The organism is Bradyrhizobium sp. F1.4.3 (assembly GCF_040548375.1).
Classification (GTDB): Bacteria; Pseudomonadota; Alphaproteobacteria; order Rhizobiales; family Xanthobacteraceae; genus Bradyrhizobium.
In genome coordinates this window covers 1-56,976 of sequence record NZ_JBEPRN010000008.1, presented here as the reverse complement: position 1 = coordinate 56,976, position 56,976 = coordinate 1, and the positions used below count along the sequence as shown (strand labels likewise).

The window sequence follows — 56,976 nt, the reverse complement described above, 5'->3', positions numbered from 1 at the left end:
GCGGCGAGGTCAAGCTCGACGGCAAGGTCGTCACGGGTCTGCGCCCCGCCGAACTCAACAAGCTCGGGGTCAGCCGCACCTTCCAGCTCTTGCAGGTGTTTCCAAAACTCTCGGTGCGCGAGAACCTGATCCTCGCCGGCCAGGAGCATCAGGGCAACATGGCCTCGCGCCTGGTCGGCCGCTCCGATGCCGGACTAACGGAGGTGGCCAATCAGATGATCGGCTTCTTCAAGCTCGACCATCTCGCCGCCGAGCCGGCCGGCGGGCTCTCGTATGGCCAGCAAAAGCTGCTCGATGCCGCCATGGCCTTCATGGGCGGACCGCGCCTGGTGCTGCTCGACGAGCCCGCCGGCGGCGTCAATCCGTCGATGCTGACGGATCTGAAGGAGCGGCTGGTCGCGATCAACCGCGAGAAGAACGCCACCTTCGTCGTGATCGAGCACAACATGGAATTTGTGATGTCGCTGTGCTCGCGCGTGATGGTGATGGCGGAAGGCAAGGTGCTGGCGATGGGGCCGCCCGACGAGGTCCGCAAGAATCCCGCCGTGATCGAAGCCTATCTCGGACATTAGGGAGAGCGGACCATGAGCGACACGATCCTCTCGGTTCACAATCTCGTCGGCGGCTACGGCAAGATGACGATTCTGAATGGGACGACATTCGCCGTGTCGCAGGCCACGATCACCACCATCATCGGCCCCAACGGCGCCGGCAAGTCGACCGTGTTCAAGGCGATCTTCGGCCTGCTGAGGCTGCGCGAGGGTAAGATCACCTTTGCAGATCGCGATGTCACGAATTTGAGCCAGCGCGCACTGCTCAATGCCGGCATCTGCTACGTGCCGCAGGGCCGCAACATCTTTCCCGAGCTCTCGGTCCGCCACAATATCGAGCTTGGCGGCGTCGCCGCCGGGAAGGGCATCGACCTGCCGGCCCGAATCGAAGCCGCGCTCGACCTGTTTCCGGCACTTCGCCGCAAGTCGACGCAGCAGGTCTCCACGCTCTCCGGCGGTGAGCAGAAGCAGCTCGAGATCGCGCGTTCGCTGCTGCTGGAACCCAAACTGGTGCTGATCGACGAGCCCTCGATCGGCCTGTCGCCGCTGATGGTGCAGCAGACGTTCAACATCCTCAAATCCCTGCGCGACCGCGGCGTCACCATCCTGATGATCGAGCAGAACGCGCGTTCGGCGCTGGAGATCTCGGACTTCGGCATCGTGCTCGAGCTCGGCCAGACCCGCATGATCGACAAGGCGGAACGAATTTTGAATGATCCGCGCATCGGGCAATTGTTCCTGGGTGGCGCCATGGAGGAGAGCACGGCATGAACAAGCGCTCGATCGCCACCGTTTCCCTTTCAGGCGCGCTGGACGAAAAGCTTCGCGCCATCGCAGCAGCCGGCTTCGAGGCCGTCGAGATCTTCGAGAACGACCTGCTCTCATTCGGTGCAGGCCCGCGCGACATCGCAAAGCTCTGCCGCGATCTCAATCTCGAGATATGCGCGTTCCAGCCGTTCCGCGATTTCGAGGGCATGCCGGAGCCGCAGCGTGCGCGCAATTTTGCCCGCGCCGAGCGGAAGTTCGACCTCATGCAGGAGCTCGGGACCGAGCTGCTGCTGATCTGCTCCAACGTCTCCCCTAGCTCGCTCGGCGGCATCGACCGCGCGGCGGACGATTTTCGCGACCTCGGCGATTGCGCGGCCAAGCGCGGCTTGCGCGTCGGTTACGAGGCGCTGGCGTGGGGACGGCATGTCAACGACTACCGCGACGCCTGGGAGATCGTGCGGCGCGCCGACCATCCCGCGATCGGCGTCATCCTCGACAGCTTTCACGCGCTCGCCCCTGGCTTTCCGGTCCGCGCGATGGCCTCGATCCCCGGCAACAAAATCTTTCTGGTGCAGCTTGCCGACGCGCCTAAGCTCGAGCTCGACATCCTGTCGTGGAGCCGGCATTTCCGCTCCTTCCCCGGCCAGGGCGATCTGCCGGTCGGCGAATTCATGCAGGCGATCGCGGCGACCGGCTATAGCGGGCCACTGTCGCTGGAGATCTTCAACGACCAGTTCCGTGCCGGCTCGGCTTTGCAGACCGCGGTCGACGGCCTGCGCTCGCTGATCCTGTTGCAGGACCAGCTCGCACCTGATTGGCCGAAGCTCATCGGCGAGCCCCTGGCGCCGAAGGCGAAAAGCCAAGGCACCGGGTTCGTCGAGTTTGCGGTCAACGAGACCAAGGCGGGCGAACTCGCGCAGCTGCTTTCACAGCTCGGCTTCCGCAAGACCGGCAAGCATCGCAGCAAGGCGGTGGAGCGCTGGTCGCAGGGCAAGGTCGAGCTCGTGATCAATTGCGAGACCGACGGCTTTGCACATTCGCATTACGTCACGCATGGCCCCGGCGTCTGCGCGATCGCGCTCGATGTCGACAATGCCGGCCTCGCCATGCAGCGGGCGGAGACACTGAAGGCGCGCACCTTTTACCAGCCGGTTGGACCGGGCGAGCTGGAGATTCCCGCGATCCACGGCGTCGGTGGCAGCTTGCTGTATTTCCTCGACCAGGCCGGCAAGAACTGGGACACGGACTTCGAGCAAGTTGCGAGCGAGACAAGCGTGGACGCGCTGCTCGCGGTCGATCACATCGCGCAGTCGATGCCCTATGACGAGATGCTGTCCTGGCTGTTGTTCTACACCGGCATCCTCGACCTGACGCGGCTGCCGCAGATGGAGATTGCCGACCCCAGAGGCCTCGTGCAAAGCCAGGCCGTCATCAACGGCGACCAGAGCCTGCGCTTCGTGCTCAACGGCTCCTCCGCCAACCGTACGCTGCCGGCCCGCTTCATCTCGGAGTTCTTTGGCTCGGGCGTGCAGCATGTCGCGTTCTCGTGCCGCGACATTTTTGCGACGGTCGCCGCGATGCGCGCACGCGGCGCGGACTTCCTGGATATTCCAGACAATTATTACGACGATATCGAAGCCAAGTACGACCTTGCGCCCGAACTGATGGCGCAGCTCCGCGCCAACCACATCCTCTACGACCGCGAGGGCGACGGCGAGTTCTTCCAGGTCTATACGCACATCTTCGACGAGAGGTTCTTCTTCGAGATCGTCGAGCGGAAGAGCTATCAGGGTTTTGGCGCGGCCAATGCCGGGATCAGGCTGGCGGCGCAGGCGCGTGAGGTAAGGCCTGTGAGCATGCCAAGGGTGTGATGCGCTCTTCCCCTCTCCCCCTTGTGGGAGAGGGTGGCTCGCCGCGAAGCGGGTGAGGGGTTCTCTCCGTGCATTCGATAGAGGCTACTTTGGAGAAACAAACCCCTCATCCGGCGCTTCGCGCCACCTTCTCCCACAAGGGGAGAAGGAAGCGCACCGTGGTCGTGGCTAGCTCAGCTCACTTCATCGCGCACTTGTCGTGAAAACGATCCTGGTCGTTCTCGACGATGGTGGCGACCGTTTTCAGCGCGAGCTGGCCTTCGCCGTCCTTGACGACGTCCTGGAGATAGAAGCTCTGCACCGGGATGTGGTTGTTGCCGTACTTGAAGGCGCCGCGCAGCGACTTGAAGTTGGCCTTTTCCATCTCGGCCTTCATCGCGTCCTTCTTGCTGGTATCGCCCTTCACCGCGACCACGGCGCTGTTGATGAGCTGGGCCGCGTCATAGGCTTGCGCGCCGTAATAGGTCGGGCGGAGCCCGGTGTACTTCTTGCGGTAGTCGGCAACGAAGCGCTTGTTCTGCTCGTTGGGGAGGTCGTTCACCCATTCCTGCGCGCCGGGGACGCCGAGCGCGTTCTCCTTCTGGAGCGGCAGCGACAGCTCATCGACGGTGAAGGCGGTGTAGAGCGGCATCGTGCTCTTCAGGCCGGCCTGTGCATATTGATTGAGGAACTGCACGCCGGCCGCACCGGGATAGAACACGAAGATCGACTCCGCGCCGGAGGCGCGCGCCTTGGAGAGCTCGGCGGAGAAGTCGAGCTGGCTCGGCCAGACCGTATATTCCTCGCCCTTGATCTCGCCCTTGAACGTGCTCTTGACGCCCGCGAGCATGTCCTTGCCGGCCGCGTAGTTGGGCCCGATCAGGAACACGCTCTTGACGCCCTTCTGGTTCATGTAGAGGCCCATCGCGGCCGGCGTCTGGTCGTTCTGCCAGGAGGTCGAGAAGACGTAGGGCGAACACAGCTCACCTGCGACCTGCGACGGGCCGGCATTGGCCGAGATCATGAAGGTCTGCGAGTCGACTGCGGTCTTCAGCGAGGCCAGGAAAACGTTCGACCAGATATAGCCGACGATGAAATCGACCTTGTCGGACTGCACCAGCTTCTCGGTCTTCTGCTTGCCGACGTCGGGCTTCTGCCCATCGTCCTCGTAGATCACCTCGACCGGCTTGCCGTCCATCTTGCGGCCGAGATGATCGAGCGCGAGCTCGAACGAGTTGCGCATGTCGTTGCCGATCACGGCAGTCGGGCCGCTGAAGGTCGAGACGAAGCCGATCTTGATGGTGTCGCCGGCCAATGCCGGGCTTGCCAGCACCAGCGCCGCTGCGCCCGCCAGCCAGAATGCCATCCTCATAACCACTCCCCTCCTGATTTATTGACCCCGGAAACGGGGTGATCGCCGCCCCGGGTCGTCTCTATTGAACGCAAAATCTGTCGAGCCGCCAATGGCTCAGCGCCTGCCCCTGCACCATATTTCGCCCCAATCGGGAATGGCAAGAAATATAATTCTACTCACTTCGGCCAAGACCAGTCCAAGACTGCGGCGCTTTCTCGCGGGATGCCGGTACGCCCGGCCTATTCCGCGATTGATGACGGCTATTGGACCGCGGCGCCCAATCCGCACTTAAATGAAGGAATACAGAGCAGCGAGATTCGAGGGCACATCATGACCACGACACCCCACCGCGTCGTCATCGTCGGCGCCGGCTTCGGCGGGCTGGAGGCGACCCACCGGCTCGCAGGCAGCCCGGTGGCGATCACGCTGATCGACCGCCGCAACCACCATCTGTTTCAGCCGCTGCTCTATCAAGTGGCGACCGCCTCGCTTGCGACCAGCGAGATCGCCTGGCCGGTCCGCCATCTCATGCGCGACCGGCGCGAGGTGACGACGCTGTTTGCCACCGTGAACGGCGTCGATGCAGCAAGGCGCTGCGTGCTGCTCGATGACGGCAGCGAGGTGCCGTACGACACGCTGGTGCTCGCCACCGGCGCGCGGCATGCCTATTTCGGCCATGACGAATGGGAGCAGTTCGCGCCGGGCCTGAAGACGCTGGAGGACGCGACCACCTTGCGCCGACACATCCTGGTGGCGTTCGAGCGCGCCGAGCGCGAGACCGATCCGGCACGGCGCGCCGCACGGATGACGTTCGTCATCGTCGGCGCCGGACCGACCGGCGTCGAGCTTGCCGGCACCATCGCGGAGATGGCGCATGACACCCTGCCGCTGGACTTCCGCAACATCGACACGACCAAGGCCCGCGTCGTGCTGATCGAGGCGGGGCCGCGCGTGCTCGCAGGCTTCGCCGACGATCTCTCGGCCTATGCGCAGGCCTCGCTTGAGAAGATCGGCGTCGAGGTCGTGCTGGGCCAGGCTGTCACCGAGATCGACCGCGACGGCGTGGTCTATGGCGGACAGCGGCTGAACGCGAAAACCATGATCTGGGCCGCCGGCGTGCGCGCCTCGCCCGCCGCCGAGTGGCTCGGCGCGCCGGCCGATCGCGCCGGGCGCGTGCAAGTGGAGGCCGACCTCACGATCCCCGACCATCCCGAGATCTTTGCGATCGGCGACACCGTTTTGATCAACGCCTGGGACGGCAAGCCGGTGCCCGGCATCGCCCCTGCCGCCAAGCAGCAGGGCCACCATGTCGCCGAGACCATCAAGGCGCGCCTGCGCGGTGAGAAGGCGGGGGCGTTCCGCTACAAGCACGCCGGCAGCCTCGCGCAGATCGGCAAGCGACTCGCGGTGATCGACTTCGGCCGCATCAAGCTGCGCGGCACGATCGCATGGTGGATCTGGGGCATCGCCCACATCTACTTCCTGATCGGGCTTCGCCACCGCCTCAGCGTTGCGCTTAGCTGGCTCTGGATCTACGCCCGCGACCAGCGCGCCGCGCGGTTGATTACGCAGGGGAGCAGCAAGGTGGTGGGGTAGGCCTCTTGTCCCGGACGCGGCGCGGCATGAAATGACGCGACGCAGAGCCGGGACCCAGAATTGTGGGCCCCGGCTCTGCAGCGCAGCGCTTCGCGCCGCGCTTCGTCCGGGGCACGGGACTGCTTACTTCACCAACTCACACCCGCCCTCCGCCATCGGCCGGAACGCCTGATCGGCCGGAATCGTCGAAACCAGCTTGTAATAGTCATACGGATATTTCGACTCCTCCGGCTTCTTCACCTCGAACAGATACATCGGATGCACGACGCGGCCGTCCTGGCGGATCGCGGTGTCGCCGAACAGCTTGTCTTTCCCCTTGAACTTCTTCATCTCGGGCACGGCATCCTTGGCATTGTCGCTGCCGGTGGCAGCGACCGCGTTGAGATAGACGAGCGTGGAGGCATAGACGCCCGCCTGGTTGCCGCTCGGCATTTTGCCGTTCATGCCGGGCCGTGCTGCGAAGCGTTTTGCAAAGGCGCGGGTGTCGTCATTCATGTCCCAGTAAAACGCTTCCATGAGCTGGAGGCCCTGCTGGATGCCGAACTCGGCGGCCTGCTTCACCGCGTTGATGGTGTCACCGCCGGCATTGGCGAGCCCAATCACCTGCGCCTTCGAGCCTTGCGCCTGCAACAGGAAGGAGGCGAAATCGGACGTGCCGAGCGGATGCTTCGAGGAGCCGATCACCTTGCCGCCGTGACCTTCGATATACTTCTGTGCCTCCGCCTCGATGCCCTTGCCGAGCGCGTAGTCGACCGTGAGGAGGTACCAGTCCTTACCGCCGCGCGACATCATCGCCGCCGCCGTGGTGTTGCCGGTCGCCCAGGCATCGTTGACCCATTGAATGGTGTTGGGCGAGCACGCCTTGCCGGTAAGATCGGAGCTGGCAGTTGATGATGCCAGGAACGTCATGCGGCTGTCGCGCAGCAGCGTGTTGATGGAGAGGCCGACCGCCGAGTTCGGCACGTCGACGATGGCATCGACGCCTTCGACATCGAGCCATTTGCGCGCGATGGCGTTGCCGACATCGGCCTTGTTCTGGTGATCGGCATAGACGATCTCGACCTTGATGTTCTTACCGCCGCCGTTGAAGTCTTCGGCCGCCATGCGCGCAGCCTCGACCGAGCCCATGCCGTTGGTATCCTGGAAGATGCCGGAGATGTCGTTGAGCACGCCGACACGCACGACATTGTCGGATATTTCAGCACTCGCCGCGCCGCTCACGAGGCTTGCAGCCAGCGCGAGTGTCCACTTCAGATGTTTCATGATTTCCCCCTTATGCCGGTGTAATTGCGACCGGCAGGCTATCGAGCCCGCGCAGCGTGTTGTTGAAGCGGCGGCGCGGTTCGCCCGTGATCTCGATCTTCGCGACACGACGCGCCAACGCCGTGAGCATCGTCTCGCCTTCAAGTCGCGCCACGAGTTGACCGACGCACATATGGATACCCGAGCCATAGCCGACATGACCGGAGGTGCGGCGGGTGATGTCGTAACTGTCCGGCTTGTCCCAGCGCCGCGGATCGCGATTGGCTGCGGCGAGGAACATCAGGACCTTCTCGCCTTCGCCGATGGTCGCGCCCGACAGCTCGACGTCGCGCGTCGTGGTGCGGAAGAAGGTCTGCACCGGGCTTTCGAAGCGCACCGCTTCCTCGAAAGCGTTGCGCGCCAGCGTGAGGTCGTTGTGCAGCCGCTGCCACTGCTCCGGGAATCGCGCGAGGCAATAGACCGCCGCACCGATGCCGTTGACGGTGGTGTCGAGGCCGGCCGACAGCAGCGAGCGCACCAGCAACGGCGCCTCTGCCGCCGTGATCTTGCCTTCGTCGACCTGGGCATGGATGCAGGCTCCGATGCCGCCGGGCGCGAGATTGTCGCGCTGGCACTGCTCGGTGACATAGGCCTGGTGCGGCGCCGAGCGCGCGATCGCTTCCTGGCGGAGCTCATTGGGCGGCCCGAAGGCGTTGAACACCAGGCTCGCATAGGGAATGAGATGCTCGCGGCCTTCCGGCTTCAGCCCCAGGGCATCCGGAAAGATCGAGAGCGGATAGGCCTCGGCGAGGTCGGGAATCGCATCGAAGCTGCGCTTTTCGAGCAGCACATCGACCCGCTCCTCGGCCGCCGCGGCAAAACGGTCGCGGAGCTGCTTCATCACGGTCGGCGACAGCACTTTTGACAGCACGGCGCGGGTGCGGCTGTGCTCGGGGGGATCGGCCTCCAAGATCAGGCTCGGCGGCCGCCACGGCGTCTCTTTCTTGAAATCGCTGAGCCCGACGCCGCGGCTGGAGCAGAACGTCGCGGGATCGTTCAGCACGGCATGGACCTCGGCGTGGCGCGCCACGCCATAGAGCTTCCATTTGTCGAGATAGACGACCGGCCCGGCCTCCCGCAGCAGCTCGTGCGTGGGATAGGGGTCGGCAAAGAAATTCATGTGGAAGGGATCGACGTCGAGATGCGGAACGGCCGACGTACCGCTGGTGACAGGGGAGCGGGATGCAGTCATTGAAGTCCTCCCTCACTTTGATCTTGTGGAAGGGCAGCCCATGCCCTTAGGTCTTCGGGCACCCTGAAAGTCAAAAGCCAAACATGCCGCCGTCCTCGACCAGATCCCGCCAAAAACCCGCGACCGCCGAAATGGGGCCGACGCTCGACCTCGATCGCTACGTCCCGGCCTTCATCACCTTCATCGCCAACAAGCTCTCGAACAGCGCGACCGCGTTCTATCAGCGGCAGTTCGGCGTCAACGTCACGGAATGGCGGATCATGTCGCTGCTGGCGATCGAGCCCGGCATTCCGGCCTCGCGCATCTGCCACGTCATCGGTTTTGACAAGGGGCCTGTGAGCCGCACGCTCGCGGGACTGGAGAAGCGCGGGCTGGTCTCGATCCGTACCGACCCGAACGACGGCCGCACCCATTCGATCTCGCTGACCGCAAGGGGCCGCGCCATCCATGACAAGGTGATCGTCGCCGCCTTTGAGCGCGAGCGGCGGCTGCTGTCTTGTCTGAGCAAGGACGAGCGCGAGGTACTGATTGATCTGTTGCGCCGGCTGCACGAGAATCTCGGCGCGGTGACGGGCGGCACCGACGTCTGACACGCGGCGCCGCGGACGCGCGGCATTGCCGTTCTCAGGCATGCGCCAGCGCGTACCGGCGACAGCATTCCTGCCGAGCATATTTCCTCCGAGATCGAGCGCAGCGGTTTACCCGCCATCATCCTTGTTTGGAACGGTTCGCATAAATTAGTTGCTTAAGCAACAAAAGAATCAAGCTGGACAATGCGGCAGGTTGGCTGGCTTATCTTTGCGAACCTTCCCGCCCACACCCATCCTGACAGACGTCCAAGACACAGGGACCCAGAAGGAATGGGCCCCGGATCTGCAGCGCATCACTGCGTGCTGCGCTGCGTCCGGGGCACGAGAGGAAGCGATCGCGGATAGCGGCGTTCAGCCGCCACAGCCGACCCACTCACCCGAGCCATCATCATTCAGCCGCGCCACCGCATCGGCACGCCGCGTCAGCACCGCGCGCTGGTTGATGTAGCCCTTGTCGGTGATCTCGCCGCCGTCGACTGAGGGCGGTTCCGCCAGCAGCAGCGCGCGCGTGGCATGGCCGGAGGAGTTGGCGCCCTGTTGCTTCAACTTTGCGAGCCCCTGCGCGATCGCGGTCCTGACCTTTTCATGCGCCAGCACATCATTCACATCCGCCGTCTCGGCCAGACCGGCATGCGCGCGGCAGGCAGCCAGATTCGGGAACACCAGGAACCGTACCTCGTCACCGCCATGACCGGTCACCACGATATCCTGCGCGAGCGGCGCCAACGCGGCGATGCCGGCGACGCGCAGTGTGCCGACGCTGACCCAGGTGCCGGAATTCAGCTTGAAGTCTTCCGCGACACGGCCGTCAAAGAACAGGCCACGCTCCGACCGTTCGGCATCGGCGAGCTTCACGGCATCGCCGATGAGATAAAATCCCTCTTCGTCGAACGCCTGCTTGGTCAGCTCGGGCGCCTTCCAGTAGCCCGGCGTGACGTTGGGGCCGCGCACGCGCACTTCCAGCTTGTCGCCGGAAGGGACAAGCTTCAGCTCGGTGCCGGGAATCGGCACGCCGATATTGCCGGAGCGTTCGGCGAGGAAATGGCAGTCGGTTGCGAGCGGCGAGGTCTCGGTCGAGCCCCAGGCCGAGACCATCGGCAGCGGCCGGCCGACGGTCTTGATCGAGAGCTGTTCGAGCGCGTCCCAGAGGTTCTGCGGCAGCGCGGCGCCGGCGTAGAAGGCGAATTTCACCTCGCTGAAGAAGCGGCTGCGCAGTTCTTCGTCGGTGCGCAGCGCAGTGATCAGCATATCGAAGCCGCGCGGCACGTTGAAATAGACCGTCGGCATCACGCTTTTCAAATTGGCTAGCGACGTCGCAAAGAGGCCGGGCGCCGGCTTGCCGCCATCGATATAGAGCGAGCCGCCGTTGCGCAGCACGAGGTTGAAATTGTGGTTGGCGCCAAAGGTATGACTCCAGGGCAGCCAGTCGAGAATGACGAGACCGCCCTGGCTCTGTTCGAGAAAGGTCCAGGTCTGCGCCTTGGCCTGCTGGCTGGAGGTCAGCATGCGCTGGGTGTTGATCACCGCCTTGGGCGTGCCGGTCGAGCCCGAGGTGAACAGGAGTTTTGCGATCGTATCCGGCGTCACCGCGGCGAAGGCTTTTGCGACGCCGGGCGTTTCGGGTGTTGCCGCAATGCTCCGGAAGGCAAGCGCATCGGTATCGTCGGCATTGCCGCTGATGATTTGGGCCCGGTGCAGCGGCTCGATTGCGGCCAGCGCCGCCGCGAACGGCCGTGTCGCAGACACGTAGATCGCGCCCGGCTCGAGCAGCGCGATCATGTTCTTGAGCTTGTCAAAATCCTTTGACATCAGCGAATAGGCCGGGGAAATCGCGGCCGAGGGCACACCGACATGCTGGGCGGCGAGCGCGAGCAGCGCGTGGTCGATGCTGTTGTCGGAGAGGATCACGAGCGGGTGTTCGGCGCTGAGACCCTGTGCGAAGATCCAGGATGCAGCCCCATGCACATGCCGCAGAGCGTCCGCATAGGTGACGGTGGTCCATGACGCTTCGGGATTGCCGCGCTCGGCGAGAAAGATCGTGTCGGGCGTCTGCCATGCCCATTGCTCCAGCCAGTCGCCGATGCAGCGCGCGCTTTCGCGCAAAGGTTCGGGCGAGCGCAGCACGATACTGCCGTCGGCGCGATGCTCGGCGACGGTCTTTGGCGTTGCGAACAGACTTGAAGCGTCACCGCGTAAGGCGGCTGCCATATGTTTCCTCCTCGCCCGGACCCGGATCGGCCGCAGCCTCGTTCCGGGCTGCTTTGGCTATAATGTTGGGCGGGACAATTGTTGTCGTCAACAACAATCTTCCGTACCACCGGCGAAGGGGCTACAAGGATCACATAGCAGGAGACGCGACGTGATAGCCACCGCAGCCCGAACTCTCCCACGCAAACGATCCGGCAATGGCGCGTCGCGTCTCGACGACGCGGACGAGATCGGTCTCGACGCGCTGGTCGGCCACGCCGGCTACGCGGTGCGGCGCTTCCAGATCTGGATCTTTCAGGACTTCATCAAGACGCTCGGCGAGGTCGACATCCGGCCGACGCAATATTCGGTGCTGACGGTGATCGGCGCCAATCCAGGCCTGTCCCAGATGGCGGTGGCAAAGCGTCTTGGCATCGAGCGCGCCCGGCTGGTGCATCTGCTCGACAGCCTCGAGCAGCGTAAGCTGGTGAAGCGGATCAAGTCAAAGGCGGATCGGCGCTCGCATGCGCTGCACCTCACCGCGCAGGGCGAGACGGCACTTGCCAGGTTCAAACGGCTCGCCGACGAGCACGAGCGGCATGTCGAGGCGAAGATCGGCAAGGCGAACCGGGAGCGGCTGCTCCAGATCCTGGCCTGCTTCACCTGATTCCCAACTGCCCATGATTTGGGCAGGTGCCCATAAGAGGGCGCTGGCAGGACGACCCGCGCGATCATCGAAATATCCCCCAACCCACTGATTCCCCGATAATATCCGAAGCATCCGCCCTGCCCGGATTCTGTACACAATGGCACATCGCTTGCTTCAATCAGGGTGAGGACAAGTTGCCGGAGTTTTGTCGCCATGAGGGCTGAAACGGGGGCTGAACAGCCTGAAACGATCGCCGCGATTGTGGCCGCGCATCGCGCGGGCAAGGCCACGCCGGCGCAGACGGTCGCGCGCAGCTATCAGCGCATCCGCGACCACAATGATCCCGCCGTCTTCATCAGCCTGCGCGACGAGAAGGACGCGATCGCCGAGGCCGAGAAGCTTGCTGCGCGAACGGATGCCGCCAGCCTGCCGCTCTACGGCGTACCGGTCGCGGTGAAGGACAATATCGACGCGCTCGGCTTTCTGACCACGGCAGCGTGCCCGGCCTTCTCTTATACGCCGACGCATGACTCCACCGCCGTGCAGCGCCTGCGTGCCGCTGGCGCGATCATCATCGGCAAGACCAATCTCGACCAGTTCGCGACCGGCCTCGTCGGCGTGCGCTCGCCCTACGGCATCCCCCGCAATTCGATCCGCGACGATCTCATTCCCGGCGGATCGAGCTCGGGCTCGGCGACGGCTGTCGGCGCCGGCCTCGTGCCGCTGTCACTCGGCACCGATACGGCGGGGTCCGGGCGCGTGCCCGCGATGCTCAACAACATCGTGGGGCTGAAGCCGAGCCTTGGCATGATTTCGACCGCAGGCCTGGTGCCGGCCTGCCGCACGCTCGACTGCATCTCGGTGTTTGCGTTGACGGTCGACGACGCTACGCTCGCACTTTCCGTGATGGCCGGCCCCGACCAGGCCGATCCCTTCTCGCGCGACCGGCCGCTTGGCGCGATCTCGCCGCTTCCCGCAAACTTGCGCCTCGGCGTGCCGCGCAACGGACAGCTGATCTTCTTCGGCGACAAGAAGGCGGAAGCCGCTTACGCCGATGCGCTGAAGCGCTGGACCGCGCTCGGCGCGACGCTGGTCGAGTTCGACCTCGAGCCGTTCTACGAGACGGCGCGGCTGCTCTATGAGGGCCCGTGGGTTGCCGAGCGCTATCTCGTGATCCGTAATCTGCTCGCTTCCGCCCCGGACTCGATCCATCCAGTGACACGAGAGATTACCGCTGCCGGCGCGCGGCTGACGGCGGCGGAGACCTTCTCGGCGCTCTACCGTTTGCAGGGTCTGCGCAAGATCGCTGAGCGAAATTTTGCGAACATCGACGCGTTGGTGCTGCCGACGGCGCCGACGGCGTATACGACCGCGCAGGTGCTGGCCAATCCGATCGAGCTCAACAGCCGGCTTGGCACCTACACCAACTTTGTGAATCTGCTCGATCTCTGCGGTCTCGCGTTGCCGGCGGCGATGCGTGGCGACGGCATTCCGTTCGGCATCACGTTGCTGGCACCTGCCGGGCACGATGCGCTGCTCGCCAGCATTGGCCGCGTCTTCCATGCGGACACAAAACTCAGCGTGGGCGCGAAGGGCGTGGCGCAGGCACCGCTCGCACAGCTCGCCGCGAGCAACAGCGATGAGATTCCGATCGCAGTGGTCGGCGCGCATCTCTCCGGAATGGCGCTGAACGGCGAGTTGAAGGCACTGAGCGGAAAGTTGATCGAGACGACCACGACCGCGCCGGACTACAAGCTCTATGCGCTTCAGACCACGCCGCCGAAACCGGGCATGCTGCGCGTCGAGGCCGGCACGGGCGCATCGATCGAGCTGGAGATCTGGTTGCTGTCGTCGTCGGCCTTCGGCAAGTTCGTCAACGCGATTCCGGCGCCAATGGCGATCGGTACTGTTCGCTTAGCGGATGGCCGCAGCGTGAAGGGATTTCTCGTCGAGCCGGAAGTGCTGGGCGAAGCCCGCGACATCACCGCCTATGGCGGCTGGCGCGCGTATATGGCGGACGCTGCGACGGCGTGAATTCAACAACACCGTCGTCCCGGACAAGCGCAGCGAAGCGGAGCGCAGATCCGGGACCCATAACCACCGGATTGGGTTTGGCGAAGCCTCGGAGTTACCTGCTTCGCGCTACAACTGCTCCCTGTGGTTATGGGTCCCGGCCCCCGTGCGCAATTGCGCACTAGGCCGGGACGACACTGAGGGCGCAGCAACCGCCTCGTCTAAACCGACACCGCGTAAATCTCGTACTCCCCGCGGACCAGCTCGATATGCGCGCGCATCGCTGCTGCCGCACCCTGCTTGTCGCCGCGCATGATGGCGACGACGACGCGGTCGTGCTCGGCTTGCGATTTTGCGAGACGTCCGAGATTGCGGAACTGGGCGCGGCGGAATGGTTGCACGCGGACGCGCGTGGCGAGCGTGATTTCGGCGATGTAGCCGTTCTGCGAGCCGGCATAGATCGTGTTGTGGAAGCGCTCGTTGACCTCGTGGAAGCGATCGGGGTTGCCGGCGTAGCTCAAGACCCGCAGCTCTTCATGGACCGCTTCGAGGCCATGGCGCTCGGCGGCAGACATGCGCTCGGCGGCGAGGCCGGCGCAGAGTGCCTCGAGCTCCGCCATCGCCTCGAACATGCTCGTCAGCCGCTCGAACGAGGGCTGCGCCACCACCGCGCCGCGGTGGGCGCGCGCTTCAACCAGCCCGCTCGCCACGAGCTGGCGTAGCGCCTCGCGCACCGGCGTGCGCGACACGTTGAAGCGCCGCGCGATATCAGTCTCGTCCAGCGGCGAGCCGGGGGCCAGGGCTCCCCGCACGATCTCGTCGGCAAGCTGAAGACGCAATTCCTCGGCGCGCGTGACCTTCTGCACTGATGGCAGTGCCCGGTCGACGCGCGGCACCACCGGCTCGGCCGGCAGCGTTCCGGGCGGAAAGTCGTCAAGCGTCATACGATCAGGTCTCTTTCGACTCGTCGATGATGCTGACATGGGCAGCGACGACGCGCCAGCCCTCCGGGAAGCGAATCCAGGTCTGCATCTGCCGGCCAACCCTGCCCGGCGCGGTGTCGCGATAGAACAGGGTGGAGGCGACGGCCGTATCACGGCCGTAGCTGGTGATCACGGTCTTTGCGGTGCGGCGGTTGAGGCCGACGGGCGAACGCCCGGCGCGGAAGCCGGAGATCGCCTCATAGCCATAGAGGTTCTCGCCGATGCCGTAGCGCAGCGTGCGGGCATCGTTGCGGAAGAGCTCGCCGAGCACGGCGACGTCGTTGTTGACCAACGCCGCCTCGTAGCGCTGGAACGCAGCGGTCACTTCGGCAATCACGTCGGGGAGATCGATGTCCATCTCAAAGTCCTCTCGGCGCGGGGGCAGCGACGACGCCCATCCGCTCCAATGCATACGCGACTCGCAGCGCGATATCTTCGCGCCAGGGCGCTGTGATGATCTGCACGCCGATCGGCAACGGCTGCAGCGGCACCGGAACTGCAACGACGGGCAATCCGATGAACGAGATCGGTTGGGTATGGATGCCGATATTGGCGCGCACCGGCAAGTCGGCGCCGTCGAGCTTGAAATTGACCTGGCCGAGCTTCGGCGCCGTGCAGGGCGTTGCGGGCGCGAGCAGCACGTCCACCGACTTAAAGATCTCCGCGAGCTGCGCGCGATACCAGCGTCGGAATTTTTGCGCGCGGTCGACCATCGGCGCCGGCACCATGGCGCCAGCGATCAGCCGGTCGCGCACTGCGGGATCGAAGTCGTTGGGGCGCTTGCGCAGGCGATCGAGATGCAGCGAGGCACCTTCGGTGGTGGTGATGACGTAAGCCGCGGCGCGGGCGCGCGCGGCTTCGGGCACGTCGACCACTTGTGTCGTACCAAGCGCCTTGGCGACGCGGCTGACGGCTTCGGCAGCTTCCGGGAACATATGCTTCTGGAAGTGTCCGCCGGCGATCGCGATGCGCAGGTCCGAAACCGGATTGGCAAGCAGCGGCGTCGTCGGCTCTAGACCACGTGTTGTGGTGCAGGCGGCATCGTCGGCATCCGGCCCTTGCATCGCGTCGTAGGCGAGCGCGAGATCGGTGACCGAGCGCGCGAACGGGCCGAGATGATCGAGGCTCGCGACGAACGGGAACGAACGCGCCCGCGACAGCCGGCCATAGGTCGGCTTCAAACCAAAGATGCCGCAGAACGAGGACGGCACGCGGATCGAGCCATTGGTGTCCGATCCCAGCGCGATCGGCACCAGTGCGCCGCCGACGGCGCTGCCAGAACCACCTGAGGAGCCGCCGCTCATCCGCGTCGTGTCATGCGGATTGCGCGAGGGGCCGTCATGGACATTCTCGCCGGTGAAGTCGTAGGCGTATTCGCCCATGTTGAGCGCACCGACGAGAATTGCGCCGGCAGCTTCCATGCGCTCGATCAACGTGGCGTCGCGCTTGGCGGGTGCGCGATCGCGGTTGATCTTAGAACCGGCCCTTGTCGTGAGACCCGCGACATCGAACAGGTTCTTCACCGCGAAGGGGACGCCGGCGAGTGGGCCGGCCTTCTTGCCGGCGGCAATGTCGGCATCGATCGCGCGCGCTTTCGCACGGGCGCGATCGGCGGTGACTTCGGTGAAGGAGTTGAGGACGGTATCGTGCTGCTTGATGCGCGCAAGCGCAGCTTCAGTCGCATCGAGCGCGGACAATTGACTACCGGCCACCGCCTTGGCGATCTCGGCAGCCGTCATATCTGGCTTGGTCATCATGGCGGCGTCAGACGGAGAACACGGGTGCCGGCTCGGTCTCGTCCGGCAGCGCGAATTCGTCGACGAGGCGGGCGAGCCGCAACGAGACGTCGAGATTGGCGCGAATGGCCGGCCTCCAGGCCTCCTCGACGGGCAGCGCCAACGCTTTCGCGACAGCGTCGATATAGTCGTCCAGCGGTTCGGCCATCACGCTCCCAAACAGGCTCTCAGTGCACCGGCAACGGCGGATGCGGGATCGCCGTCAGCAGCTCCTTGGTGTAGTCGTCCTGCGGATCGCTCAGAACCCTCTCGGAAGAGCCTTCCTCGACGATTCGACCCGACCGCATGACAATGACACGATCGCACAACAAGCGCACTACGTTCAAATCATGCGAGACGAACAGATAGCTCATACCTAGCCGCGCCTTGAGGCCCTGGAGCAGGTTCAGGACCACGGCCTGGACCGAGACGTCGAGCGCCGCCGTCGGCTCGTCCAGGATGACGAGCTTGGGGTGCAGGGCAATCGCGCGAGCGATGCCGACGCGGGCCTTCTGGCCGCCGGACAATTGGTGCGGGAACCGATCCAGCAGGTTGAGCGGCAGGCCGACCATGGTGGCCAGCTCCTCGCAGCGGGTGCGGAGCGCGTCGCGCCCTTTGACGTCGCCGAGCTGCATGATCGGGTCGGCGATGGCGCGCACGGCGGTGAAACGCGGGTTGAGGCTATCGGTCGGGTCCTGGAACACCATCTGGATGCGGCTGCGCTGCGGCAGCCGGGCGAAGGAGGCTGGCTGAATGGCGCCGATGTCCTCGCCGTCGAACTGGATCAGGCCCGAGGTCTGGTCCAGGAGCCGCATCACCATCATCGAGGTGGTCGATTTGCCGCAGCCGGATTCGCCGACCAGGCCGACGCTCTCGCCATGGCCGATGGAAAAGCTGATGCCGTCGACCGCGCGGAACACGTCCGGCTCGACCGGCGGCTTACGGCCGAACAGTTTGCCAAGCGTCGCAGTCGCGCCCTGGCGGGGATATTCCTTGACGAGCTTTTCGATGAGGAGAAGGGGCTTTTGGCTCTCCGCGCCGGCCGGAGCCGATTCCACGCACGCGGAACTCGCGGCGGCGAGCGCTGCGCCCTCGTCCTCCGGCAACAGATCGCGCAGCGACACGCCGAGCCGGGGCGTCGCGCGCATCAATTTCTTGGTGTAGGGGTGCTGCGGGTTGGCGAAGATGTCGGCGGCTTTCGCGGTCTCGACCACCCTGCCCTTCTCCATCACCACGACACGGTCGCAATAAGCGGCGGCCAAGCCGAGATCATGGGTGATCAGGATGGTCGACATCGCCTTGCGCTTGGTCAGCTCGACGATCAGATCCATCACCGCCTTCTGGGTGGTGACATCGAGGCCGGTGGTTGGCTCGTCCGCGATCAGCAGCTGCGGATTGCAGGCGAGCGCTAGCGCGATGACGACGCGCTGACACATGCCGCCGGAAAGCTCGAACGGATAGGCGTGGTAGCGCTCGCGCGGGCGGGCGATCTTGACCTGCTCCAGTGCTTCAATCGCCTTTTCTCCGTGGTCCGAAACCATGGCCTGCTGCACATGGGTGCGCAGCACGTCCTCGATCTGGTCGCCCACTTTCCGGATCGGATTGAGCGCGGCGCGTGGGTTCTGGAAGATCATCGAGACTTCGCGGCCGCGCAAATCGCGCATCTGGTCTTCGGTCGCAGCCTTGACGTCGATGCCGGAGAACATCACCGAGCCCTCGGCGATCTTGCCGGCGCGGTCGAGGATGCGCATCACCGCGTAGGAGGTCACCGACTTGCCCGAGCCGGACTCGCCGACGATGGCGAGCGTCTCGCCCTTGGCGACGGAGATGTTGACGTGCTGCACCGCCTTGACGATGCCGCGGCGGGTGGTGAATTCGACGGTGAGGTCCTGGACGTCGAGCAGGGGCTGGGCGGTCATGAACGGCTCCCACTCAAAAATGTCGAAAACAACCCCATGCACAGTAGAATGGCGTTGGATTCATTAGACAATTTCTGGGGGAGGTTTGCACGTAAGGCGAGCGCAGCTGCGAGCTTGGAAGCAGTCATCACGTCCTCCGCTGCGGGTCGACGATGTCGCGCAGGCCGTCGCCGAGGAGGTTGAAGCAGAACACGGCGATCATCAGAGCGAGGCCCGGGAACAGCGCGATCCACCATTCGCCGGAGACCATGAAGCCCGCGCCTTCGGCGACCATGATGCCCCATTCGGCGGTCGGCGGCCGGACGCCGAGGCCGATGAAGGAGAGGCCGGCGGCGTTGAGGATGGCGTAGCCCATGGTCAGCGACATCTGGACGATCATGATCGGCATGATATTGGGCAGGATGTGCACCAAGAGGATGCGGAACTCGCCGTTGCCGGACAACCGCGCCGCCTGCACGAAGCCGGCGTTGCGGCGCACGTTCGCTTCGGCGCGCGCGACGCGGGCGTAGAGCGGGAAGTTGACGATGGCGGTCGCCAGGATGATGTTCTGCACGGTGTTGCCGAGTGCTGCGACGATGCCCATCGCCAGCACGAACAGCGGAAACGCCATGATGGTGTCGGCGATGCGGCCGACGATGCGATCGGTCCAGCCGCCAAAGTAGCCGGCTGCAATGCCGGCGAGCCCGCCCATCAGAAACACCAGCACGACGGAAGCGACTGCGATGAACGTATCGAGCCGCGTCGCCACCACGACGCGGCTGAAGATGTCGCGGCCCAATTGGTCGGTGCCGAACCAGTGCGCCGCGGAGGGCGGCTTCAGCGACGCGGCGGTGTCGGAAGCAAGCGGATCATACGGCACCACATAGGGACCGAAGATCGCGGCAATGAGGATTACGATCAGGAGCCCGAAGGCGAAGCCCGTGACCTTGTTCTCGCCGAGAACGTAGCGGGTCTGCTCGATGATCGCAGCGAGTCCCGACGTCCGCGCGGGACCGACGGGTTCAACAGCAGGCGCAACGGTGCTCATAATTCACCTCTACCCTTCCAGCCGCACGCGCGGATCGATCACGCCATAGAGAATGTCGATCACGAGATTGAGCAGCACGTACATGACGGCCATGGTCAGCACGAAACCCTGCACCGGTGCGAAATCCGACGAGATCAGTGCTTCCACCGCGTAGGAGCCGATGCCGGGCCAGGCGAACACTTTTTCCACCAGCACGTTGGCGCCGAGCAGGAAGGAGAACACCATGCTGAGCGTGGTGATCACGGGCAGCATCGCGTTACGAAAGGCGTAGGTGACGATCACGGTCGCCGGCGAGAGCCCGCTGGCGCGGGCGGTGCGCACGAACTCCGACGACAGCACCGCCAGCATCGAGGCACGCGTCATGCGCGCGATCGGCGCCAGCGAGAAGATCGCAAGCGTCGTCGCCGGCAGGATGAGCTGGCTCAGCGCCGAACGGAACGCCTCGAAGTCGCGCGCGATCAGGGTGTCGATCAAATAGAAGCCGGTGACAGTCGGCGGCGCGCTGTAGAACACATCGAGACGGCCGAGCGGTGCGGGCGACCAGCCGAGCTGGAAGTAGAAAACATAAACCAGCACGAGGCCGGTGAAGAACACCGGCAGCGACACGCCGGCTGTCGTCGTCACCCGGCAGAGATGGTCGACCCATGATCCCGGTCGCGTCGCCGCGAGCACGCCGAGCGGGATGGCGATGACGATCGAGACGACGAGACCGATGAGAGTTAGTTCAGCCGACGCCGGCAGACGATTGCGGATTTCGGCCGCGACCGGCTGTCCCGTCGTGAGCGAGTTGCCGAAATCGCCATGGGCGAGATCGTTGGTGTAGCGGAAGAACTGCTCGACCAGCGGCTTGTCGAGGCCGAGCTTCTTGCGAATCTGCTCGACTGCTTCCTTCGTCGCGGCGGGGCCGGCGAAGTACGCCGCCGGATCACCCGGCAGCGCGCGCGTCAGCAGGAAGGTGACGATGACGACGCCAATCAGCGACGGGATCGCGAACATCAGGCGCTTGCCGATCATGGTCAGCATGGGGTGCGCTCCGCGCTGGTGAGTGGCGAATAGCGAATGGCGAATGGCTGCTCGCTGCCGTGTGTATCCATCGTTACCCCCTATTCGCTACTCGCCATTCGCCCTCTCACCCCTTCGCCATCGCGCGATAATCCAGGCGGCGATGGAACCAGTATTGGTAGCCGCTGATGTTCTTCTGCATCGCGACGTTGACGAAGGGCTGGTACAGCGGGATGCGCGGGACGTCGGCGTAGGCGAGATCGACAAAGCCCTTCACGTCGGTGTCGTAGGTCGCCATGTCGCCGGTCGCGGCCGCATTGCGCGCGCCGTCGATCAGCTTGTCCATCTCGGCCGACTTGTAACTCATGGTGTTGAAGACGGAATTGTTGCCGTGATAGCACCAGTAGAAGAAGTACTCGGGGTAATCGAGCCAGCCCGAGAACACGTTGGTGAAGAGCGGCATTTCCTTCTTGTTCAGCTCGGTGCGCCAGTTGGCGCCGGGCACCTTGTTGATGGTGGTCTTGATGCCGATCTGGGCGAGGCTCTCCTGCACCAGCACGCAGAGCGGCTCGTTGACGCCCGCGAAGTTGAGGTCGAACGAAATCGTGGTCTCGAAGCCGTTGGCGTAGCCGGCTTCGGCCATGAGCGCCTTCGCCTTCTCCATGTCGGTGTTGTACTTGTGCGGCTGCGGCCAGGCGACTTCGGTCGGCTTGTCCTTCGCCGCGCCGAACATCGGGTTCGCCAGCCCGAACATCACCGCGTCCATGATCTTCTGATAGGGCAGCGCGTAGGCAACCGCCTGACGGACTTTTGGATTGTCGAAAGGCGGCTTGGTCACGTTCATGCCGATGTACTGGATGCCGTTGGAGAACGGCAGCGACACCACGTTGAGCTTGCCGCTCGCCTTCATCTCCTGGAAATCCTTGTTCGGCAGTTCGTAGGAGATGTCGGCGTCGCCGCGCTCCAAGAGCGCCCGACGGTTGCCGGCCTGCGGCACCATGCGCCAGATCACGCGCTTGATCTTCGGCAGGGGCCCACCGACCCACTCCTCGTTGCGCTCCATCACCACTTCGGTGCCCGCGGTCCATTTCGTCACCTTGTAGGCGCCGGAGCCCGCGGTCTGCTGCTTGGTATATTCGAGACCCCAGGGATCCTTCTCGTTGGCGTTCTTCTTCACGAGCTCGGAATTGATGACGCAAGGCACGATCACGGCGAGATCTGGAATCGTCAGTCGATCCTTCTTGGCGAAATCAACCCGCACGGTGGAATCGTCGACCACGACGAACTGCTCGGGTTTTGTCAGCGACCCCGCGCTCATCTGGAAGGTCGGGAAGCCGCCGACCGTGACGGCGCGGTCGAGCGACCACTTCACGTCCTTGGCGGTAACCGGCGTGCCGTCGTGGAATTTGGCGTTCTTCTTCAGCTTGAAGGTGACCGACATGTCGTCGATCTTCATGTCGTCGGCGAGCTCACCCTTGAACTTGTCGCGGTCGTAATAGGGCACGCCGCCCGGGCCGCTCTTCATCTCGTGGCTGATCAGGCGGTCATAGCAATTCCAGGATACCTCATAGCCGGGCACGTTGGTGCCGACGCCGTGGATGTCGAGATTGTTGGGCCCGCCTTCCGAGACGATCAGCAGCGTCTCGGAGCGCGCGTCGGCCTTGGCCGACGAGACTATCGACGGCACGGCCGGAAGCGCCGCGCCAGCGGCCAATCCGGAAACGGACTTGAGGAAATCGCGGCGCTTCATGAGGATGCTCCAACGCAAAAAAGTTTCTGGTTGGAACTGGATTCGCAAGGTTCGTGCCAAAGCTTAATGGGAGCTTAAGCCCTACGTAACGCTCTGATAATATTTGAAAAAAGTCCGAATTTGACGGATAGGTCTTCGCGCCTAGGTCACGATCATTGCATACAAAGAAGTGCATTTGCTCATCAAATGAACCGATCTCTGATATCGCCTATTTTATAGGCGATATCATCACCTTTGCAAAAGCCAAGCCCCAAATTCAAGAAAAAGCTGTTGCACGAGCCGGCATCCAAGATCGGATTACGCGCACTCCCCTCGGATTAACTGGGCATGAGTTTAGGAAACGGTTCCAGTTGGGAACCATTTCTCGGCCCCGCGCCAATTGGCGCACCCCAACTCGGCTGTGAGAATTTTCGAGACTTCGCTGCGAGCACCCGCAACGAGACGACGCGCAGTCGGGAAATAGGAATTTATTCTCATGAATTGATCCGGAAGGTACTAGCGCGCGCGTAGCACAGAGCATGCCAGCTTCCTTTGGAATCCGCAGATACGATTCATTAAGGTTAACGGAGTCCGGAACCGCACGGAGTTGCACCTAAAGACAAAACGACTTATACCGGATTCATGACGAACTCGCCCCGTGACCTTCTGATGGATTTGAGAGCGAAGCTTGTCGCGAAGATCGCGCCGATGACATCCGACGTCGCGCGCCTTCGTGAAGAACTCGCGCGCAAGCAGGGCGAGCTGTTCGATGCGAATTTAGAGCTGGAGCAGATCAACTCGGCACTTAAAGCCATCGACGAAACACAGGCCAAAAATCTGCCGACGATCAAGGAAGCGATTCTGAAGGTTTTGGAAGATCACCCAGACGGAATGACGGCCTTGGAAATTCTTGCCGAGATCAACACCAGGTTCTTTGCAGGTCGGATCGCGAGGACGAGCCTGTCACCTCAGCTCTCGCGACTCAAGGACGACGACCAGAAGATCGGTTTGAAAGGCACGAAATGGATTTTGCTGCCCAAGCAACCGATGTTGCAGTTTGAGCGGCGCTTTTAAAAAGTTAAGCCCCCGGATGGTCCTGGGGGCCTCACCTTGGGATGGTGCACAACACGGCGGTGTAGTCGCCGGCGAGAAGATGGAGGAGCCTATGTCTTTCGACCTGTGTCTCGACAGGGGGGCTAGCGTTGCAGCGCGAATCCCATTCCCGAGACTATTAATAGGCTAACCACCGGAGGGCGCGAAAGCGCCTCTTCTGCTTTCTACATATTGGTTTATATTGGGGTGTCAACGAGAATCATTGCAGATTCAATATCTTAAGATTGACTCCTCTCACTGAGACCATAAGAGGATCAAACATCGCGTTTCACTCCTCGCGATGATGAAAGTAAACTTACGCAAATATTGATCGCTTCTCCGAGGTGTGAATGCGCGCCAAACGCCCAGATCACTCCGCCCAGATCAGATCCTGAAGCGCGACGAGATCGTCCGCCCTCTCCTGCCAGCCCTCGATGCAGATGTGGCTGTTGAGGTCGCTGGCCTGGTGCAGCAGCATCAGCGCCATCAGGCGCCGCTTGAGCGCATAGTCCAGTTTCGAATAGCCAAAACCTTCGAGCAGGCTGCGCACGCGGCCGGGCCTTCCCGCCGCCATGAATGCGCTGGGGCCGAGCAGATCATAGTCGCGCCATCCCGCGCGCACGTCGCCGAAGTCGAACAAGCCGGCGAGCGACCAGTCGCCATCGTGGCAGGCGAGCAGGAAATTCTCGGGAATGTATTCGCCGATCAGGATCACCGGCGACGCGTCCATCGGAATGAGTTTTGCCGCATCGCGCAGGAGGTCGTCGAGACCGGCGAGAAATTTTGGTGCAAGGCCGAGACGTTCGTGCCGCGCGCGACAACCCTGCATCTGCTTGCGCATGAACGCATCCCAGCGCGGCTCGATCTGCGCAAGAGGGCCGAGCGGCGCGCGCTGCACGGCGGCAATGGTCTCGCCGATCTGGCGCAGCACGCGCTCTTTCTGCGCTTCAGGCAATGACGGCCAGACCTCCGAGCCGAGCGCGCCGGCAAGGCGCGTGATGATCAGATAGGGCCAGCCGTCGCGCTCGCCTTCCGCGACGATCTCCGGAATCGGCAGATCGAGGCGGCCTGCGAGCTGTGTCAGCGAACCACGCTCTGAGACGAACTGCGCGCGCAACAGCGGTGGGAAGATCTTCAGGATCAGCTTCTCGCCGAAGCCGACGACGAGATTGGTGCCGGTCGAAAACACCTGGGCGCGGCCATCGAGACCGTGGCTGCGGGCGATGTCGACCGCGATCGGCAACCATCGTAGCGGATCGGAGCGCCAGGCGCGAAAGGCTTGCGCATCGGCGAAAGCCGGCAACACGGCATTTGTCATTGGCCGCTACCGGTCCGGGCTCGCGCGCTCGAACTGGCGCAAGAGCTTGTTGCCGCGCGCGACCGCGGAATCGAGCGCTCCTTGCGCGCCCTTGTGGCCGGCAAAGGCCTGCTCCAGCTCGTCCTCGATCACGCCGCGGATCAAGATGAAGGAGCCAAGCCGGATGCCCTTCGAATTCTCGGTCGGCGGATGCAGCGTGATCTCCTCGAACGAGATCGCCGAGCCCGGATTGCGCTCGTAAAAGCCCTGCGCCCGCGTCAACTCGTAGGCGGCGCGAGTGATCGGCAGGTACCCGGTGTTCTGGTGCCAGGCCGCCTGCACGCCCGGCTGCGACAGATAGGCGAAGAACCGCGCCACGCCCTTGTATTCCTCGTGCGGGCGGTCGCGCAGCACCCACAGCGTGGCGCCGCCGATCAGCGCGTTCTGCGGCGCGTCCTTCACGTCGGGCCAATACGGCATCATGCCGTAGCCGATCTCGAATTTCGAATTCACCTTGATGTCGGCGCGCGTCGCCGAGGAGCCGATGAAGATGCCGCATTCGCCGTTCTGGAAGCGCGGCTCGGCCGCTTGCCCGCGGCCGCTATAGTCGAACAGCTTGGTCTTCTGCCACTCGGCAAGCTGGGCAACGTGATGCACGACGACCGGATTGTTGATGGTCAACTCCGCATCGAGCCCGGCAAAGCCGTTCGCGCGCGTCGCGAGCGGCAGATTGTGAAAGGCGGAGAGATTCTCGACATGGATCCAGGACGGCCAGGACGTGGTGAAACCGCATGCCGCGCCATGATCGCGCAGGCGTTTTGCAGCGGCGCCAAGCTCCGGCCAGGTCTTCGGCGGCCTGTCTGGATCAAGGCCCGCATCGCGGAACATGGTCTTGTTGTAATAGAGGATCGGGGTCGACGAATTGAACGGGAACGACAACAGATTGCCGGCTGCGTCGGTGTAGTAGCCGGAGACGGCGGGAAGGTAATCGTTGAGCGAGAACGGCTCGCCCATGTCGCGCATCATGCTGAACACCGGATAGATCGCGCCCTTGGCCGCGGTCATGGTGGCGGTGGCGACCTCGTTGACCTGCACGATCGCGGGCTGGCTGCGCGAGCGGAAGGCGAAGATCGCAGCCGTCACCGTCTCGGTATAGTTGCCCTTGTAGCTCGGCACGATCCGATAATCGGACTGCGCGGCGTTGAAGTCGGAGGTGAGCTTTTCGAGCTGCTTGCCGAGCTCGCCCGACATCGCGTGCCACAGCGCGATGTCGGTGGCGGCGCGCGCCTCGCCACTCAATGCGAGGGCCACGGCGGCGGTGACCTGCAAAAGGCGCAATGCTGAAATCACGATGGCTCTTCCCGTCTCGTGCGGCAAAAGACGACTATACCCTGCTTAAGGCGCGGCCTTGGCGGTTTCAACCGTGAATGATGGCCAGTCGCGCCGCACAATCGCGCCGCGGGCGGGGGCGGGATGGCCTTCCCCTAACCATTTGCTAGATTGCATTGAACCTTTTGGCCCCGCCATAGACTCCATCACCGAGGGGTTGAGTGTGCCAGTGTTGAACCGTGCCGAACTGTCACGGACCGGGGTGATTTTCGTCGCGCTTCTGCTCGCCATCTGCGCGACGGGCGCCGTCGCGCGCGAATTCCGCGCCGCCGACACCCAGGCCGAGGATTACCCGACCGTCCAGGCCTTGCGCTACATGGGCGCCATGATCGCCGAGCGCACCGGCGGCCGGCACGAGATCAAGGTGTTTCGCTTCGGCGCCGAGCCGGTCGAGCTTCCCTATGGGCAGGTGCTCATGGGGCTCGCGACCCGCCTGATCGACGGCGCTGAAAACAACCGGCCATCTTTCGTGACGACAGACGACTACCAATATGACATCGACCGCAAGCCGTTCGAGGACGCGATGGCGGCGGTCTACGCCAAGGCCGCGCGCGATCCCGCCGCGGCCGCGCTGATCGAACGCATTCGCAAGGTGGAGTGAAGCTGCTTGGCTGCACCCGGACACAGCGAGCTCGCAGACAGGCCGCCCGGCCCGATCGGGCGGCTGCGCGCGCGTCTGGTCGGTGGGCTGCGGGCGGTGCCGATCCGCTGGCGCATCCTGTCGATCGCGGCGCTGAACTCCGCCGTAGTGGTGGTGCTGGTGGTGATGATCTGGAACGGCGCCCAGGTGCTGGGCTCGGCCTGGGACGACGTGCGCCAGGTGCGCGAGTCCGACAGGATCCTGGCACTGCTCGAAAGCGAGACCGGGCGCCTCCAGAACCTGATCCACCGCTACATCAACCAGCCGAGCCCCGACCTGTTCGCCGAGATCCTGCTGCTGCGCGAGGCGGTGCTGGGCACCCTGACCGACCGCGCCGCCAAGGACCCGATGCTGGCAGGCTCGGTCGAGGAGCTGGAGCGCACCACCGACCGCTTCCTCAACGGCTTCGGCGAGCTGCGCAGCGTGCAGGCGACCATCGCCAAGACCTATGAGGACCAGGTGCAGGGCCCGGCCAAGGACATGGCGGCGCTCTATTCCATCATCGAAGGTGCCACCGGTCACCGCGACGCGCTGATCTGGCCTTCGCTCGGAAAATCCCGCGAGGCCTTCACCGCGATGCTGGTGGCGGCCAATTCCTATTACCTGTCGCTGTCGCCGGGTGCGGCCGACGACGCGCGGCGCAACACCGAGACGATCGAGACAACCATTCCGGTGATGCTCGACCTCGCCGACAACGATCTCCAGCGCATGGCACTGCAAAAGCTCGCAACCCGCACCATGGCGCTGCGCGAGGGTTTTGCAAAGCTCTCCGAGCAGCTGGCGAGCCGCACCGAATTGCTGCGCAATACCATCGACGCGAGCCAGGCCGAGGCGATCGGCGCTATCGACGATCTCTCGACCAAGATGCGCCAGCGTGAGCAGAAGGCGCAGGAAACCTTTGACCGCACGCTGGCGGACATCTCCCGGCGGGTGCTTTCCATTGCGGTGATCTTCCTCGGCATCATCCTTACCGCCGGCGTGCTGATCGCGCTGTCGATCCGGCTGCCGCTCCAGCAGATCATGGCGTCGATGCGCGCGATCACGCTCGGCGATCTCGGCCGCGAGGTGCAGGGCATCAAGGCGCGCGACGAGGTCGGCGCCATGGCTCGCGCGGTGGAGGTATTCCGCGAGAACGCCATCGCCAAGCGCGAGACCGAGGACGAGCTGCGCGCGTCGAAGGAAAAGGCCGAAAGCGCGCTGCTCGAGCTCAACACCGCGCAGCAGAACCTGATCGATGCCGAACGGCTCGCAGCGCTCGGCGGCCTCGTCGCCGGTGTCGCCCATGAGGTCAACAACCCCATCGGGATCAGCCTGACCGTTGCTTCGAGTTTTGCCCGGCGCAGCGAGATCTTCGAGGCCCAGCTCAAGGGCGATGGCGGCCTGCGCCGCTCGCAGCTCGAGGAATTCGTGCAGTCCTCGCGCGACGCCTCGCAGCAGCTGGTCGCCAACCTCCAGCGCGCCGGCGAGCTGATCCAGTCGTTCAAGCAGGTCGCGGTCGACCGCTCGCATACCGAGCGGCGGCAATTCTCGTTGAGCGAAGCCACCGACCAGATCATCGCGAGCCTGCGCCCCGTGCTGAAGCGCTCGCCAACCACGCTCCAGGTCGACGTGCCCGAGGGGCTTTTGCTCGACGGCTATCCCGGCTCCTATGGCCAGATCCTGACCAACCTCTTCCTCAACGCCGCCAACCACGCATTCGCCGACGGCCGCGCCGGCACGATCACGATCTCGGCGCGGCCGCGCGGGGCCGACGACATCGAGATCATCTTCGCCGATGACGGGGCCGGCATGACCCCTGACGTGCAGCGCCAGGCCTTTGACCCTTTCTTTACCACCCGGCGCAATGAAGGCGGCACGGGCCTCGGTCTCCATATCGTCTATAACCTTGTCACCCAGCAGCTCGGCGGCCGGATGATGCTGGAATCCAAGCTGGGACAAGGCACTACTTTTCGGATTATCATGCCGCGGGTCGCCAAGGGCGGCGCGCAGAGCACAGAGACTGACGGGACTTCTCAATGGCCGAACAGGACGATGTCCTCCACCTGATCGACGATACCGGTACCGCGTCAGAGGATAAGGACGCCCGGAAGTGGAAGATCGCCGTCATCGACGACGATCCGGCCGTGCATGACGGCACCCGCTTCGCGCTGTCCGACTACAGCCTCAACGGCCAGGGCCTGGAGATCCTCTCCGCCTATTCCGCGACGGAAGGTCGCAAGCTGATGGCCGCGCACAGCGACATCGCCGCGGTGCTGCTCGACGTCATCATGGAGACCGATGTCGCCGGCCTCGAGCTGGTCGAATTCATCCGCAACGAGATCAAGAACGAGACCGTGCGCATCATCCTGCGCACCGGACAGCCAGGCCAAGCGCCCGAGCGGCGCGTGATCGTGCAGTACGACATCAACGACTACAAGGCCAAGACCGAGCTCACCGCCGACAAGCTGTTCACCTCGCTGACCGCGGCGCTGCGCTCCTATCAGCAGCTCGAGCGCATGGTGCAGACAAGGCGCGGGCTCGAGATCATCATAGACGCCGCGTCGACGCTCTACGACTTCAAGTCGATGCAGCGGCTCGCCGAAGGCGTGCTGACCCAGCTCGCCTCGCTGCTCAATGTCGACTGCGCCGGCATACTGGTCTTGCGCGACAATGGCGGCGTCGATCCCGAGCTCTCGGTGCTCGCCGGCAGCGGCTGCTACAGCCGCTTCATCGGTACCACGTCGTCGAAGGCGCTCGACCCGGATTTGCGTCAGCTGGTGGAGGACGCCTTCCAGCGCCGCAAGAACGAATTCGCCGACCATCGCAGCGTGATTTATCTGCGCACCGGCTCGGGCCGCGAGGTCGTGGTGCTGCTCCAGGCCGAGCGCGAGCTGTCCGAGACCGACCGTTCGCTGGTCGAGATCTTCTCCAGCCGGCTCTCGATCGCCTTCGACAATGTCATCCTCTATCAGCAGCTCCAGGACGCCAATACGCAGCTCGAGGACCGCGTCGCCCAGCGCACCCGCGCGCTGATGCAAGCCAACCGCCGCCTCTCGGCGCAATGGCTGCGGCTCCAGCGAGCCAACGGCTTCAAGAACGAGATTTTGGGCACGGTCGCGCACGATTTGAAGAATCCGCTCGGCGTCATCCTCGGCCGCACCGAGATGCTGAAGGAGCTGATCTCGACCGGCGCGTCCGCGAGCGGCGTGGTCGCCCAGGTCGATCACATCCGCGATGCCACCAAGCGCCTGACCACGATGGTCGATCATCTGATCTCGGACGCGATGGCAGATGCCTTCGACATCACCATTCGCCGCGAGCCGGTCGACGTTGCGGCCCTGGTGAAAGAGGTCGCCGAGGCCAACCAGCCGCTCGCAGTCAACAAGCAGCAGGCGATCGGCGTCACGGCGCCATCCAACATCGTCACCATGTGCGACACCGACCGCATCCGCGAGGCGATCGACAATTTGATCAGCAACGCCATCAAATACAGCCCGATCGGCGGCAAGATCATTGTCGCGGTCACCCATGAGGGCAACGACACCGTCATCCGCGTCAGCGACGAGGGCGCCGGCCTGTCGCCGGAGGATCTCGGTCGCCTGTTCGGCCGGTTCCAGCGGTTGTCCGCCAAACCGACCGCCGGCGAGAGCTCGACGGGGCTTGGGCTTTCCATCGTCAAGCGTATTATCGACATGCATGGCGGCGAGGTGACGGCCGAGAGCGATGGTCCCAACAAGGGATCGACCTTCACCATCACCCTGCCCGCGACCGAAATGCCGTGATTCGAGTACCGAGATCTGAGTGACATGACCCAAAGCCAGCACATCATGATCGTTGACGACGAGGCCCCGGCCCGGGAGATGGTCGGCGATTACCTCAAGATGCACGGCTTCACCGTGACGCTGTGCGACGGCGGCAAATCCTTACGCACCGCGATCGAAGGCAGCATGCCAGACCTCGTCGTGCTCGACCTCAACATGCCCGAGGAAGACGGCCTCTCGATCATCCGCGATCTCAAGAGCCGCATCAACGTGCCGGTGATCATGCTCACCGCAACGGCGAGCCCAATTGACCGCGTCGTCGGCCTCGAGCTTGGCGCCGACGATTACGTCGCAAAACCCTGCGAGCTGCGCGAATTGATGGCGCGCATCCGCTCGGTGCTGCGGCGGAGCACGCCTGTGAGGGCAGTGGCAACGGAAACGGCGGCTGCGAAATCCGACAAGGATCAGCTGGTGCGATTCGGCACCAAATGGCTCGATCTCGAAGCCCAGGCCTTGCGCGACGACGAGGGCAACGAGCATCCGCTGACCGCGTCCGAGTTCGGGCTGTTAAAGGTGTTCGCGGCCAATCCGAAGCGCGTGCTGTCGCGCGAGCGCCTGCTGGAATTGGCGAATGCGCGCGACGCCGAAGCCTTCGACCGTGCCGTGGATCTGCGCATCATGCGCATCCGTCGCAAGATCGAGCCCGATCCGACCAAACCCGCCGTGATCCGCACCATCCGCGGCGGCGGCTATCTGTTCTCGCCCGCGGGCGAGAAGGCGTAGGGCTCCCAATGTCGTCCTGGCGAAAGCCAGGACCCATTACCCCGGGGGGAAGTTGCGGCGCGAGCCGGCAACCACGAGTCTTCGCCAAACCCAATCCTGTGGTTATGGGTCCCCTGGCCTTCGCCAGGACGACACCGAGATTTGGGGCCCGCCCTAACGCAAAAGCCGGACATACGTTCCTGGCTGCTCAGGCCGTCGCCAAACCGCCCGCCCCGTATTTTCCGTACATTGAAACTCCACGCTTTTTTGCCTCGAATGTTTCGTCGCGGCATTTTCGACGAAACAATTTGACGGCGCACGAAACCATTTTCCGCTTTTGGTGCAGACGTCCCGAAACGTTGGCTCATTAACACTTTGGTCCAAGGAAACGCCGCTCGGTTGCGGCGCTACGGGGAGCTAAGTCAATGCCGAACGTCATCGCCATCAACGCCCAAGCCAGCCAGAGCATCATTGCCGTTCAGGCGACCTCGGACGATATGCTTCTCGAAAGCATTGCCGACGGCAACCGGACGTCCATGCACATCCTCTATTGCCGTCATAACGTCCGGGTCTATCGCTTCATCCTGCGCATCGTGCGCGATGCTACCACCGCCGAAGACCTGGTCAGCCAGGTGTTTCTCGACGTGTGGCGCACCGCCGGCCAGTTCCAGGGCCGCTCGCAGGTCTCGACCTGGCTGCTCTCGATCGCCCGATTCAAGGCGCTCACCGCGATGCGCCAGCGCCGCTTCGAGGACATCGACCAGGAAGACGTGCGCCAGATCCCCGATGATTGCGACACACCGGAGACCTCGCTCGACCGCAGCGACACCAGCGCCATCCTGCGCGCCTGCGTTCAAAAGCTGTCACCCGCGCATCGCGAGATCATCACCCTCGTCTACTACCATGAGAAGTCGGTGGAGGAGGTCGGACAGATCATCGGCATCCCCCAGAGCACGGTGAAGACGCGGATGTTCTACGCCCGCAAGCAGCTGGCCGATTTGCTTAAAGGCGCGGGCGTCGATCGCTTCGCTGCCTGAAGTCTAATGATTTCAATGAGATAGGACCGGGTTTCCGGCCCCATCTCGGGACACGAAAGCGTTACCGCTGACGAAACAATTGAAACAAGGCACAACATCAGGCGGAAAAACTTCGTCCCTATAAAGGTCACATACGGTTTTGCTTAAACCTCCCAAGAACCTCCAGCGACCCGGACGGGATGCCCCCCTCCGGGTCGTTTTGTGTTTGGGGGGGTAGGCTTCGCCGCGCATTCCCGCCTCTCCCGCTTGCGGGAGGGGCCGACGCGCTCGCAGAGCGCGGCGGGTGAGGGAGCGCACCGCCTTCGTGGCCAGCACCGCTCTGTCACGAACGTGTGACGCCGCGTAACGACTGACGCATCCGGCTCGAAGCAATCTCGTGACCCCATTCACGAGTGGCCCAATGCTCGACCTCATCTTCGCTATCCTTGCCGGCATCCTCACCATCGCCGCGCCCTGCACGCTGCCGATGCTGCCGATCCTGCTCGGCGCCTCGATCGGGCGTACCTCGCATGTGCGGCCCGCGATGATCGCGCTCGGCTTCGTCATCTCGTTCTCGGCGACTGCGCTGCTGCTCGGCGCGGTCACGCGGCTGTTCGATTTCGATCCCAACGTACTGCGCGAGGCCGCCGCGATCCTGCTGCTCGGCTTCGGCCTGTTGATGCTGTGGCCGGCGCCATTCGAATGGCTGTCGATCCGACTCAATGGCTGGTTCGATCTCGGCAGCTCGAGCGCCGTGCAACGCGAGGGCGCGCTTGGCGGTCTCGTGCTCGGCACGACGCTCGGCCTGGTCTGGACACCCTGCGCCGGCCCCGTGCTCGGCTCGATCCTGACGCTGGTCGCGACGACGAAGAATGCGACCTGGGCCGGCACACTGCTGGTCGCCTACGCGATCGGCGCGGCGATCCCGATGCTGGCGATCGCCTATGGCGGACAGGCCGCGACCACGCGGGTGCGCAGCCTCGCGCGCATCTCGCCGCGGCTGCAGCAGGGCTTTGGAATCGTCGTGATCGCCTTCGCGGTCGCCGCCTACTTCCAATACGACACGCTGATCGTGGCGTGGCTCACCGGATTCTACCCCACCGGCCAGATCGGCCTGTGATCACCCTGCATCTCAACCGGAGGACGCTTTAATGACCCTGAAACTGCTGGCCGTGTCTGCCTCGCTGATCGGCTTCGCCCTGACCGGCGCCGCCATCCCCGGCATCTGTGACGAGGCTTCGCCCGCGGCGCCGATCCGCGTCGCTGCCGCGAGCCACGAGACCGCGCCCGACTTCGCTGGCATCAGCAACTGGTTCAACTCCAAACCGCTGAGCATCGCCGATTTGCGCGGCAAGGTCGTGCTGGTCGACTTCTGGACCTATGGCTGCGTCAACTGCGTCAACACGCTGCCGCACGTCACCGACCTCTACGCCAAGTACAAGGACCGCGGCCTGGTCGTGGTCGGCGTGCACACGCCGGAATTCCCGTTCGAGCGCTCCGCCTCGAATGTGCAGGCCGCGCTGAAACGCCATGGCATCACCTATCCGGTGGCGCAGGACAACGACTCCCGAACCTGGAACGCCTACCGCAACCAGTATTGGCCGGCGCAATACATCATCGACCAGAATGGCAAGATCGTGTTCCAGCACGAAGGCGAAGGCCGCTACGACGAGATCGACCGGACCGTGGCGCGGCTGCTGAACGCCAATAGCTGAGCGCCGCAGGCGGCGGTCACGCTTGTTGCTTGACTCCACGGCCCCCTCCGTGGAGTTTCGAAGCCACGCAACCAGCCGCCCGACATGGACGACGCGACCACCAGCAGCGACATTCGCCTTCGTGAAGGCTCCTCGATCGCGCAGCGGCTGGTCATGTCCGGCTTTGCGGCAGCCGTAGCCCTCTGCTTCTCGCCCGGCCTGTTCACGCACGATACGCTGGAAATCATCATCTCGGTGGTCGCGCTGCTTGTGGGAGCAGCGTTTGTCGGCGCCGTCATGCTGGCACCGGCGGTGGTGTGGATCATCACGCCGGACGAAATCCTGATCGGGCAGCAGCGTCCGTTCGGACGGCTCCGCACCAGGATCGTCGCAAAAGGCGACATCAGGGGATTACAGGTCCCCGGCAGCAAGGCCGCCAAAGCCCGTTTCCAACTGGCCTTCACGCTGGCCTCGGGGGAGCGCCTGACGTCCCCGCCGATCTCCGACGTCACGCATGTTCGCCAGACGGTTGCCCGGATCGTCACGCAATTCGACGTTCCCGACGTCGAGGCTCCGGTCAATCCGCTCGATGCCAGCAATCCCGAGATGCATCTCGGCGAGCCCGTCGAGCCGTTTTCCGCAAGAGACATTCGGATCGTTGCGTTGATCGTCGTCGCATTGTGCGCCGTTCCCTACGCCTACAAGCTCTGGCGTGGCCTGTCGTCGGGCCCGGTCGACATCATGCTGCTGCCGGTCGGCGCCATCGGCGCGTTCGTGGTTTACAGATTCGCCAACCTCGTGACCGGGGCCTTCTGGATCATCCGGCAAGGCGACATTCGCGTCGAACGCCTGTGGGGCGATGGCAAGCCGCGCACGGACCATATCGAGGGGCGCGACGTGAAAGCGATCACGGTCGAGCGCCGCGGCCGGTCCGAGGACGAGCACTGCACCGTCGTGATCAGATTGCAGTCCGGAGGACGATTTCGCAGCCCCCGCATCGGATCGCGGCTCGAAGCGCACGCCGTGGGGACCGAAATCGTGCGGCGGCTCGGGATCGCGCCGGAGAACAATAAGATCTGACCACCCGATGCCTGTTGGGTCGGCGAAATCTCACCACGGGTTCGCTTTAACCTCTCCCGCTTGCGGGAGAGGTCGGCGCAGAGCGCCGGGTGAGGGTTCTGCGGAGATACCCTCTCCCGCACGCGGGAGAGGGAGCACACCGCCGTCTCGGTGGCGATCCGTGCTTTTCGCGCCATCCCCTGTTTTTGGCATTGCCGGGCCCCGTCAAAAAACCAAAGCATTCTCGTGACATACCAGCCGGGCGCGCCATCAACTTGCCATGAAGCTGCCCCTGAGTTCAGATGGTTCCGAATGATATGCGCTGTGGCAGCGAGGAGAGCTTGAAATGACGGATTTTCGTCGCCTGACCGGGGCGTTGATGGCTGCGATGGGGCTGATCCTGTCCGCGCCGCACGCCTTCGCCCAGCAGCCCGACCGCGGCGACGAGCCCGGTCTGGTCGCCGACGACAGCTACGAGCTCGATCCGGAATGGCAGAAGCAGGTCGTGTACTACCGCACGACCGAAGCGCCGGGCACCATCATCATCTCCACCACCGAACGCCATCTCTATCTGGTGCAGCCCGGCGGGCGCGCGATCCGCTATGGCATCGGCGTCGGCCGCGACGGCTTCCAATGGCAGGGGCTGGTGAACATCACCAACAAGAAGGAGTGGCCGGACTGGACGCCGCCGCCGGAGATGATCCAGCGCCAGCCCTATCTGCCGCGCTTCATGGCCGGCGGCCCCGGCAATCCGCTCGGTGCTCGCGCCATGTATCTCGGCACCACCGTCTACCGCATCCATGGCACCAACCGTCCCGACACGATCGGCACCAAGGTGTCCTCGGGCTGCTTCCGCCTCGTCAACAATGACGTCGCCGATCTCTACGGTCGCGTCCCGGTCGGGACCAAGGTGGTCATCCGGCAGAAGCCCGAACTCTAATATCCCGCCCCTCGTCCAAAGTCCTTTTCCCGATTATTTCGAGAGAGCAACATGATGCGCACATTTCGAGGCGGCCTGCTGATCGGGCTCGCGGTCGCCGTGCTGGTCGGCGCGCTGGCCGTCATCTATGAGTTCTACGACACCCGCACGCTGAAGCGCACGGTGCGCCGCGGCGAGGTGCTGTGCGGCGTCAACAAGGGCCTGCCGGGCTTCTCGGTCCCCGACGACAAGGGCAACTGGAGCGGCTTCGACGTCGATTTCTGCCGCGCGGTGGCCGCCGCGATCTTCAACGATCCGGGCAAGGCGCGGTTCGTTCCGCTCGATGCCAGCGAGCGCTTCAAGGAATTGCAGAGCCGCAAGGTCGACATCCTCTCCCGCAACTCGACCTGGAGCATGGCGCGCGAGCTCGACTACGACCTCTATTTCCCGGCGGTCGCCTATTACGACGGCGAGGGCTTCATGGTGCCGCGGTCGCGCAACAAGGAAACCTCGCTCGACCTCGCCGACAGCAAGGTCTGCGTGCAGGCCGGCACCACGACGCTGCTCAACCTCTCCGACTACTTCCGCACCAACCACATGAAGTATGAAGAGCTGAAATTCGACAAGCTCGAGGACGTGGTGAAGGCCTACGACAGCGGCAAGTGCGACACGCTCACCGCCGACATCTCCCAGCTCTATGCGCTGCGGCTGAACATGTCCAAGCCCGGCGACCACATGATCCTGCCGGACGTGATCTCGAAGGAGCCGCTCGCGCCCGTGGTGCGCCAGCGCGACGACGACTGGATGATGATCGTGAAGTGGACGCTCTACGCGATGATCAACGCCGAAGAGCTCGGCGTCACCTCGGAGAACATCGACGAAGCCTTGAAGTCGAAGAAGCCCGAAGTGATGCGGCTGGTCGGCACCGAAGGCAATTACGGCGAGCAGCTCGGCCTGACCAAGGACTGGGTCGTCCGCATCATCCGCCACGTCGGCAATTACGGCGAGATGTACGAGCGCAATATCGGCGAGAAGTCCCAGCTGAAGATCCCGCGCGGGATGAACCAGCTGTGGAACGCCGGTGGCGTGCAGTACGCGCCGCCGATGCGGTAAGGCGGCTGTCTCTCCTGTGCCGTCCCGGCCTAGTGCGCAATTGCGCACTAGGCCGGGACGACACCTGATATTCGGGCGCCACTGTGCCCTCGCCTCAATACCCCCGCGCCCGGGCCAACTGCTCCGTGTGATAATTCGCGTCACCAAACAGCTCCTCGCACACCCGTGCGCGCTTCATGAAGAAGCCTACGTCGAACTGGTCGGTCATGCCCATGCCGCCATGCATCTGCACGCCTTCCTGCACCGCGCGCGTCGCGGTGGTGCCGGCGCGGGCTTTTGCCACTGCGACGGCTGAGGCAGCCTTGGCGACGTCGCCATCCAGTGCCTGAAGCGCCTTCATCACCGCGGCACGGGTGATCTCGATGTCGACATAGAGCTCGGCGGCGCGGTGCTGGAGCGCCTGGAATTCGCCGATCGGCTTGCCGAACTGCTTGCGGCTCTTCAGGTACTCGACGGTGCGGTTGAACACCTCTTCGCTCAAGCCGACCATTTCGGACGCCACCGCGCCGCGGCCGATGTCGAGCACGCCGTCGAGCAGGGAAGCGCCCTGGTCGACCTCGCCGAGCACGCTGTCGGCATTGACCTCGACATTGGCGAGCTCGATCCGCGCCGCATTGTGCGCGTCGACCATGATGGTGCGTTCGATCGCAACGCCCTTGGCCGCAGGCTTGACCAGGAACAGCGTCAAGCCGTCACGCTCGCCAGCCGACCCCGCGGTGCGCGCGGCGACGATGAGCAAGTCGGCGACGTGGCCGTCAACAACGAGCGCTTTCGCACCACTCAGCTTGAAACCGTTGCCGGCGCGCAGGGCCTGGAGGTTGGTCTGGAGCGGACGATGCTTTGCACCCTCGTCGATCGCCAGCGTCGCAAGCAACGAGCCGTTGGAAATCTTCGGCAGATATTCCGACTTCTGCGCGGCATTGCCGCCGCGGTTCAGCGCCGAGGCCGCGACCACGCTGGTGGCGAGGAACGGCGACGGCATCAAGGTGCGGCCGATCTCCTCCATCACCACGCCGGCTTCGACAAAACCGAGGCCACTGCCGCCGAATTCCTCCGGCACCAGCAGGCCGGCAAAGCCAATCTCGGCGAAGGAGTGCCAAAACTCCTTGGAGAAGCCGGTCGGATCCTTGCTGTCGCGCAAGCCGCGCAGGTGCGACAGCGGCGCCTTGTCGCTGATCAGCCCGCGTGCAGAGTCGCGGAGCATCGATTGTTCTTCGGTGAGGACGAGGGCCATGGTGGTTGTTTCCGATTCGAAGTCTATATTTGGTTCGTCGTTCCGGGATGGCCCGAAAGGCCAGGCCCGGAATCCATAATCCCGATTCGGGGTTATGGATTCTCAGATGCGCAATTGCGCATCATAGCTCGCACTTTGCGCGCCCCGGAATGACGAGTGGTTGGTGCGGGCGACCTCACGCCCCCGGCAGATCGAGGATGCGCTTGGCGACGATGCCGAGCATCACCTCGGTGGTGCCGCCCTCGATTGAGTTGGCCTTGGTGCGCAGCCAGGCGCGCGGACGAGCGCCTTGCCGCGAACGTTCGCTCTCCCATTCCAGCGCATCGACGCCGCCGGCCGACATCAGTATCTCGTAGCGGCGCTTGTTGAGCTCGGTGCCGTAATATTTCATCGCGGACGAGAACGCCGGATGCGCTTGTCCCGCCTTGGCGAGATCGACGGCGCGCTCGGCGCAAGCCGCAAGTGCGGCTTCATCGACGTCGAAGCTGGCGATCCGCCCGCGCAGCATCGAATCATCGAGCCGTCCCTGCGCATCGGTGCCGACGGAATCCGCCGCGATCTGGCCGAGCGGACGGCCGACGCCGCGCTCGCCCATGCCCGAGATCATCGCTCGCTCGTGCTGGAGCAGATATTTCGCGACATCCCAGCCGCGATTGACGGTGCCGACCACATGCGACTTGGGCACGCGGACAGCGTCGAAGAAGGTCTCGCAGAACGGCGAATAGCCGGAAATCAAAAGGATCGGCTTGGTCGAGACGCCCTTCGAGGTCATGTCGAACAGGATGAAGCTGATACCGTCGTGCTTCTTCGCTGCGGGGTCGGTGCGCACCAGGCAGAAAATCCAGTCGGCGTAGTTGGCGTAGGATGTCCAGATCTTCGAGCCGGTGATGACGAAATCATCGCCGTCGCTCTCGGCGCGGGTCTGGAGCGAGGCGAGATCGGAGCCGGCGTTCGGCTCGGAATAGCCCTGGCACCAGCGGATCAGGCCCGCCGCGATGTTCGGCAGGTGCTCCTTCTTCTGCGCGTCGTTGCCATACTTCAAGAGCGCCGGCCCGAGCATCCAGATGCCGAAGCTCGATAGCGGCGGCCGAGCGCCGATCTTGGCCATTTCGGCGCGCAGCACCTTGTGCTCGGCGGCGCTCAATCCGCCGCCGCCATATTCCTTCGGCCAATCCGGCACGGTCCAGCCCTTGTCGCGCATGCGCTCGAACCAGATGCGCTGCGGCTCGGACGAGAATTTTGCGTTGCGACCGCCCCAGAACACGTCGGTATCCGAGGTCGCGGGCTTGCGCATTTCCGGCGGGCAGTTGGCTTCGAGCCAGGCGCGGGTTTCGCTGCGGAATGTTTCGAGATCGGCGGTTTCAGAATCGCTGGTTTTGGAGTCAGCCATTGGTCGTTTCCATCAATCAAAATCGACTTGTTGCCGCAGACTCTGGGCCATCGCTTCGTGGAATTCAACCACTTCTGTGCCGCATAGCGAGCGGCATTCAGCTATAGTCGCCGCCACGGCGGTGCTTGAAAACAAAGAGGAAACGAGAATGCGCCTGAAACTTCTTTCGCCTGGCGAAATGAACGAGAGCCAGCGGCAGACCTATGACGAATCGATTGCCGGCAAACGCGGCAAGCCGCCGGCGCCGATGATGGCCTGGCTCAACAGCCCCGACATGGCCCGTCACGCCACGCGGCTCGGCGAGGTCCTGCGCTACGACACGATGTTTCCGGCAAAGCTCTCGGAGATCGCGATCCTGGTGACCGCGCGGCACTGGACCGCACATTACGAATGGTATGCGCACAAGCGCCTCGCGCTTGCTGGCGGCATGAAGCCTGACATCATCGACGCGATCCGCGACCGCCGCACGCCGGAGTTCGACGATCCGATGGCTAAGATGATCTACGACGTCGCGAAGTCGCTACATGAGGGGCACGGCGTCGAGAAGGGCCTCTATGACGATGCGGTGAAGCTGCTCGGCGAGCGCGGCGTGGTCGAGGTGATCGGGCTGTGCGGCTACTACACGCTGGTGTCGATGACGCTCAACACGTTTGAGTTCGAGCTGCCCGAGGGCGAGGCCCGCGAGCTCTCTTGATCACGCGTCCGGAAACGCTGGGTTTCGGAATAGGCCCGTAGCGCCGTCCCGAGGCCCGGATTAAGTGGAGTTCACCAACGGAGCAGCCACATGTCGCAGACATCAGCCGTCAATGCCGGCACAAGGATCGGCCACGTCCACCTCAAGGTCGCCGATCTCGATCGTGCGCTCGGCTTCTATTGCGGTGTGCTTGGCTTCGAGCTGATGCAGCGGATGGGCTCGGGCGCGGCCTTCATCTCGGCCGGCGGCTATCATCACCACATCGGGCTCAACACCTGGGAGAGCAAGGGCGGCTCGCCGCCGCCGCCGGGCACGACGGGGCTCTTCCACACCGCGATCCTCTATCCGACGCGGCCGGCGCTGGCGGATGCGCTGCATCGCGTGCTTTCGGCCGGCATTGCGCTGGACGGCGCCAGCGACCATGGCGTGTCCGAGGCGCTCTATCTGCGCGATCCCGATGAGAACGGTGTCGAACTGTATTGGGACAAGCCCAGGGAGCAATGGCCGTTCGGAGCGGATGGCAAGCTTGCGATGTTCACGAAGCGGCTGGATGTGGAGGCGTTGCTGAAGCAGCGGGAGACGTGAGGTCCGCTCTCGCCTCGTCATTGCGAGCGGAGCGAAGCAATCCAGACTGTCCCTGCGGAGGCAGTCTGGATTGCTTCGTCGCAAGGGCTCCTCGCAATGACGGAGTGCGTTGGGGCGCTGTCGCTCACAACTGGGGCCGTCGGCCCCGCACCATGATCAGCGCCGCCGCGGCCACCTCCAGCGCGATGCAGAGGTAGAACGGCAGCGAATAGCCGCCGGAGAGATCGCGCAGGAAGCCGACGACGCCGGGGCCGAACGCATAGGTGACCTGGTTGATCGCGGTGTTGAGGCTGATCAGCACCCCGAACGAGGCGGAATCGAACTCCTGCTGCACGATCAGCGACGGCAGCGTGATGAGGTTGCCGACCGAGAAGCCGAACACCGCGCAGGCCGCGATCAGCACGTAATCATTGTGCAGATTGATGACGACGCAAAGCGCCGCTGCCTGGCTCAGGAACGACAGCGCGGAGGCGAGGCGCTGGTCGAGGCGGTCGATCACCATCGAGAACAGCACCCGGCCGATCATCGCCATCGCCGTCAGCACCGCAACCGCGACCGCGGCACGGTCGCGGCCGATGATGGGATCGAGGAACGAGATCAGGTGCACGATGAAGCCGACCTGCGCGAACAGCACCAAGGCAAAGGCAATCGTGACCGTGAGAAAGCCGACATCGCGCAGCGCGTGCGCGCGGATTTCGCTCGATGATTGCGGCTTCACTTTCGCCGCCACCTTCCAGCCATGGAGATCGGGCGGACGGCCGACGACGAGAAAAATCACCGGCACGAGCAGCACCAGCATGGCGCCGGCGGCGGCGTACATCGCACTCGCGAAGCCGACATGGCCGATCAACGTCACCAGCAGCGGTACGCCGACAATGCCGCCAAAGCTTGCACCGTTCAGCGCCAGGCTGATCGCCATGCCGCGCTTCTGGTCGAACCACAGGCTGATCGTGTTGGTGATCATGGCGAGACTGGTGCCGGCCCATCCGAAGGCGAGCACGGCGTCGGCCAGATAAAGCTGCCAGGGCTCCTGCACCGCACCGATCGCAACCGCAGCCGCCGCCATCGCCAGCGTGCCCGCGATCAGGCAGAGCCGCGGACCATATTTTCGGACGGCCTCGCCGACAAAGACGACAAGCAGCGCACCGAACAGGTAGAAGAATGTGGTCCCGGAGGAGATCAGCGAGGCCGGCCAGCCCCGCGCGCGCTGGAGCTCGGCGACATAGACGCTCTGTCCGTAGAAGCCGAGCCCCCAGCCGAACGTCGCGAGCAGGAAGCAGACCGCGACGATGCGCCAGCCTTCGTAGCGGAGGGAAGATTCGTCGATCGGCGAGACCGGCCGGGGATTGTCGAGCATGTTTGCTTACCGTTTTGCTCCGTCATGCCCGGGCTTGTCCCGGGCATCCACGTTCTTCGACGCCCTAAGACGTGGATGGCCGGGAGATCCAGCTCGAAGACGCGCTTCGCGCTTTCGCCCGGCCGTGACGGCATCTAAGCAACCCCGACCAGAAAATCACTTCGACAGCGATCGAAGCATCAACGTTGCTGACAGCCTCCCGCCAACTCAGATCGCATCCGGGAACTCGCCCATGGCGGCCTCCAGCCGCACCTTGCGGCGGCGGGCAAAGGAGGCGAGCGAGAGCACGGCGAGGCCGAGCACAACAGGCGGGAACACCACCATGTTCACCGCCGACCAGCCGTAATTGGCAAGCAGCTGGCCGGAGGAGAACGAGCCGATCGCCATCATCCCGAATACCAGGAAGTCGTTGAACGCCTGGACCTTGTTGCGCTCCTGTGGGCGGTGCGTCTCCAAGACCAGCGCGGAGGCGCCGATGAAGGAGAAGTTCCAGCCTATGCCGAGCACGATCAGCGTGGCCCAGAAATGCATCGCGGTGATGCCGGAGAGGCCGATCGTGGCGGCGCCCGCCTCCAGCAGCAGGCCGGCGGCGACGATCTTGGGCGCGCCGAAGCGGGCGATCAGCGCGCCCGTGAAGAAGCTCGGCCCGTACATCGCGACGATGTGCCATTGAATGCCGAAATTGGAATCGCTGAGGCTGAGGCCGCACATCTTCATGGCAAGCGGCGCCGAGGTCATCACCAGATTCATCATGGGATAGGCGATGACGCCGCACAGCGCGGCCGCGATGAATCGCGGCTGGCTCACGATCGTCAGCAGCGGTCGGCCGCCATGCAGATCGGCCGGGGCCGGCTTCGGCATGTCGACGCCGGCGACGATGCCCATCGCGACCAGCGCCACCGCGGCCTGAACCAGGAAGCTGAAGGCGAACAGATAGGGCGACCACACATCCATGGTCCATTGCACGAGCTGCGGACCGAGCACGCCGGCGAACACGCCGCCGGCCATCACCCACGACACCGCCTTGGGCCGATAGGCGGCGCTGGCGCCATCGGCGGCGGCAAAACGATAGGACTGCGCCACCGCCCCATAGAGGCCACCGAGGAAGGTCGCGACACAGAACAGCGCAAACGACGCGCGCAGGATCGCGAACGAGCCGAGCAGGCCGGTCAGCGTGCCGCAGGCCGTGCCGACGATAAAGGCCGCGCGGCGGCCGAAGCGGCGCGAGATCGCGCCGGTCGGCAGCGTGCCGGCGGCGAGTCCCACCACGTACATCGATATCGGGACGGTCGCGAACGACATATCGGGCGCGAGCGTCGCGCCGACGATCGAGCCGGTGGCAAAGATCACAGCCGAGTTGGCGCCCGTCAGCGCCTGTGCGGCGGCAAGGCGCACCACATTGGTGCGCACGCGGGCGTCGTCGGCGATTTCGTCGGCTGAGGTCACATCGATCATCGGCATTTCCGCCCGAGGGGCTTGTTGATTCCCGGCACTATGGAGGGGTGGATCGGGCCGAGCAACCGGCGCAAACGGGCGCAGGCCATGCCTCTGACGCAATCGGCAGCATGATAAATGGCCGCGCTCTTGACGGCTTGCGCTCGATCAAATCCTATCCGCCGCACGATCTTTCGGAGTTTGCATCATGTCCGTCGACGACAGGCCTACGCTTAGCAAGCCCGACGACGATCCCTGGCTCTGGCTGGAGGAGATCGAAGGCGTGCGCGCGCTCGATTTCGTCGAGCGGCAGAATCAACTGACGCTCGGTACATTCGGCGGCGCAGCGTTCGAACGCGACCGCGATACGCTCGCCGCGATCTACGATCGACCCGACAACATCCCCTATGTCAGCCGCAGCGATGGCCTGCTCTACAATCTCTGGAAGGATGCGAATCACAAACGCGGCCTGTGGCGTCGAACCACGATTGCGGAATTTCGAAATTCCGATCCGTCATGGGAAACGCTGCTCGACATCGACGCGCTCGCTGCCAATGAAGGCGAGGACTGGCTTCTGAACTGGTCGAGCTCGCTGCCGGGCGACGCGCCGCAAACAATCCTGAGCCTGTCGCGCGGCGGCAGCGATGCCGTCACGTTGCGCGAATTCGACCTGAAGACGAAAAGTTTTGTTGCCGGCGGCTTCACGTTGCCGGAGGCCAAGGGTGGCGCGTCCTGGGTCGATGCCGACACGGTGCTGTTGTCGAGCGCCTATGGCGATGGCATGGCGACGACTTCGGGCTACGCGCGGACGGTGCGATTGTGGCGGCGCGGCGAGCCCGTCGAGCGGGCGCGCGTGGTGTTCGAGACCACTTCGGATCGCATGAGCGCGTATTGCGATATCGACCGGACCGGAGAGACACCCCGGGTCTGGTTCATCGACCGGCTCGACTTCTTCAATTTCGACCTCTGGCTCGGCACCGAAAACGGTGCGACTGTGAAGCTCGACCTTCCTTCCGACATCTGGCTGCAAATTCACCGCGACTGGTTCGCGATCAAGCTGCGCTCGGCCTGGACCGCCGCCGGCACAACCTACGGCCCCGATACCGTGCTTGGCATTTCGCTGTCGGCTTTCCTGGCCGGCGATCGCAACTTCACCGTCGTCTTCGCGCCAGGCGCGCGCCGCGCGCTCCAGGGATTTTCCTGGGCCGATGGCAAACTCCTGCTGTCCATCCTCGACAAGTTGCGGCCGGTGTTCGAGATCTGCACGCCGTCCCCCTCCGGCTGGAGTCACGAGACGCTGCGCGGCCTCCCCGAAATTGGCGTCGTCGACGTCTGGCGCTTCGATCATCATGAGTCGGAAAGCAATGGCGACCTGCTCGCCAATATACAGGACCCGCTGACGCCGCCGTCGCTGATGCTGATCGAGCGCGGCGTCGAAAGCCCGACCGTGCTGAAACGGGCACCTCGCACGTTCAATGCCGACGGTCTCGTGGTGACGCAGCACGAGGCGATCTCGATCGACGGCGAGCGCATCCCCTATGTGCAGACGGGCCCCGCGACGGAGACCGGCGATGCGCCGGTCTATATGAGCGCCTATGGCGGCTTCGGGCTTGCTGTGAAGCCGCATTACAATGCGTCACTCGGCAAGCTGTGGCTCGAGCGCGGCGGCACCATCGTGCAGGCGAACCTGCGCGGCGGCGGCGAGTTCGGCACGCGCTGGCACGATGCCGGCCGGCTCGCCGGCAAGAAATTGTCGCATGACGATTTTGCGGCGGTTGCCGCCGATCTCGTCCGCCGCGGCGTCACGACAGCAAAGCGCATCGCAGCCCAGGGCGGATCGAACGGCGGCATCCTCATCACCAACATGCTGGTGCGCTATCCCGAACGCTTCGGCGCGCTGTTCTGCACGATCCCGCTGATCGACATGCGCCGCTACACCAAGCTGCTCGCGGGCGCGAGCTGGATCGCGGAATATGGCGACCCCGACAAGCCCGAGGAGTGGGACTGGCTGAAGACCTACTCGGCCTATCACAACGCAAAGCCCGGCCAGCCCTATCCGCCGATCCTGATCGCCACGACGCGGCGTGACGACCGCGTCCATCCCGGCCATGCGCGCAAGATGGCGGCAAAGCTCCAGGCGATGGGCTACGAAGCCTGGTTCTACGAGCCGGAAGCAGGGGGCCACGGCTACGGCAAGGACAACAAGGAGCGCGCCGGCTTCGAGGTGCTGGGCTTCCAGTTCCTGAAGGACAAGATCGGCTGGCAGGATGGCGAGGCGTGAAGCGTTTTGACTACCTCAGTGCAGGCCAAGAGCGACGCTTACCTCTCCCGCTTGTGGGAGAGGTAAGCGCGCTCGAAGAGCGCGGCGGGTGAGGGCTTTCTCCGCTTGGGGGTTCTCGATTGCGGAAACACCCTCTCCCCAACCCTCCCCCGCAAGCAGGGGAGGGAGCGCACATTCTTCGTGGTTTAGCGCGAAAATACCAGCGTCAGATTGTTCGCGGGCATGTCGATCGAACCCACCAGGCCGAGCCCCACGCCCCGCGCGAGCTTCTCGACATCGCTGACATCGCGCACGCCCCAATCGGGATTGCCATCGCGTAAAGACGTGTCGAACACGGCGTTGCTGAGCGCGGTGTGCTTGCCGTCGCGCTTGAACGGGCCGTAGAGGAACAGCTTGCCGTCGGTCCGCAAATAGCGGCCGGCGCCGGCGAACAGGCCCTCGGCCACGGCCCAGGGCGCGATGTGGATGACATTGGCGCAGAACACGGCTGCAAGACTCGCCGGCCCCTGCCCGCTCTTCATCTCCGGGCACCAGTCGGGATCGGAGAGATCAATCCGCAGGGGCGCCCGGATATTTTGCAGGCCCGAATGAACGCGCCATGCCTCGATGCTCTTCACATGGCGCTGGTTGAGGTCGCTCGGCCACCAGACCAGATCGGGCGTATGACGGGCGAAATGGACCACATGCTGGCCGGTTCCGCTGCCGACCTCGACCACGTCGCCCGTGCGCCCCGCGAGGTGCTTTTCAAGCGCAGCCCAGAGCGGCTCGTGATTGCGATGGAAGGCCGGGGCGTCGAGGCGGCCATCCGACTCGACCCGCCCGCCGTCCCTGCCAAATTCGACGACATATTCAGCCAATTGACGTCCCCGGAAATGAGAAAGCAGACCAAAATGCGATCAGGGCCAAACGCCCCGGAAAAACTGACTGGCTCCAATGGACTCTACGAACGATCTATCTCTTCAGTTGCAATGCGGAAGATATTAACGCCATTTTGCGGCCTGCATAGTCTTGATTGTCAGGGCATGTCCTTTGTGCTTTTGAACACTATCTTTTCGCATACATGATAAGCCTCGGAACGACGCCGTGACCGCCCTTCCTCGCAAGCCCGCCCTGCTCCTCGCGCTGGTCGCTCTCGCCGGCTTTGCCGCGAGCCCGGCGCGGGCGCAATCCGCCGTGACGGAAGGCCAGAAACTCGCCTTCGACCGCGGCAAGGGCAATTGCCTGACCTGCCACGTCATCAAGGGTGGCGATTTGCCGGGCACGATCGGGCCGGAGCTGAAGGACATCAAGGCGAAATACCCCGATCGCAACGAGCTGATCGCGATCCTGTACGATGAGACCAAGCGCAATCCGCAGACCATGATGCCGCCGTTCGGCCGCAACCGGCTTTTGACCGACCAGGAGATCAGCGCGATCGTTGATTTCCTGCAAACGCTGTAGCGGCAGGCAGCCGAGGAGACCTTAGATGACCTCAACCACGAGCCCTCTCGCGACGCGGCGCCTGATCCTTCAGGGCGCAGTCTCGGTCGCGCTGATCGGCCTCGGCAATCTGCCGTTCGCGCCCGCGCGCGCCGCGGCCAACGACAAATATCCGGAAGAGGCTTTCAAGCAGAAGAGCGAGGCCGACGCGATCAAGGCGCTCTACGGTAAGACCGCCGAGCCCTCCGACAAGGTCAAGCTCGACGCGCCCGAGATCGCCGAGAACGGCGCGGTGGTGCCGATCTCGGTGACGACCACGCTCGACAAGGTCACGTCGATCTCGTTCTTCGTGGCCGAGAACCCGAACGCGCTCGCGGCCTCCTACAGGATCCCCGATGGCACGATGCCGAGCGTCGCCAACCGCCTGAAAATGGCCAAGACCACCAACGTGGTTGCGATCGTCGAGGCCGACGGCAAGCTCTTTAGCGCGACCAAGGAAGTGAAAGTTACTGTCGGCGGCTGCGGCGGCTGACGGAGGAGGAATCGAGATGGCATCCAGCATTCGCGTACGCGCCACCGCCAACGGCGACATCACCGAGGTGCAGGCGCTGATCCAGCACCCGATGGATTCCGGTTTCGTCAAGGACGCCAAGGGCGAGATCATCCCGGCGCACTTCATCCAGGAGCTGACGTTCGCATGTAACGGCAAGGACGTCTTCGTCGCCGATTGGGGCCCGGCCGTCTCCAAGGACCCCTACGTCAAGTTCAGCTTCAAGGGCGCCAAGAAGGGCGACGACCTCAAGATCTCCTGGACCGACAACAAGAGTGGGTCTGACGAGATCACCGCGAAGATTTCGTGATGAAACGACGCGCTACCATTCTGCTCGGCTCAGCATTCGTCGCACTCGCGGCGTTCAGCTTCGCCGCGCCGCGCGTGATCGCCGCCGACAAGGTTGATCCCGCCGCCGACGCAAAAGCGTTCCAGAATTTCTTCTTCCAGAAATTTCCGAACGTGAAGCACGAGGATTTCGTCAACGGTCCTTATTCGATGAACGAGGACATGAAGCGGCAGTGGCAGGAGAAGGAAGAGTTTCCGCCCTACGAGTTCGCGCTCGATGCCGGCAAGGAGATGTTTTCGACGCCGTTCAAGAACGGCAAGACCTACGCCGACTGCTTCCCGAACGGCGGCGTCGGCATCCGCCAGAACTATCCCTATTTCGACGAGAAGGAGGGCAAGGTCGTTACGCTGGAGCTCGCGCTCAACCGCTGCCGCCAGGCCAATGGCGAGGCGCCCTATTCCTACGTCAAGGACGAGATGGCCTCGCTGACCGCGTACATGGCCTTCACCTCGCGCGGCAAGCTGATGGACATCAAGCTTCCCGACGATCCCCGCGCGCTCGCGGCGTTCGAGAACGGCAAGCGCTATTTCTACACCCGCCGCGGCCAGATGAATTTCTCCTGCGCGAGCTGTCATGTGCAGAGCCCGGGCGAGCGCATTCGTGCCGAGGTCCTCGCGCCGGCGCTCGGCATCCTGAATGCGTTGCCGATCTACCGGTCCGAATGGAGCGGCATGGGCACGACCAGCCGCCGCTTCATCACCTGCAACAGCCAGACCCGCGCGGTTCCGCTGGAGCCGCAGGCGGACGAATACCGCGACGTCGAGTATTTCCTCTCCTACGTCGCCAATGGCTTGCCGATCTCCGGCCCCGGAGCGCGGCCATGAAGCGGTCACTTCCTTTCGCCATGCTGCTCGCGTTGAGCCTCGCGCCAGCAGCGCGCGCGGCAACTGACGCGGACTACAAGGCGGCCTACGCTGCTGCAGAGGCCGCATCCAAGGAGGCAGCCGGCTTGCGCAACCAGTGGACCACCACCGTCTCGACGCTGGCGGCAGCGAAAAAGGCCGCTGATGGCGGCGATTTCGACCGCGCCGTCGCCGCAGCCAAGGAGGCCGAGGCGCTGGCGAAAGCATCTGTCTTCCAGGCGACGTCGGAAAAAGACGCCTGGAAGGCGATGGAGATCCGCTAGATTGACGTCTGTGGAACCGTCGTTGAGAGGCGCGAAGAAATTTAGATGGCCATCCGCCGCCGCGATTTCCTGAAGGGCACAGCCGGCATTGCCGCCTCGCTCGGCCTGCCGCGGCTTGCGCGCGGCGCTGAGGCCGCCAGCATTTACGACATCGAGCGCTTCGGCAATGCGCGGATCCTGCACCTCACCGACACCCATGCGCAACTCAATCCGGTCTATTTTCGCGAGCCCAGCGTCAATATCGGCATCGGCGAGATGGCGGGACGGCCGCCGCATCTGGTCGGCCGCGCCTTCCTCGAGCGGTTCGGCATCCGGCCCGACAGCGCCGATGCCTATGCCTTCACCTGTTTCGAGTTCGAGAAGTCGGCTGCGCGCTTCGGCAAGCTCGGCGGCTTCGCCCATCTGAAGACGCTGGTCGACCGTCTCCGCAGTGACGCCGGCGAGAAGCATTCGCTGCTCGTCGACGGCGGCGACCTCTGGCAGGGCACCGGGCTCGCCAACATCATGCAAGGCCGCGACATGGTCGAGGTCGCCAATCTGCTCGGCATCGAGGCGATGACCGGGCATTGGGAATTCACCTATGGCGAGCAGGCGCTGCGCGACAATCTCGAACGCTTCAAGGGCGAGTTCCTGGCACAGAACGTCTTCCTGACCGACGAAGCCGCGTTCAACGACGCCCGCGCCTTCGACAAGGCCACGGGGCGCGTGTTCAAGCCTTCGACCATCAAGGAGCTCGGCGGCTATCGCGTCGCGATCGTCGGCCAGGCCTTTCCTTACGTGCCAATCGCGCATCCAAAACGGTTCACGCCGGACTGGACCTTTGGCATCCGTGAGGAGGAGTTGCAGAAGCACGTCGATAGCCTGCGCGGACACGACAAGGTCGATGCGGTCATCCTGCTGTCGCACAACGGCATGGATGTCGACCTCAAGCTCGCAAGCCGCGTCACCGGCATCGACGTCATCCTCGGCGGCCACACCCATGACGCCGTGCCGCAGCCAATCGCGGTGAAGAATGCGAACGGCACCACGCTCGTCACAAATGCCGGCTCCAACGGGAAATTTCTGGCCGTGCTCGATCTCGCGCTCGACAAGGGCAAGATCAACGACGTCAAATATCATCTGCTGCCGGTCTATTCGGAGCTGCTGAAGCCCGATCCGGCGATGGCCGAACTGATCGGCCAATTGCGGGCGCCCTACGCGACCGACTGGACGGAGAAGATCGCAACGCCCGACCGTCTGCTCTATCGCCGCGACAATTTTTCCGGGCCGGTCGACGAGCTGATCTGCACCGCGCTGCGCACCGAGCTCGATGCCGAGATAGCGCTGTCGCCGGGCTTCCGCTGGGGTGTCACCGCGCTGTCCGGTCAGGGACTGACGCTGGAGGACGTGCTCGCCGAAACCGCGATCACCTATCCCGAGACCTATGCGCAGGAGATGACGGGCGAGCAGATCAAGGATGTGCTGGAAGACATCTGCGACAACCTCTTCAACGCCGATCCCTATTACCAACAGGGCGGTGACATGGTTCGCGCCGGCGGCCTCAGTTACACCTGCACCCCGACAGCCGCGATCGGCAGCCGCATCTCCGAGCTGAAGCTCAACAGCGGCAAGACGCTCAGCGCAAACCACCGCTACAAGGTCGCGGGCTGGGCCTCCGTCAACGGCCAACAAGGCGCGCCGGTGTGGGATGTGGTGGCCAAATATCTGCGCTCGGGCCGGATGGCGCCCGAGCGGCTCGGCTCCGGCGTCACCTTGAAAGGCGTCGACGGCAATCCAGGGATTGCAGGACAGGGATGATGCGGCCGCAAGCCTTTCGCGCGCTGTTGCTGGCGCTGTTCGTCTGGGTCGCGATGCCGCCGGCTTTGAACCAGAAGGTTTGGGCGCAGCAGGTGCCGCTCCAGGACAAGCCGTTCGCTGAGCACAAGATCGTACTCCAGCTCTCTGACGGCGACGCCAAGAAGCAAGCGCTGGTGCTCAGCGTCGCCAACAACCTTTTGAAGTTCTACGACCCGGACAAGATCGCGATCGAGGTGGTGGCGTTCGGTCCCGGCATCGATCTGCTGCTGGCCGGCGGCGACCGCCGCAAGCAGGTCGAGAGCCTGATCGCGCAGGGCGTGCGCTTCGACATCTGCCTCAACACTGTCGACACGATCGAGCGGGAGACGGGAAAACGACCGGATTTTATCCCGACCGCCACCCCGGTGCAGGTCGGGGTCGGGCAGATCCTGTTCCTGGCGGAGAACGGATACACGGTGGTGAGGCCGTAGGGTCGCTGTCCCGCCGCGCCCTCGCTGTCATTCCCCGCGTAGGCGGGGAATCCGGTACGCCGCGGCTTCTCCGTACCTCTCGCTGTCTCTGAAATGCTGGATCGCGCGCCCCAGTGCGCAATCGCGCACAAGGCGGGCGATGACAGCGGGTGTGTAGCGGGCCGCTATGCCACCCAGGCCCCATCACCCCACAATAAAAATCTTCTAAATTTTCTTATTTACACAGTGAATTGCTTCTCCTTATAGCCCATGGCGTAGTAGAATCTTGGAAATCACTCCACGCCGGGTCTTGCCATGATCTTCCGCCAGCTCTTCGACAGTGTTTCGGGCACCTACAGCTACGTCCTGGCGAGCCGCCCCGGCGGCGAGGCGCTGATCCTCGATCCGGTGCTGGAGAAGGTCGACCGCTATTGCCAATTGCTGCGCGAGCTCGACCTCAAGCTGGTGAAAGCCGTCGACACCCATTTGCACGCCGACCACGTCACCGGCCTCGGCGAGCTGCGCGACCGGACCCATTGCATGACCGTCATGGGCGACCAGACCAAGGCCGACGTCGTGGCGATGCGGGTTGCCGACGGCGACAACGTGACGATCGAGGGCCTGTCGCTCGACGTGATGTACACGCCCGGCCACACCGACGATTCCTATTCCTATTTGATGGGCGACCGCGTCTTCACCGGTGACACGCTTCTGATCCGCGGCACCGGCCGCACCGATTTCCAGAACGGCTCGTCGCGCGCGCAGTACGAGTCGATCTTCAACCGCCTGCTCAAGCTGCCGGACGAGACGATGGTGTTCCCGGCGCATGACTACAAGGGCGACACCGTCTCCACCATCGGCGAGGAGAAGCGCTACAATCCGCGGCTCCAGGTGCGTTCGGTCGACGAATATATCGAGCTGATGGCAAACCTGAAGCTGCCCAATCCGAAGATGATGGATGTGGCGGTGCCCGCCAATATGCATGTCGGCCTGCATCAGGAGGAGCTGGAGAAAGAGGGCCGCGCGCTGAGCGCGGTCGAGGCGATCCGCTCGCTCGGCCGGCCGGATATCCTGCTGGTCGATCTGCGCGAGAACAATGAGCGCGCCAAGCACGGCTTGCTCGAAGGCGCGCTGCACACGCCCTACCCCAACGTCGAGGAAAGCCTCAAGTCCGGCGGCATGCTGCGCGAGGTCGCGGCCGCCACCGGCCGCCGCGTGGTGTTCTTCTGTGCCTTCGGCGAGCGCTCGGCGATGGCAGTGGCCGCGGCCAAGGACGCGGGCCTCACCAATACCGCGCACATCGCCGGCGGCATCGACGCCTGGAAGAAGGCGGGCGGGCCGATCGTGCAGGGCTGACGGTCTCGTCGCACCCTTGAGATAAGTCAGGAACCGCTCATGTTTTGCGGGTAGAGTCGGATGCAGCATCACCATCCGGGAACAGCCATGGCCAAGACCGCCAAGCCAAGCGAGCCGCCCAAAAAGGCGGACGACAAGGCGAAGAAGCCAAAGCCTCCGCGCGACACCGACGACGATTACGAAGACGGCGACATCGCGACGCCGAAGCGCGATCGGTACGGCAATGATGATGAGCCGTTGTGAGGAGGCACGGCGCGCGTTTTGACAGCACGCTCGCGCAACACCTTCAGTGTCGTCCCGGCCTAGTGCGCAATTGCGCACGGGGGGCCGGGACGACATTGGGGAAGCGCCCCACTCGCGCTACCTGCCATGCGCCCGCGTTCATGGACAAATAACCGGCCTCCCCGATAGTTTGCGCTCCCTCAGGGAGTGAATCGGAACTGCAATGGTCGACGTTCTCGCCGCACCGCAACAAGGCAAGGCGGACAGCGCGCTGCGCACGCTGACCGGAATCTCGATCGCGCATTGGGTCAGCCATTTTCATCTGCTGGTCCTGCCGATGCTGTTCCCGTTCCTGAAGAGCCAGCTCGGCGTCGGTTATGTCGAGCTCGGCTTCGCGCTGACCGTGTCTGCCGTCGTGTCCGGGCTGACGCAGGCACCGACCGGCTATCTCGTCGATCATTTTGGCGCGCGCAGGATCCTGCTGGGCGGACTGACGCTCGGCGGGCTCGCGCTGATCCTGCTCGGCCTGCATCTGAGCTACGCCTCGCTGATCGCCTGCGCCGTGCTGCTCGGGCTCGCCAACAGCGTCTATCACCCCGCCGATTACGCGATCCTCGCCGAGCACATGGACGAGGCGCGGATGGGCCGCGCGTTCTCGATCCACACTTTTGCCGGCTATCTCGGCGGCGCCGTCGCGCCTGCAATCGTGGCCGCGCTGGTCATTGTGTCCGGCGGCACCGGCGCGCTGATCGCGTCGGGTGCGATCGGCGTGCTGGTCGCATTGCTGCTGGTGGCGATGAACATTCCCGATGCCGGCGCGCACAAGACAAAGCCGGGCAATGTGAATGCGCCGAAACAAGCCGTCATCACCCCGGCGCTGATCACGCTGACCGCGCTCTTCATGCTGCTCAGCCTGTCGGTTGCCGGCATCAACAATCTCGGCGTGGTGGCGCTGATGAGCGGCTACGGCGTTTCGTATTCGGCTGCCAACATCGCGCTGACCGCCTTCCTCGCGGCCAGCGCTGCCGGCGTGCTCGCGGGCGGCTTCCTGGCCGACCACACCGAGCGCCACGGCTACGTTGCCGCCGCCTGCTTCGCCGTGAACGCAGCGATCGTGCTGCTGATCGCACTGGTCACGCTGCCCGGCTGGGCCTTGACCGCGACGATGACGGCCGCGGGCTTCCTCTCCGGCGTGATCGCCCCCTCGCGCGACATGCTGGTGCGCAATGCGGCGCCTCCCGGCGCTGCGGGGCGCGCCTTCGGCATCGTCTCGACCGGCTTCAATCTCGGCGGCATCGTCAGCCCGCTGCTGTTCGGCTGGATCATGGACCAGAGCGCACCGCACTGGGTGTTCGGCGCCTCCGTGATCTTCATGGTCGCGACGGTGGTGCTCTCGCCGTTTACGGAGCGGCGGGCAAAAAACGTTTCTTGAGCCACGGTCGCGGGTACAAACTCTATCGTCGTCCCGGCCTAGTGCGCAATTGCGCACGGGGGGCCGGGACCCATAACCACAGGGAGCGGTTGTAGCGCGAGGCTGGCAACTACGGGTCTTCGCCAAACTACTCCCTGGGGTTATGGGTCCCGGATCTGCGCTACGCTTCGCTGCGCTTGTCCGGGACGACGAGAACAACAACAACAACGCGGGAAGAAACCACATGACCAACCCTGATCTCGTGATCCGCGGCGGCACAGTTGCGGATGGAAGCGGCGGCGAGCTGTTTGAAGCTGACGTCGCCATTACCGGCGGCAAAATCAGCGAGGTCGGTAAGGTCTCGGCCAAGGGCAAGGAAGAAATCGACGCCCGCGGCAAGCTTGTGACGCCGGGCTTTGTCGACGTCCACACCCACTATGACGGCCAGGTCACCTGGAGCCAGGACATCACGCCGTCGTCGCAGAACGGCGTCACCACCGCGATCATGGGCAATTGCGGCGTCGGCTTTGCGCCGTGCAAGCCGGCCGACCACACCCGCCTGATCCAGCTCATGGAGGGCGTCGAGGACATTCCGGAGCCAGTGCTGAGCGCCGGCATTCCCTGGGCCTGGGAGAGCTTTCCGGACTACATGAACTGGCTCTCCAAGCGCGATTTCGACATCGATGTCGGCGCGCAACTGCCGCATGCGGCGCTGCGGGTCTATGTCATGGGCGAGCGCGGTGCGCGCCGCGATCCCTCGACCGCCGAAGATAACGCCGCGATGGCAAAGCTTGCCGGCGAAGCGGTGCGCTCAGGCGCGCTCGGCTTCTCGACCTCGCGCACGCTCAACCACCGCACCTCGACCGGCGATTACACGCCGACGCTGAAGGCGGGCGAGGACGAGCTCACCGCGATTGCCGGCGCGATGCATAGCCAGGGCCGCAGCGTGCTGCAATTCGTGCTCGATCTGTCCACCATCCACGAAGATCTGCCGATGATGCTGCGGGTGGCGGATCAGACGAAGTGCCCGATCTCGTTCTCGATCACGCAGAACGACAAGGCGCCGCAACGCTGGCGCCAGACGCTGGACGAGATCAATGCGGCAGCCAAGCGCGGCCTTTCCATCACCGCGCAGATCGCGGCGCGTCCCGTCGGCCTGCTGCTCGGCCTCGAGCTGTCGCGCAATCCGTTCCAGACCCATCCGAGCTACAAGGCGATCGCGCATCTGCCGCTCAGGGAGCGACTGGCGCGGCTGCATCAGCCGGACGTGCGCAAGGCGATTTTGAACGAGACGGCCACCGCGACCGACGACCCGCTGTTCTTCCGTCCCAACTACGACAAGATGTTTTTGCTCGGCGATCCCCCGGACTACGAGCAGCCGCCGGAGAACGCGCTGGGTCCGCAAGCGCGCAAGCAGGGCCGGCAGCCGGAGGAGCTTGCCTATGACGCGATGCTGTCGGACGACGGCCGCGGCATGCTCTACGTTCCCTTCCTCAACTATGCCGACGGCAATCTCGACGCGACACGCGAGATGCTGATCGATCCGCAATCGGTGCCGGGCCTGTCCGACGGCGGCGCGCATTGCGGCATCATCTGCGATGCGAGCTTCCCGACCTATCTGCTGACGCACTGGACGCGCGACCGCAAGCGCGGCGAAAAACTGACGATCCCGTTCGTGGTGGCCGCGCAGTCACGCAAGACCGCGCTCTCGGTCGGCCTCACCGATCGCGGGCTTATTGCTCCCGGATATAAAGCTGACGTCAATGTGATCGACTATGACCGGCTGCATCTGCATCCGCCGAAGGTGCACTATGACTTGCCGGTCGGCGGACGGCGGTTGTTGCAGGATGTCGACGGCTATGAGGCGACCATCGTGTCGGGCGTGGTGACGCGGCGGCAGGGCGAGGCGACGGGGCGTCGGCCGGGGAAGCTGATTCGTGGGGCGCAGGGGGTGATGCAGTAGCGAAGACTGCGCATGGGGCGCGAGGGCGCCTCACCATACTCAGCGTCGTCCCGGCCTAGGGTCTGTTGAGATTCATCTAGAATGGATGACGGCGGTGGCGAGATAGATCATCGCTTCAAAGCTGCTGTCTGTCTTGTCGCACCGCATTGCT

51 protein-coding genes (1 of these 51 only partly in view) are annotated in these 56,976 nt (G+C 64.1%); 32 read left to right on the top strand and 19 right to left on the bottom strand.

What is annotated here, in order from left to right:
* The 3 genes in view from ABIB73_RS21355 to ABIB73_RS21345 are tightly spaced (at most 12 nt apart) and all read left to right on the top strand, a layout consistent with a single transcriptional unit that may run on beyond the window.
* A protein-coding gene (locus ABIB73_RS21355) for an ABC transporter ATP-binding protein (RefSeq protein ID WP_354227036.1) crosses the window boundary here: on the top strand, window positions 1–572 show its 3' portion. 172 nt of this gene lie to the left of the window's left edge; 572 of the gene's 744 nt are visible here — the last part of the coding sequence; its start codon lies beyond the left edge, outside the window; its stop codon occupies window positions 570–572.
* 12 nt (window positions 573–584) lie between these two features.
* On the top strand, window positions 585–1,322 hold the full coding sequence (locus ABIB73_RS21350) for an ABC transporter ATP-binding protein (RefSeq protein WP_354227034.1): 738 nt from the start codon (window positions 585–587) through the stop codon (window positions 1,320–1,322).
* Window positions 1,319–3,190: a bifunctional sugar phosphate isomerase/epimerase/4-hydroxyphenylpyruvate dioxygenase family protein gene (locus ABIB73_RS21345; protein ID WP_354227032.1), complete on the top strand. Its 1,872-nt coding sequence runs from the start codon at window positions 1,319–1,321 to the stop codon at window positions 3,188–3,190. The genes ABIB73_RS21350 and ABIB73_RS21345 overlap by 4 nt, the downstream gene beginning before the upstream one ends.
* A gap of 178 nt (window positions 3,191–3,368) precedes the next feature.
* Here the strand turns inward: ABIB73_RS21345 and ABIB73_RS21340 are convergent, their stop codons facing one another.
* Window positions 3,369–4,541 carry an ABC transporter substrate-binding protein gene (locus ABIB73_RS21340; protein ID WP_354227031.1) on the bottom strand — a complete coding sequence of 391 codons (1,173 nt, stop codon included), beginning with the start codon at window positions 4,539–4,541 and terminating at the stop codon, window positions 3,369–3,371.
* A 312-nt stretch (window positions 4,542–4,853) separates the two neighbouring features.
* On the opposite strand from ABIB73_RS21340, the gene ABIB73_RS21335 reads away from it, so the two are divergent.
* Window positions 4,854–6,119, top strand: a complete 1,266-nt coding sequence (locus tag ABIB73_RS21335; RefSeq protein ID WP_354227029.1) for an NAD(P)/FAD-dependent oxidoreductase — start codon at window positions 4,854–4,856, stop codon at window positions 6,117–6,119.
* A gap of 123 nt (window positions 6,120–6,242) precedes the next feature.
* Here ABIB73_RS21335 and ABIB73_RS21330 read toward each other — a convergent pair whose 3' ends face one another.
* Complete coding sequence (locus ABIB73_RS21330; RefSeq protein WP_354227027.1) at window positions 6,243–7,382, bottom strand: ABC transporter substrate-binding protein; 1,140 nt, start codon at window positions 7,380–7,382, stop codon at window positions 6,243–6,245.
* Window positions 7,383–7,392: 10 nt separating this feature from the next.
* Window positions 7,393–8,613, bottom strand: coding sequence for a cytochrome P450 (locus tag ABIB73_RS21325; protein WP_354227025.1), 1,221 nt, complete (start codon window positions 8,611–8,613; stop codon window positions 7,393–7,395).
* 83 nt (window positions 8,614–8,696) lie between these two features.
* On the opposite strand from ABIB73_RS21325, the gene ABIB73_RS21320 reads away from it, so the two are divergent.
* Window positions 8,697–9,203: a MarR family winged helix-turn-helix transcriptional regulator gene (locus tag ABIB73_RS21320; RefSeq protein ID WP_354227023.1), complete on the top strand. Its 507-nt coding sequence runs from the start codon at window positions 8,697–8,699 to the stop codon at window positions 9,201–9,203.
* A gap of 351 nt (window positions 9,204–9,554) precedes the next feature.
* Here the strand turns inward: ABIB73_RS21320 and ABIB73_RS21315 are convergent, their stop codons facing one another.
* Window positions 9,555–11,411 carry a feruloyl-CoA synthase gene (locus tag ABIB73_RS21315; RefSeq protein ID WP_354227021.1) on the bottom strand — a complete coding sequence of 619 codons (1,857 nt, stop codon included), beginning with the start codon at window positions 11,409–11,411 and terminating at the stop codon, window positions 9,555–9,557.
* Window positions 11,412–11,562: 151 nt separating this feature from the next.
* On the opposite strand from ABIB73_RS21315, the gene ABIB73_RS21310 reads away from it, so the two are divergent.
* The gene (locus ABIB73_RS21310) at window positions 11,563–12,057 is read left to right on the top strand and encodes a MarR family winged helix-turn-helix transcriptional regulator (RefSeq protein ID WP_354227019.1); all 495 of its coding nucleotides are present in this window, start codon (window positions 11,563–11,565) and stop codon (window positions 12,055–12,057) included.
* A 195-nt stretch (window positions 12,058–12,252) separates the two neighbouring features.
* On the top strand, window positions 12,253–14,073 hold the full coding sequence (gene atzF / locus ABIB73_RS21305; protein WP_354227017.1) for an allophanate hydrolase: 1,821 nt from the start codon (window positions 12,253–12,255) through the stop codon (window positions 14,071–14,073).
* Between the two features lie 200 nt (window positions 14,074–14,273).
* Here the strand turns inward: atzF and ABIB73_RS21300 are convergent, their stop codons facing one another.
* The 8 genes from ABIB73_RS21300 to ABIB73_RS21265 all read right to left on the bottom strand — a co-directional run bounded on the left by ABIB73_RS21300 (window position 14,274) and on the right by ABIB73_RS21265 (window position 22,508).
* Window positions 14,274–14,996: a GntR family transcriptional regulator gene (locus tag ABIB73_RS21300; RefSeq protein WP_354227016.1), complete on the bottom strand. Its 723-nt coding sequence runs from the start codon at window positions 14,994–14,996 to the stop codon at window positions 14,274–14,276.
* Window positions 14,997–15,000: 4 nt separating this feature from the next.
* A complete protein-coding gene (gene hpxZ / locus ABIB73_RS21295) occupies window positions 15,001–15,393 on the bottom strand; it encodes an oxalurate catabolism protein HpxZ (protein ID WP_354227014.1) in 393 nt (130 codons plus the stop codon).
* A gap of 1 nt (window position 15,394) precedes the next feature.
* Window positions 15,395–16,792 (bottom strand): AtzE family amidohydrolase, encoded by a 1,398-nt coding sequence (locus ABIB73_RS21290; protein WP_354227012.1) that lies wholly within the window; start codon window positions 16,790–16,792, stop codon window positions 15,395–15,397.
* 7 nt (window positions 16,793–16,799) lie between these two features.
* A complete protein-coding gene (locus ABIB73_RS21285) occupies window positions 16,800–16,979 on the bottom strand; it encodes a DUF4089 domain-containing protein (RefSeq protein ID WP_354227010.1) in 180 nt (59 codons plus the stop codon).
* 19 nt (window positions 16,980–16,998) lie between these two features.
* Window positions 16,999–18,729 (bottom strand): dipeptide ABC transporter ATP-binding protein, encoded by a 1,731-nt coding sequence (locus ABIB73_RS21280; protein ID WP_354227008.1) that lies wholly within the window; start codon window positions 18,727–18,729, stop codon window positions 16,999–17,001.
* A 127-nt stretch (window positions 18,730–18,856) separates the two neighbouring features.
* On the bottom strand, window positions 18,857–19,756 hold the full coding sequence (locus ABIB73_RS21275; RefSeq protein WP_354227006.1) for an ABC transporter permease: 900 nt from the start codon (window positions 19,754–19,756) through the stop codon (window positions 18,857–18,859).
* 9 nt (window positions 19,757–19,765) lie between these two features.
* Window positions 19,766–20,779 (bottom strand): ABC transporter permease, encoded by a 1,014-nt coding sequence (locus ABIB73_RS21270; RefSeq protein ID WP_354227004.1) that lies wholly within the window; start codon window positions 20,777–20,779, stop codon window positions 19,766–19,768.
* A 106-nt stretch (window positions 20,780–20,885) separates the two neighbouring features.
* Window positions 20,886–22,508 (bottom strand): ABC transporter substrate-binding protein, encoded by a 1,623-nt coding sequence (locus ABIB73_RS21265; protein WP_354227002.1) that lies wholly within the window; start codon window positions 22,506–22,508, stop codon window positions 20,886–20,888.
* 621 nt (window positions 22,509–23,129) lie between these two features.
* Here ABIB73_RS21265 and ABIB73_RS21260 point away from each other — a divergent pair.
* Window positions 23,130–23,561: a hypothetical protein gene (locus tag ABIB73_RS21260; RefSeq protein WP_354227000.1), complete on the top strand. Its 432-nt coding sequence runs from the start codon at window positions 23,130–23,132 to the stop codon at window positions 23,559–23,561.
* A gap of 388 nt (window positions 23,562–23,949) precedes the next feature.
* Here ABIB73_RS21260 and ABIB73_RS21255 read toward each other — a convergent pair whose 3' ends face one another.
* Window positions 23,950–24,897: an aminoglycoside phosphotransferase family protein gene (locus ABIB73_RS21255; RefSeq protein ID WP_354226998.1), complete on the bottom strand. Its 948-nt coding sequence runs from the start codon at window positions 24,895–24,897 to the stop codon at window positions 23,950–23,952.
* A gap of 6 nt (window positions 24,898–24,903) precedes the next feature.
* The gene (gene ugpB, locus ABIB73_RS21250; RefSeq protein ID WP_502918449.1) at window positions 24,904–26,226 is read right to left on the bottom strand and encodes a sn-glycerol-3-phosphate ABC transporter substrate-binding protein UgpB; all 1,323 of its coding nucleotides are present in this window, start codon (window positions 26,224–26,226) and stop codon (window positions 24,904–24,906) included.
* A 58-nt stretch (window positions 26,227–26,284) separates the two neighbouring features.
* Here ugpB and ABIB73_RS21245 point away from each other — a divergent pair, with 58 nt between their 5' ends.
* The 10 genes from ABIB73_RS21245 (at window position 26,285) to ABIB73_RS21200 (ending at window position 37,208) form a co-directional block, all read left to right on the top strand.
* On the top strand, window positions 26,285–26,866 hold the full coding sequence (locus tag ABIB73_RS21245) for a hypothetical protein (protein ID WP_502918448.1): 582 nt from the start codon (window positions 26,285–26,287) through the stop codon (window positions 26,864–26,866).
* A gap of 6 nt (window positions 26,867–26,872) precedes the next feature.
* Window positions 26,873–28,951: a sensor histidine kinase gene (locus tag ABIB73_RS21240; RefSeq protein WP_354226997.1), complete on the top strand. Its 2,079-nt coding sequence runs from the start codon at window positions 26,873–26,875 to the stop codon at window positions 28,949–28,951.
* Window positions 28,921–30,666, top strand: coding sequence for an ATP-binding response regulator (locus ABIB73_RS21235; protein WP_354226995.1), 1,746 nt, complete (start codon window positions 28,921–28,923; stop codon window positions 30,664–30,666). The genes ABIB73_RS21240 and ABIB73_RS21235 overlap by 31 nt, the downstream gene beginning before the upstream one ends.
* 24 nt (window positions 30,667–30,690) lie before the next feature.
* Window positions 30,691–31,428 (top strand): response regulator, encoded by a 738-nt coding sequence (locus ABIB73_RS21230; RefSeq protein ID WP_354226993.1) that lies wholly within the window; start codon window positions 30,691–30,693, stop codon window positions 31,426–31,428.
* A 404-nt stretch (window positions 31,429–31,832) separates the two neighbouring features.
* Window positions 31,833–32,444, top strand: coding sequence for a sigma-70 family RNA polymerase sigma factor (locus ABIB73_RS21225; protein ID WP_354226991.1), 612 nt, complete (start codon window positions 31,833–31,835; stop codon window positions 32,442–32,444).
* A 400-nt stretch (window positions 32,445–32,844) separates the two neighbouring features.
* The gene (locus ABIB73_RS21220) at window positions 32,845–33,543 is read left to right on the top strand and encodes a cytochrome c biogenesis CcdA family protein (protein WP_354226989.1); all 699 of its coding nucleotides are present in this window, start codon (window positions 32,845–32,847) and stop codon (window positions 33,541–33,543) included.
* A 31-nt stretch (window positions 33,544–33,574) separates the two neighbouring features.
* Window positions 33,575–34,138 carry a thioredoxin family protein gene (locus tag ABIB73_RS21215; RefSeq protein ID WP_354226987.1) on the top strand — a complete coding sequence of 188 codons (564 nt, stop codon included), beginning with the start codon at window positions 33,575–33,577 and terminating at the stop codon, window positions 34,136–34,138.
* Window positions 34,139–34,222: 84 nt separating this feature from the next.
* Window positions 34,223–35,197, top strand: coding sequence for a hypothetical protein (locus ABIB73_RS21210; protein ID WP_354226985.1), 975 nt, complete (start codon window positions 34,223–34,225; stop codon window positions 35,195–35,197).
* Between the two features lie 325 nt (window positions 35,198–35,522).
* Complete coding sequence (locus tag ABIB73_RS21205; RefSeq protein WP_354226983.1) at window positions 35,523–36,116, top strand: L,D-transpeptidase; 594 nt, start codon at window positions 35,523–35,525, stop codon at window positions 36,114–36,116.
* A gap of 54 nt (window positions 36,117–36,170) precedes the next feature.
* Window positions 36,171–37,208 carry an amino acid ABC transporter substrate-binding protein gene (locus ABIB73_RS21200; RefSeq protein ID WP_354227371.1) on the top strand — a complete coding sequence of 346 codons (1,038 nt, stop codon included), beginning with the start codon at window positions 36,171–36,173 and terminating at the stop codon, window positions 37,206–37,208.
* Window positions 37,209–37,302: 94 nt separating this feature from the next.
* Here ABIB73_RS21200 and ABIB73_RS21195 read toward each other — a convergent pair whose 3' ends face one another.
* Entirely contained in the window at window positions 37,303–38,442 is a 1,140-nt protein-coding gene (locus ABIB73_RS21195; RefSeq protein ID WP_354226981.1) for an acyl-CoA dehydrogenase family protein, read from the bottom strand.
* A 175-nt stretch (window positions 38,443–38,617) separates the two neighbouring features.
* A complete protein-coding gene (locus ABIB73_RS21190; RefSeq protein ID WP_354226979.1) occupies window positions 38,618–39,832 on the bottom strand; it encodes an acyl-CoA dehydrogenase family protein in 1,215 nt (404 codons plus the stop codon).
* A 148-nt stretch (window positions 39,833–39,980) separates the two neighbouring features.
* On the opposite strand from ABIB73_RS21190, the gene ABIB73_RS21185 reads away from it, so the two are divergent.
* Both ABIB73_RS21185 and ABIB73_RS21180 read left to right on the top strand, forming a co-directional pair.
* Window positions 39,981–40,526, top strand: coding sequence for a carboxymuconolactone decarboxylase family protein (locus ABIB73_RS21185; protein ID WP_354226977.1), 546 nt, complete (start codon window positions 39,981–39,983; stop codon window positions 40,524–40,526).
* Between the two features lie 90 nt (window positions 40,527–40,616).
* Window positions 40,617–41,111, top strand: coding sequence for a VOC family protein (locus ABIB73_RS21180; protein ID WP_354226975.1), 495 nt, complete (start codon window positions 40,617–40,619; stop codon window positions 41,109–41,111).
* 124 nt (window positions 41,112–41,235) lie between these two features.
* On the opposite strand, the gene ABIB73_RS21175 is transcribed toward ABIB73_RS21180, so the two are convergent.
* Both ABIB73_RS21175 and ABIB73_RS21170 read right to left on the bottom strand, forming a co-directional pair.
* Window positions 41,236–42,468: an MFS transporter gene (locus tag ABIB73_RS21175; protein ID WP_354226974.1), complete on the bottom strand. Its 1,233-nt coding sequence runs from the start codon at window positions 42,466–42,468 to the stop codon at window positions 41,236–41,238.
* 207 nt (window positions 42,469–42,675) lie between these two features.
* Complete coding sequence (locus tag ABIB73_RS21170; RefSeq protein ID WP_354226973.1) at window positions 42,676–43,923, bottom strand: MFS transporter; 1,248 nt, start codon at window positions 43,921–43,923, stop codon at window positions 42,676–42,678.
* 187 nt (window positions 43,924–44,110) lie between these two features.
* Here ABIB73_RS21170 and ABIB73_RS21165 point away from each other — a divergent pair, with 187 nt between their 5' ends.
* Entirely contained in the window at window positions 44,111–46,183 is a 2,073-nt protein-coding gene (locus ABIB73_RS21165) for a prolyl oligopeptidase family serine peptidase (protein ID WP_354226971.1), read from the top strand.
* A 185-nt stretch (window positions 46,184–46,368) separates the two neighbouring features.
* Here ABIB73_RS21165 and ABIB73_RS21160 read toward each other — a convergent pair whose 3' ends face one another.
* Window positions 46,369–47,040 (bottom strand): DUF938 domain-containing protein, encoded by a 672-nt coding sequence (locus tag ABIB73_RS21160; protein ID WP_354226969.1) that lies wholly within the window; start codon window positions 47,038–47,040, stop codon window positions 46,369–46,371.
* A gap of 226 nt (window positions 47,041–47,266) precedes the next feature.
* Between ABIB73_RS21160 and soxX the strand changes: the two genes are divergently transcribed.
* The 11 genes from soxX to ABIB73_RS21105 all read left to right on the top strand — a co-directional run bounded on the left by soxX (window position 47,267) and on the right by ABIB73_RS21105 (window position 56,825).
* On the top strand, window positions 47,267–47,623 hold the full coding sequence (gene soxX, locus ABIB73_RS21155; RefSeq protein WP_354226967.1) for a sulfur oxidation c-type cytochrome SoxX: 357 nt from the start codon (window positions 47,267–47,269) through the stop codon (window positions 47,621–47,623).
* Window positions 47,624–47,648: 25 nt separating this feature from the next.
* Window positions 47,649–48,134 (top strand): thiosulfate oxidation carrier protein SoxY, encoded by a 486-nt coding sequence (gene soxY, locus ABIB73_RS21150; protein ID WP_354226965.1) that lies wholly within the window; start codon window positions 47,649–47,651, stop codon window positions 48,132–48,134.
* Window positions 48,135–48,150: 16 nt separating this feature from the next.
* A complete protein-coding gene (gene soxZ / locus ABIB73_RS21145; protein WP_354226963.1) occupies window positions 48,151–48,462 on the top strand; it encodes a thiosulfate oxidation carrier complex protein SoxZ in 312 nt (103 codons plus the stop codon).
* Window positions 48,462–49,325, top strand: a complete 864-nt coding sequence (gene soxA / locus ABIB73_RS21140; protein ID WP_354226961.1) for a sulfur oxidation c-type cytochrome SoxA — start codon at window positions 48,462–48,464, stop codon at window positions 49,323–49,325. The genes soxZ and soxA overlap by 1 nt, the downstream gene beginning before the upstream one ends.
* Window positions 49,322–49,627, top strand: a complete 306-nt coding sequence (locus tag ABIB73_RS21135; RefSeq protein ID WP_354226959.1) for a hypothetical protein — start codon at window positions 49,322–49,324, stop codon at window positions 49,625–49,627. The genes soxA and ABIB73_RS21135 overlap by 4 nt, the downstream gene beginning before the upstream one ends.
* 45 nt (window positions 49,628–49,672) lie before the next feature.
* Window positions 49,673–51,424, top strand: a complete 1,752-nt coding sequence (gene soxB, locus ABIB73_RS21130; RefSeq protein ID WP_354226957.1) for a thiosulfohydrolase SoxB — start codon at window positions 49,673–49,675, stop codon at window positions 51,422–51,424.
* The gene (locus ABIB73_RS21125; RefSeq protein WP_354226956.1) at window positions 51,421–51,894 is read left to right on the top strand and encodes a DsrE family protein; all 474 of its coding nucleotides are present in this window, start codon (window positions 51,421–51,423) and stop codon (window positions 51,892–51,894) included. Before soxB ends, ABIB73_RS21125 begins: the two co-directional genes overlap by 4 nt.
* A 294-nt stretch (window positions 51,895–52,188) precedes the next feature.
* Complete coding sequence (locus ABIB73_RS21120) at window positions 52,189–53,229, top strand: MBL fold metallo-hydrolase (RefSeq protein ID WP_354226954.1); 1,041 nt, start codon at window positions 52,189–52,191, stop codon at window positions 53,227–53,229.
* Between the two features lie 87 nt (window positions 53,230–53,316).
* On the top strand, window positions 53,317–53,472 hold the full coding sequence (locus ABIB73_RS21115; RefSeq protein ID WP_354226952.1) for a hypothetical protein: 156 nt from the start codon (window positions 53,317–53,319) through the stop codon (window positions 53,470–53,472).
* Window positions 53,473–53,674: 202 nt separating this feature from the next.
* Window positions 53,675–54,883 (top strand): MFS transporter, encoded by a 1,209-nt coding sequence (locus ABIB73_RS21110; protein WP_354226950.1) that lies wholly within the window; start codon window positions 53,675–53,677, stop codon window positions 54,881–54,883.
* 223 nt (window positions 54,884–55,106) lie between these two features.
* Entirely contained in the window at window positions 55,107–56,825 is a 1,719-nt protein-coding gene (locus ABIB73_RS21105) for an N-acyl-D-amino-acid deacylase family protein (protein WP_354226948.1), read from the top strand.
* Window positions 56,826–56,976: the final 151 nt, after the last annotated feature.

Bases quoted from the DNA above. Each gene is read 5' to 3' on its own strand.
- ABIB73_RS21115 (WP_354226952.1), top strand. From the start codon at position 53,317: ATGGCCAAGACCGCCAAGCCAAGCGAGCCGCCCAAAAAGGCGGACGAC.
- ABIB73_RS21345 (WP_354227032.1), top strand. From the start codon at position 1,319: ATGAACAAGCGCTCGATCGCCACCGTTTCCCTTTCAGGCGCGCTGGAC.
- atzF (WP_354227017.1), top strand. From the start codon at position 12,253: ATGAGGGCTGAAACGGGGGCTGAACAGCCTGAAACGATCGCCGCGATT.
- ABIB73_RS21180 (WP_354226975.1), top strand. From the start codon at position 40,617: ATGTCGCAGACATCAGCCGTCAATGCCGGCACAAGGATCGGCCACGTC.
- soxB (WP_354226957.1), top strand. From the start codon at position 49,673: ATGGCCATCCGCCGCCGCGATTTCCTGAAGGGCACAGCCGGCATTGCC.
- ABIB73_RS21125 (WP_354226956.1), top strand. From the start codon at position 51,421: ATGATGCGGCCGCAAGCCTTTCGCGCGCTGTTGCTGGCGCTGTTCGTC.
- ABIB73_RS21260 (WP_354227000.1), top strand. From the start codon at position 23,130: ATGACGAACTCGCCCCGTGACCTTCTGATGGATTTGAGAGCGAAGCTT.
- ABIB73_RS21195 (WP_354226981.1), bottom strand. From the start codon at position 38,442: ATGGCCCTCGTCCTCACCGAAGAACAATCGATGCTCCGCGACTCTGCA.
- ABIB73_RS21215 (WP_354226987.1), top strand. From the start codon at position 33,575: ATGACCCTGAAACTGCTGGCCGTGTCTGCCTCGCTGATCGGCTTCGCC.
- hpxZ (WP_354227014.1), bottom strand. From the start codon at position 15,393: ATGGACATCGATCTCCCCGACGTGATTGCCGAAGTGACCGCTGCGTTC.
- ABIB73_RS21110 (WP_354226950.1), top strand. From the start codon at position 53,675: ATGGTCGACGTTCTCGCCGCACCGCAACAAGGCAAGGCGGACAGCGCG.
- ABIB73_RS21190 (WP_354226979.1), bottom strand. From the start codon at position 39,832: ATGGCTGACTCCAAAACCAGCGATTCTGAAACCGCCGATCTCGAAACA.
- ABIB73_RS21165 (WP_354226971.1), top strand. From the start codon at position 44,111: ATGTCCGTCGACGACAGGCCTACGCTTAGCAAGCCCGACGACGATCCC.
- ABIB73_RS21105 (WP_354226948.1), top strand. From the start codon at position 55,107: ATGACCAACCCTGATCTCGTGATCCGCGGCGGCACAGTTGCGGATGGA.
- soxA (WP_354226961.1), top strand. From the start codon at position 48,462: ATGAAACGACGCGCTACCATTCTGCTCGGCTCAGCATTCGTCGCACTC.
- ABIB73_RS21325 (WP_354227025.1), bottom strand. From the start codon at position 8,613: ATGACTGCATCCCGCTCCCCTGTCACCAGCGGTACGTCGGCCGTTCCG.
- ABIB73_RS21290 (WP_354227012.1), bottom strand. From the start codon at position 16,792: ATGATGACCAAGCCAGATATGACGGCTGCCGAGATCGCCAAGGCGGTG.
- ABIB73_RS21235 (WP_354226995.1), top strand. From the start codon at position 28,921: ATGGCCGAACAGGACGATGTCCTCCACCTGATCGACGATACCGGTACC.
- ABIB73_RS21275 (WP_354227006.1), bottom strand. From the start codon at position 19,756: ATGAGCACCGTTGCGCCTGCTGTTGAACCCGTCGGTCCCGCGCGGACG.
- ABIB73_RS21315 (WP_354227021.1), bottom strand. From the start codon at position 11,411: ATGGCAGCCGCCTTACGCGGTGACGCTTCAAGTCTGTTCGCAACGCCA.
- ABIB73_RS21255 (WP_354226998.1), bottom strand. From the start codon at position 24,897: ATGACAAATGCCGTGTTGCCGGCTTTCGCCGATGCGCAAGCCTTTCGC.
- ABIB73_RS21135 (WP_354226959.1), top strand. From the start codon at position 49,322: ATGAAGCGGTCACTTCCTTTCGCCATGCTGCTCGCGTTGAGCCTCGCG.
- ABIB73_RS21285 (WP_354227010.1), bottom strand. From the start codon at position 16,979: ATGGCCGAACCGCTGGACGACTATATCGACGCTGTCGCGAAAGCGTTG.
- soxY (WP_354226965.1), top strand. From the start codon at position 47,649: ATGACCTCAACCACGAGCCCTCTCGCGACGCGGCGCCTGATCCTTCAG.
- ABIB73_RS21270 (WP_354227004.1), bottom strand. From the start codon at position 20,779: ATGCTGACCATGATCGGCAAGCGCCTGATGTTCGCGATCCCGTCGCTG.
- ABIB73_RS21220 (WP_354226989.1), top strand. From the start codon at position 32,845: ATGCTCGACCTCATCTTCGCTATCCTTGCCGGCATCCTCACCATCGCC.
- ABIB73_RS21230 (WP_354226993.1), top strand. From the start codon at position 30,691: ATGACCCAAAGCCAGCACATCATGATCGTTGACGACGAGGCCCCGGCC.
- ABIB73_RS21320 (WP_354227023.1), top strand. From the start codon at position 8,697: ATGCCGCCGTCCTCGACCAGATCCCGCCAAAAACCCGCGACCGCCGAA.
- ABIB73_RS21350 (WP_354227034.1), top strand. From the start codon at position 585: ATGAGCGACACGATCCTCTCGGTTCACAATCTCGTCGGCGGCTACGGC.
- ABIB73_RS21225 (WP_354226991.1), top strand. From the start codon at position 31,833: ATGCCGAACGTCATCGCCATCAACGCCCAAGCCAGCCAGAGCATCATT.
- ABIB73_RS21205 (WP_354226983.1), top strand. From the start codon at position 35,523: ATGACGGATTTTCGTCGCCTGACCGGGGCGTTGATGGCTGCGATGGGG.
- ABIB73_RS21330 (WP_354227027.1), bottom strand. From the start codon at position 7,382: ATGAAACATCTGAAGTGGACACTCGCGCTGGCTGCAAGCCTCGTGAGC.
- ABIB73_RS21120 (WP_354226954.1), top strand. From the start codon at position 52,189: ATGATCTTCCGCCAGCTCTTCGACAGTGTTTCGGGCACCTACAGCTAC.
- ABIB73_RS21300 (WP_354227016.1), bottom strand. From the start codon at position 14,996: ATGACGCTTGACGACTTTCCGCCCGGAACGCTGCCGGCCGAGCCGGTG.
- ABIB73_RS21280 (WP_354227008.1), bottom strand. From the start codon at position 18,729: ATGACCGCCCAGCCCCTGCTCGACGTCCAGGACCTCACCGTCGAATTC.
- soxZ (WP_354226963.1), top strand. From the start codon at position 48,151: ATGGCATCCAGCATTCGCGTACGCGCCACCGCCAACGGCGACATCACC.
- ABIB73_RS21185 (WP_354226977.1), top strand. From the start codon at position 39,981: ATGCGCCTGAAACTTCTTTCGCCTGGCGAAATGAACGAGAGCCAGCGG.
- ABIB73_RS21175 (WP_354226974.1), bottom strand. From the start codon at position 42,468: ATGCTCGACAATCCCCGGCCGGTCTCGCCGATCGACGAATCTTCCCTC.
- ABIB73_RS21335 (WP_354227029.1), top strand. From the start codon at position 4,854: ATGACCACGACACCCCACCGCGTCGTCATCGTCGGCGCCGGCTTCGGC.
- ABIB73_RS21200 (WP_354227371.1), top strand. From the start codon at position 36,171: ATGCGCACATTTCGAGGCGGCCTGCTGATCGGGCTCGCGGTCGCCGTG.
- ABIB73_RS21170 (WP_354226973.1), bottom strand. From the start codon at position 43,923: ATGATCGATGTGACCTCAGCCGACGAAATCGCCGACGACGCCCGCGTG.
- ABIB73_RS21210 (WP_354226985.1), top strand. From the start codon at position 34,223: ATGGACGACGCGACCACCAGCAGCGACATTCGCCTTCGTGAAGGCTCC.
- ABIB73_RS21265 (WP_354227002.1), bottom strand. From the start codon at position 22,508: ATGAAGCGCCGCGATTTCCTCAAGTCCGTTTCCGGATTGGCCGCTGGC.
- ABIB73_RS21340 (WP_354227031.1), bottom strand. From the start codon at position 4,541: ATGAGGATGGCATTCTGGCTGGCGGGCGCAGCGGCGCTGGTGCTGGCA.